Source organism: Clostridium sp. 001 (assembly GCF_019056555.1).
In the GTDB taxonomy this organism is placed as follows: domain Bacteria; phylum Bacillota; class Clostridia; order Clostridiales; family Clostridiaceae; genus Clostridium_B; species Clostridium_B ragsdalei.
This window is the reverse complement of sequence record NZ_CP020473.1, coordinates 1,325,730-1,383,400: the sequence shown is the minus strand read 5'-3', so window position 1 is coordinate 1,383,400 and position 57,671 is coordinate 1,325,730. Positions and strand designations below refer to the sequence as shown.

Sequence of the window (57,671 nt, the reverse complement as noted above, 5' to 3'; positions counted from 1 at the left end):
ACCTGCCAATTGAATCGCTTCTCTACATAAATATAAATTACAGGGATGTGGGCGTAAAGAAAAACTTAATTTGCATCCATCTTTTTTTAAAAAAGGACATAATCTAAAAAAGAGACTACTGTCAAAATCACTGTATTTTATATTGTTTTCAGTGTAATTGTCATATTGATTTTTGAAAAAAGTTCCTTTTACCCTGATATCATAACTTTCTACACAATTTGGAATAGAAGATAAATAGTATATAAAATTTATGTTTCCATTGTTTATTATATTTTTAATATCTACTAGATTGTATTTTGGAAAGTACCAGCAGCAACCTCTGTTTTTTATATTTGTGTAGGATATGGATTCTACAAAATTACTGCAGTTTCCGCAAATATCACATTTAAATAGAGGAATGTTGTTTGTAAATTTATAGCTTAGTAACATATAAAAGCCTCCTTGAAAATAGACTGCAATTAGTAATACATAGGATATTTATATATATACATATATTTAGTATAGAAATTAAATAGAAAATATTTTGGACCTGAATTGCTATATTAAAGATTTTTAATTAGTTGAAATTATTAATTGCAGTGAAAGTAAAAATTAATTATAGAATTATTAATTTGTACATGATATAATTATAATTTTAATGTGTTTATATTAATTTTAGAATAAGATAAAAATTTTTACAATACTTTATTTCTAATTTACAATAAAAATGATACTATATATAGAGTGTACAGTTTCTTCATAAATGAAATTTTGGAGGTAATTCAATGAATGATGAAAAGTTGCTGATATTAGATGGACATAGTTTGATGCATAGGGCATTTTATGCACTCCCAGATTTAACTAATCTAGAAGGAACCCATACAAATGCAGTTTATGGTTTTTTAAATATGCTTCTTAAAATGAAGGAGGAAATTAAACCAGATTATGTAGTATGTACTTTTGATAGAAGTGCACCTACTTTTAGACATAATAAATACAGTGAATATAAAGCCGGAAGAAAAAAGATGCCTCCTGAATTATTAGAGCAATTTCCAGTAATTAAGGAAATATTAAAAATGATGTCCGTAAGTATTTTTGAAATAGATGGATTTGAGGCAGATGATCTTATGGGAACACTATCTGTCTTTGCTGAAAAAAATGGTATACAGGTCTATATAGTTACAGGAGATAGGGATGCCCTTCAGCTTGCTACAGATAAAGTAAAGATAGTTATCACTAAAAAAGGTATCACTCAAAAAGAGGTATATGATAGCGATAGAATGATAGAAGAGTATGGGGTAACTCCTACACAGTTTATAGATGTTAAAGGCCTTATGGGCGATACATCAGACAACATACCGGGGGTTCCTGGTGTAGGGGAAAAAACTGCTTTTAAATTAATAAAACAATATAAGAGTATAGAAAATGTATATGAAAATATAGAGGATATAAGTGGAAAAAAGCTAAAGGAAAACTTAAAAGATAATATGGAGCAGGCTATTTTTAGTAAAAAACTTGCAACTATTATGACTAATGTACCTGTGGAAATGGATCTTGAGTCTATTGAGTCAAAGGAAGAGTATGATGCACAGGGATTAAAGAAGATGTTTGAAAAACTTGAATTTAAATCTTTGATAAGCAAAATTCATGGGCTTAACGAAATCCAGGAGGATAAAGCACAAGAATTTGATGTTGAATTTACGGAAATAGATACTTTAAACAAGTTTAGTGATTTTGTAAATTCTTTAAAAAATAATGATTTAGTATATATAAACTTTAAGGTGGAAGACGAGGAAAGTTATTCTAGAAATTATATAGATAAGGTATTTATAAGTTTAAATGAAAAAAATTTTCAGATACATATAAATGAAATATATAATGAAGATAAAAATAAAGCAGTAGAACTTTTTAAGCTTCTATTTGAAAATGAAGATATATCCAAGGTAGGATATGATGTAAAAGTTCCTTGCAGCATATTATATAAAATGGGTATAAGATTTTTAAAATTAGAATTTGATATAAAAATAGCAGCTTATCTTATAGATTCATCGAGACCTGACTATGAACTTAAGGATATTATAAGGCAGTATACGGGAGTTGAAATTTCAAAAGATGACGAAAAACTTTTTGCTAAGGAAACTGTGCTTTTTAGTAAAGTTTATTCCGAGCTTACAAAGAAAATAGAAGAAGCTCATATGGAAGAGCTTTTGTATAAAGTGGAACAGCCTCTTATATACGTGCTTGCATCTATGGAATGTGAAGGCTTTAAAGTTAATAAAGATAAGCTTGTGGAACAGGAAGGTAAATTTAAAGTTGAAATAGATAAAGTACAGAAAGAAATATATTCTCTTTCTGAAGAAGAATTCAATATAAATTCTCCAAAACAGCTTGGGAAAATTTTATTTGAAAAGTTGGATCTACCTGTAATAAAAAAGACTAAGACGGGATATTCCACTAATGCAGAAGTACTTGAAAAATTAAAAGATAAACATCCTATAGTTGAAAAGATAATTTACTATAGACAGCTTACTAAATTGTATTCAACATATATTGAAGGACTTAAAGCAGTAATACAGGAAGATGACAAAATTCATTCCAGTTTTAATCAAACGGTAACAACTACGGGAAGACTTTCAAGTACAGAACCTAATCTTCAAAATATACCTATAAAATATGAAATGGGTAAAGAGATAAGAAAAATATTTGTTCCACAAAATGAAGACTGTGTTATACTTTCAGCAGACTATTCACAGATAGAATTGCGAGTACTTGCTCATATTGCTGATGATGAAAATTTGATAAGTGCATTTATAAATCACAGTGATATTCACACAAAGACTGCTTCAGAAGTGTTTAAGGTACCTATAGATGAAGTTACATCTGCGCAGAGAAGCAATGCTAAGGCAGTAAACTTTGGTATAGTCTATGGAATAGGTGACTTTAGTTTGGCTAAAAATTTAAAAATATCTAGAAAAGAAGCAAAGCTTTATATAGACACCTATTTTGAAAGATATCCGAAGGTAAAGTTATATATGGACGATATAGTAAAAGAGGCTAAAGTAAATTCTTATGTTACTACACTTATGAATAGAAGGAGGTTTATACCTGAGATAAAATCTTCAAATAAAATAGTGAGGTCATTTGGAGAAAGACTTGCAATGAACACACCTATTCAAGGCAGTGCAGCGGACATAATAAAAATAGCTATGGTAAATGTGTATAGAAGATTAGAGGAGAGTAAATTAAAAAGCAAACTAATACTTCAAGTACATGATGAACTGATTCTAAATGTATATAAAGAGGAAATTGATAATGTAAAATCTGTAGTAAAAGAAGAAATGGAAAAAGTTTTACAACTGAAAGTTCCTCTTGAAGTGGATATAAGTGTGGGAAGTAATTGGTACGAGGCTAAGTAAATTAGTATAAAGGGGAAGAAAACTGTGATTAAAATAGGGCTTACTGGAGGTATAGGAAGCGGAAAAAGCACTGTTTCTGATATACTAAGAGAGCACGGCATAAGTGTAGTGGATGCAGATATTATAGCTAGGGAAGTAATTGAAAAATATCCTGTAATAATTGAAAAAATTAAAAATATTTTTGGAGAAATATTTATTGATCTTTCAGGTAAACTTAAAAGAAAAGAATTTGGAAATTATATATTTTCTAATGAAGGAGAAAGAACTAAATATGAAAGTATTATAATGCCTTTCATTAAAAATGAAATATTAAAAAAAGTAGAAGAATTAGAACAAAAATGTGAAAAAATTTGTGTTATAGATGGAGCTACCCTCATAGAAAATGGATTTTGTAGTTATTTGGATGAAATGCTATTAGTTTGGGTAAATAAAGGAGTACAGATAAGCAGAGTAAAAAGTAGAGATAAATTAACGGAAGATCAAGTGCTTAGCAGAATAAACTCTCAGATGCCTTTGGAAGAAAAGAAAAAGTATGCGGACTTTGTATTAGATAATTCTAATACCTTAGATGAAACTAAAACACAATTAAAGGAGATATTTATAAGAATAAGCAGAAAATATGGGGGGGTGAAGTGTCCTAAAATATAATTTTTAAGACACAAAAAAATTGAGGTTTCTAAAAAAAGTAGCAATAGTTATAATACTAATAATGGTAGCTGTATTATGTGTAAAAAGTATTGCAAGATATTGTTATCCATTAAAGTATTCAACTTATATAGCAAAATATGCAAAACAATATGATTTAGATCCCTACTTTGTAATGGCTGTGATTAAGACAGAAAGTAACTTTAAAGAAAACGTAAGATCTAACAAAAATGCCATAGGACTTATGCAGATAACTCCAGATACTGCAGAATGGGCTGCAGATAAGATGGGAGTATCAAATTTCCAAGATAACATGTTAAATGATCCTGAGTTTAATATAAGAATGGGATGCTGGTATTTGAATAATTTGAAATCAGATTTTGATAACAATATGGATTTAATTTTGGCAGCTTATAATGGAGGTAGGGGCAATGTAAAAAAGTGGTTAAAAGATTCTGATCATTCTAAAGATGGAAAGAATATACAATACATACCTTTTAAAGAAACGGATAAATATATTAAACGTGTAAAAGTAAATTACAGGGTATATAAGTACTTATATAAAAATTTGCAGATAAATACTTCTGTAATAATTGTAAGTTTTTTGTAATCTTAAATTTTAGTTGACAGTTTCATAAAAAGTTAGTATAATATCTATTGTAATGCGAGGGTGGCGGAATAGGCAGACGCGCACGTTTGAGGGGCGTGTGAGTAACATCGTACGGGTTCAACTCCCGTTCTTCGCACCATTTAAGAAATGTTAGGCAAGTTTAAAACTTGCCTTTTTTTATTTGTCCGATGACTACCTGCTCTAATACACCTACTTCTCCAAGTAGGTGTAAAGAGCAGCTACGTCCCTGGATAACGAGTTCTAAGCATCAGGTGGAGCCAAAACTCCATCTGATGCTTAGAACTCTGTTTATATTATTTATATTTGTGAAACTCTTTTTGAAGGTAGAGAGAAATCTCATTTAAGGCTTTCTCTGATTTATTTGTTATTTTACTCATTGAAATAAATCCGTGGGGTACACCATTGTACCGGGTAACTTGTGTATTTATTCCTGCCTCCTTTAACTTTTTACCATAAGCTTCACCTTCATCTCGGAGGGGATCAATTTCTGCTGTTATTATAAGTGTGTCAGGTAACTTTTTGAAGTCTCTAGCTAAAAGAGGAGATGCATAAGGATTTTTTCTATCCTCTTTTTGGGGAACATATAGTGAGATATACTTTTCCATATCCTTTTTTGAGATGTTAAGATCATTGGCAAAATAGGACCAGGAGTTACTATTTAATTGAAATATATTTGTAGATGGATATATTAGTACATCACAAGCTACAGGAGGACCATTTTTATCTCTTGACATGAGAGAAACTGCAGCAGAAAGATTTCCGCCTGCACTGTCCCCTGTAAGTGCTATGTATCTTCCATCTCCATTTATACTTGATGCATTTTTATGAGTCCATTGGAGTACATTATATATATCATTAACTGCAGCAGGAAAAGGATTTTCTGGAGCAAGGCGGTATCCTACAGATATTACTATTGCATTCGTATTCTGCGAAAGTTTTCTGCAAATACTATCGTAATTATCAATACTTCCTCCAATCCAGAAACCACCGTGAGAGTAAATAATAATAGGGAGTTTGCTGCTATCTTTAGGGGTATATATACGTATTGGTATTTTTTCAGAGTTTACCTTTATAGTAGTGTTTTTTATATTAGAAAATGGTATGGGCTTATTAGACCATTTAGTTGATTGAGTATTTAAGTATTCTCTGATTTCTTTTATTGATTTATCATTTATTGAGTTAGGGGTTAAAATTTTGTTTAAGTGTAATTTTACTGCAACATAAGTATCAAGTTTACCACTACTTGTTTTAGTTAAATTTTCAATAATAAAAAAACCCGCTGCTATAATTATAAATAGAATAACTGATATTATTTTAATAAATTTTTTCATTTTCTTTACATCCTCCGCCCATTGTGGAATTCAGTAATATGCATTTCTGCTGAAACAGAATATATTAAACAATGTTTGGATCAGGTTTATTTGGCTTTTCTCTAAAATGATTTAATCTACGGTGGGTAGGACCTTCTACTACATCACCTTCGTAGCTGAATCTAGAACCATGACAAGGACAATCCCAGGTCTTCTCAGCATCGTTCCACACTAATTCACATCCTATATGGGTACAGGTAATATCTACTATATGGGTAATGCCATCTTCATCTTTATAAGCTCCATACTTATTTCCATTAAAAGTAAAAACTGTTCCTTCACCTTTTTTAATTTTGAGTTTACTTGAGGCATGACTAAGCTTTCCTTGTAGTAGTTGTTTGGCTACGTCAAAGTTTTCTACAAAAAAGTTTTTAGTAGAATTAAGTGTTATAGAACGAGAAGGGTTATAAACTTCCTCCCAAGGATTGTCATGATTCATAATTAAATCCTTTAATAGGACAGCAGCAGCGGTGCTGCCCGTCATTCCCCATTTTCCAAAACCTGTGGCTACATAGATATTTTCTGATGATGAAGTCAATTTGCCTATATAAGGTACTCCATCTAATGTTATATAATCCTGTGTAGACCATTGGTACAAAATCTTTTCAACACTAAATATATTTTCAGAAAAACATTTTAAATTATTATAATGATTTATAGTATTTTCACCATGGGCTGTTTTATGACCTTCTCCCCCAATAAGTACAATTTCTTTCCCATTATCTGTCTGAGAACGAAGGGAGCGGCCAGGACTTTCTGCATTTATAAATGTACCCTCTGGAAATTTTTCTTTAATTTTTAATGCTAATACATAAGATCTATCTGGTTTAAGTCTAGTAAAATATAAACCTAAGTTATCATAACACGGAAAATGTGAAGCTATAATGAGTTTTGATGAGGTTACTTTTTTACCATTATGGGATAAAAGTATACAGGGACTTTCACTTTCTACATCTATTATAGTAGTGTTTTCGAATATATAGCTGCCATCTCCAGGTATTTTATCAGCAAGGGATAAAAGATACTTTTTAGGATGAAATTCAGCCTGGTCTCTAAAACAGACAGCACCTTCTATGGTTAATGGAAGAGGTATATTGTCCAAGTATTCTGCTTTTAATCCAAGACTTTGAGCAGCTTTTACTTCCTTTTCTAGACTTTTTACATAATTTTTGTCCTGGGTATACATATAAGCAGGTACATGTTTATAGTCACAATCTATGTTGTATTCTTTTACTAAATTTTCTATAAATCTAATAGAATTTTCATTTGCTTCTGCATATTGTCTTGCCTTTTCCATACCAAATTCATTTATTAATTTATCATATATTAAATGATGTTGGGAAGTTATTTTAGCAGTTGTATGACCGGAGGTACCATTTGCTATGTTGTCTGCTTCTAATAGAGCAACTTTAAAACCTTCTTTTTTGAGTAGAAAAGCACAAGTAATTCCAGCTATACCGCCGCCTATGATTGCAATATCAACTTGTACGTCTTCTTTTAAAGAAGGATAATTTGTTTTGGATGTGGAGTCTATCCAGTAAGACTCTAAAATTCCTTCTATAGCATTAGGATTAGTACAACATTTATTCATAAACTTTTGCTCCTTTACATATTTAGATAAGATTAATTTTTCCTTTTAATAAAAAAATATTCAATAAGGCATTTGAAAGAAAATAACAAGTCAAATATGCTAGCATATTTGACTTGTTATTTCTTTGAAAATGCCTAAGAGCTTATGTTAAATGATCTTGAATCTTATATACATAAATTTGATTTATAAGGTAATAATATACTTGTAAAAAAAATTAGGGAGGTAGAAATTATGACAACTGGCAACAAACAATTGGATACTGGAAATTTAAAGGTATTGAAGGATCAAATTGAATACGAAGCACTGATGAACAAGAAATTTAATGATTGTTCAGGAAGATGCAGTGATACACAAATAAAAAATTTGTGTAATGAAGCTGCACAAGTTCATAAACAAAACTTTACATCTTTAAAATCCTATTTAGATTCACATCAATAAAAAGAAAGGGGAATTAGATTATGAATGAACAAGAACTTATGCACGACCTTTTAGCTAGTGAAAAACAGGTTATTTCAGCATATAGTACAGGAATAACAGAAACTTCTTGTACTAATTTAAGAAATACTTTAGTAAACAATTTTAAAAGTGCCCAGGATATTCAATACAAGATTTTTGATACTATGAGACAAAAGGGATGGTATCCTACAAAAGATGCCCCAGAATCGGATGTACAACAATTAAAAAATGAATCTAATCAAATGATGAGTTCATTAAGATAGTAAAATAAAAAACAATCTCAATTTTGAAATTGAGATTGTTTTTTATTTGCTAAGTGTTTTGCAGGAGGTATATTTTAATGAATCTAAAGTAATGTTAAAATTAAATTGAAATGTTTAATTTAATGTGATAATATACATATATAGAATGATAGCAAACTTGTTTTAAGTTTACTAAAGGTATTGATTTACAGTAGTTTAGGGTAGTTTCTAATAAGTGAAGTTTGAGGGGCGTGTGAGTAATTACTAGAGATTTAACTTCCGTTCGTCACATTAAAAGAAAATAATTTCTGAAATATTCGATTAGCTTCTTATCTTGATCCTACAGTATTTATAAGGGAGTTCAATATTTTGATGTGTATATGTACCTTCTGTGAGACCTTTAAGGCATTTAAGAGATAGAAACATCTGTGAGGGCACCCACCTATCAGTGTGATAGGTTTCAAGAAAAAAGCGGCGGTATTTCGGATAAACATTAGATAAGTGAAGAGAGGTATTTATATCTCTCTTTTTGTTGCAATTAAAAGTAAACATTTTTTTAAAAACAAACAAATATTGTATTAGAGTCTTGCTATGAATAAGAGGTATGTGTACTATTAATTTATAAGGTACTTATAAAAGTGAAAAATAAGTAAGGTTAATTTGATATAATAATGATTATTTCAAGATGAAGTATATAATTTTTTTACATAAGACACAATACATAATGAATGGAGGAAATATGAACAAATGAATAAAACATATGATTGCCTAGTAATAGGCTGTGGACTTGCAGGGGCGGTGATATCTAGGGAACTAGCAGAGCGGGCAGGTAAAAAGGTATTGATTATGGAAAAACGCAGCCATATTGCAGGTACTACTTATGATTTTTTAAATGAGGATGGTATACTAGTACATAAATATGGACCTCATATATTTCATACTTATAACAAGCGTGTATTTGACTATATCTCTCGATTTACAAAGTGGAGGGATTATTCTCATGAAGTTTTGGCAAATATATATGGAAAATTGATGCCTGTCCCATTTAACTTAAATTCTCTTTATATGGCCTTCGATTTGAAAAAAGCAGACAGGTTAGAACAAAAGCTTGTTTCTGATTATGGTATGGGTCAGCGATTAACCATTGCAGAACTGCGAAATAATAAGGATAGTGAATTTCAGGAACTTGCTGATTTTGTTTATAATAATGTGTTCCTCAATTACACTCAAAAACAGTGGGGCGTTACTCCAGAAGAAATAGATTCGTCTGTTATAGCTAGGGTCCCAATACTAATTTCACGTGATAATCGTTATTTTCAAGATACATATCAGGGAATTCCAGCTAATGGATATACTTCTCTTTTTGATAAGTTATTAGACCATCCTAATATAAGTTTGCGTCTCGATACTGATGCAAATGCACTTTTGAAAATTATAGAAGGTGATATATTTTTTGAGGATAGACCATTTAAAGGTACAGTGATATATACTGGTGCTTTAGATCAATTTTTTGACTGCCAGTTTGGGCGTCTTCCCTACAGAACTGTAGATTTTTTGTTTGAAACACATGATGTAACATGGTATCAGTCAAAGGGAACTATAAATTATACGGTAGATCAGCCTTTTACACGAATTACGGAATTCAAGCATTTAACAGGTCAGAATGTTTATAATAAGACGACTATAATGAAGGAATATCCAAAGTCATATACAGGTTCTGAAGGTGAAACACCTTACTATCCTATAATTAGTTCGGACAATTTTAAGCTTTACGAAAAATACAAACAACTTACTAATAGCTTACATGATTTTTATTTGTTGGGTAGGCTTGCAGAATATAAATACTATAACATGGATGCAATAATTGAGAGGGCACTAATTTTGGCAGATGAAATTATTTGTAGCAGGAAAGGAAATAATATTGATGAAGATAATAACATTTACAGTTCCGTGCTATAATTCAGCAGATTATATGGGACATTGTATAGAAACTCTCCTTCCAGGTGGCGAGGATGTAGAGATAATAATTGTTGATGATGGTTCTTCTGATAATACTGCAGAAATTGCAGATGATTATGCAGCAAGATATCCTAATATTATAAAGGCAGTACATCAAGAGAATGGAGGCCATGGTCAGGCTGTAAATACGGGTATTAAAAATGCCTCGGGTATATACTTTAAAGTTGTAGATTCTGATGATTGGCTTGATGTATCCGGAATGTTGAAAGTTATAGATGTGCTGAAAAGACTCTATAAAGAGGGAAAAACACTAGATATGATGATATGTAATTATGTCTATGAGCATTCTAAAGATAATACCAGTCATGTAGTTAACTATAAAAATGTGTTGCCTGAGAATCATATATTTGGATGGGATGATGTAGGTAAATTTAAGATATCCCAGTATATTCTCATGCATTCTGTTATATATCGAAAATCTCTTTTGTGTGAATGTGGACTTGAGCTTCCAAAGCATACTTTTTATGTGGATAACTTGTTCGTTTATGAGCCTCTTCCATATGTGAAGACAATTTACTACATGGATATCAACTTATATAGATATTTTATTGGCAGGGAAGATCAATCTGTAAATGAAAAAATCATGATAAAAAGGATAGACCAACAGCTTTATGTGAATAAACGTATGATAGACTTTTACTGTAAATTTGATAAAATACCTAATAAACGTTTGGACAAGTACATGAGAAACTATCTTTCTATGATGATGACAATTTCTTCAGTGCTCCTTATAGTTTCGGGAAGTGAGGAAAACTTTAAAAAGAAAACTGATTTGTGGTCCTATTTAAAGAGTGTAAATAAAAATCTCTATTCAGATATGAGACATTGTTTATTTGGTATAATATCTAATGCTCATGGTAGTTTTGGGAAAAAAGTAGTTGAATATGGATACCGCTTAACCAATAAAAAATATAAATTTAATTAGATAGAAAGGTGATAGTCTGGAAAGTTGAATTTCTCAGACTATCATTTTTAATAGTTTATTGAATGTTTTTTCCTTTACTTTTTAAGAAACTGAGAAAATCTTTTTTACTCCTGTTTATGATTAGTTCCTCTGGCATATCTATTTGTTTTAACATTTCTATTGCAGCCTCGAAGCCGCCGATGCGGTAGGCAAAATGGGAATCACTATTTAATATTATTTTTACTCCGTATTCTTTACATAAACTTGCTATTTTCGTACAATTCTTTTCGCTGCCTTTTCGTGAACTTACAAAGGAACTATTGTTTATTTCAATAAGTATATTTTTTTCTTTGGCCTTTTTAACTACTTCTTCTGCATGAATTGGAAACTTTGGATTACCGGGATGGCCTAAAATATGTACATTAGGGTTATCCATAACTTTTAATAGAGTGGAGGTATTTAAGTCTGGATTTTTATTTGCCTCCATTATAGGTTCGTGGATACTTGCTATAATTATATCTAATTTTTCCTGAAGATCTGTTGATAAATCAAGATTTCCTTCATAATCTATGATATTTGCTTCACATCCATAAAGCATAGTTACACCAAAAAGTTTTCTTGGAAGTACCTTAAGATTTTCAAAATACCATTTATGAGGAGCACCAGGCATAGAAGGCCCATGTTCTGTTGAACCTAAAAGCTCTAGGCCTATTTTACTAGCATATTTAGCATTTTCTAATAAAGTAGAATAAGCATGGCCACTAACTATAGTGTGGGTATGTACGTCAAGAACGTATTTCATTTATATTAACTCCTTTCAAAATCAACAAATGTTGTTATATTAATTATATATTAGAATTTGCATTTTTGTCATTTAAAATCCAATAAGAATTCAAAGTATTGGAAAGGCATGAATATATGATAAAATTCATAGCAAAGGTTTCAAAATAGGTGTATTATATATAGTATAAAATAACATAATTATCTAATTTAGGTGAAGTTTCGTGTATTTATTTATAAAATTAATCCATTTTAATAGAGTTTTAGTTTATAGGAGGATTTACAATAGTAAATGGTAAAAATTACAGAAAATAAGAAAAAAACAATAAAACTTAAAATTAATAAAAAGAAAATGATAAGGTCACTATGCATACTGATCTTATCAATTTATGTTTTACATCTATTCTTAGTGCATTTTGTAGTTAATAGATATAATGAGCGTATATATCCTGGAGTTAAAGTAGAGGGCATAAATTTAAGTGGGGAAACTGAAAAAGAGGCTGTAGATACTTTAAAGCACAAATATGTAAATGAAGCATTGAAAAAAAATATATTGATTAAAGCTGGAAATAAAGTGTATACAATAAACTATTCAAAGCTGAATATGAATTATAACATAGAGGATACTGTAAAAGATGCTTTTAAATATGGCAAAAAGGGTGATATTTACGATAAATATAAAATCATAAGAAGTGCAAAAGAAAAACAGTTTAGTTTAAAGTACAGCTATAATAAAAACGAAGTTGAAGAAGTTATATCAAAAATTGAGAATGATTTTGATAGAAAACCAATAAACGCCAAAGTAACTAGAGATAAAAATGATAAATTTCAAATTACTTCTGAAAAGCAGGGGCAAGAGATTGATAAGGACAAGCTTATTGAAGATATGGAAACTGAAATTAATAGCAAAGATACTAAAGATGTAATGGTTAATGTTAAAATGAAAAAAATTCAGCCTGTAATGAAAAAATCAGATTTAAAAAAGATAGATACAAAAATATCTAGTTTTACAACTGATTTTTCATCATCTACAGATAGTAGAGCTAATAATATTAGTGTGGCAGTAAAGAGTTTAGATGGAATTACAATAATGCCTAATCAAATATTTAGTTTTAATAATATAGTAGGAGAAAGAACAGAAAAAAGAGGATATGAAGCCGCTGGAGTTATTGTAGGCGATAAGTTAGAATCTGGTTTTGGGGGTGGCGTATGTCAGGTATCAAGTACTCTTCATAATGCTATAATAAGGGCAGGTATAGTACCTATAGAGAGGGACCATCATAATTTACCTGTTAGCTATGTTGGACTTGGAATGGATGCAACAGTAGACTACGGAAATATAGATTATAAATTTAAAAATACATTGAATTATCCAATATATATAGAATGTTTAGAAAAGGATGGAAGCTTAACATTTAATATCTATTCTAATTCTAAGCTAACTGAAAAAACCTATAATCTTGTAAATAGTGTTAAAACAACAAAGGAAGATAATAAAACAGTACTAACGGTAAAAGCTTACAAAGTTACTTATAAGGATGGAAAACAAATTTCTAAGCAAGAGATAAATACTGATAAATATAGACTCCCAAACTAGGAGCTCTATAGAGTTTCTAAACGAAAGATCGACTTATACTCAGGATATTTTGATAAGGTTAAGTAAAGAGTATTAAGCCTTATATGCAAAATATTTAAAATACAATACTATTGAAGTTAGAGGCATCTTTTACAAATTTTTATTGGTGACTTAAATATTATAACAAGGTATAATATTTACAAGCATATATTTTTAATTTAATAGTAAAAGCATTAATAGATTTCATTTAAGCTAGGGGGGGAAATTTTAAAATTATGAGCAAACTTGGGGTAAAAATTCTCAGGTTAGTATGTGTAGTTGTTGGTGCTATTGTAGCGATATCTTTGATAAGTTCTACTATTGTACTTAAAAGGGCGGAATCACAACTGAGAGACAAAGCAAAACAGTCTATCACAGAATCAGTTAGTATTATTGACAAGAATAAGATAGAAAAAATTATAAAGGATAGATCTAACAATTCTAAAGAATATGGTGAAGTACTAAATTCTATGATAGTGTTCAAGGCAAAAAAAGATATCAAAAATTTTTATGTTTACATAAAAAAAGACAATAAAACTGCACAATTTTTGATAGATGCTTCACCTGATCCAGCAGGTTATTTGGAAAACTACGAAATGCAGGGGGGAATGATCAGTGCTTTTGATGGTAGTATTGCTGTTGATAGCGAACCATCGTCAGATAAATGGGGAACTTATATGTCAGCTTATGCTCCAATAAAAAATTCATCTGGACAAGTTATAGCTGCCATTGGAGCGGATGAAGATGTGTCCACATTTGAAAATATTAAAAAATTGTTTTTTTATCTCTCCATCTTACAAGTCATAATTGCTGTCATTATATCTCTAATTTCGGTGTGGTTATTTTCAAAAAAATTAAAGTATAACATTGGCATAATTGAAAGTAAATTAGTAGATATGAGTGAGGGTAATTTGCAGGGGAATGTGGAATTGAAGACAAAGGACGAAATCGAACAAATAATGCATTCTTTAAATGATTTTAGGTTAAAAGTTAGTAATATTTTAATAAATATAAAAGAACATGTAAGTAATGCCCATGGAAGTTCTGATGATTTATATAGTATATCTAAAGAAATGTCGCTGTCTGCAGAAAATGTTTCTTTAATCATTCATAAAGTGTCAGAAAATTCCGAAAAACAAGCCTACCATATTGTAAGCATGGAAGAGGTGTTTGATGAATTTGGAAAAAGAATAGAAAATGCTACTAAGATGATAAATGAATTTAGCGTTATGGGAAATAATATTAGCGAAAAGTCCAAGAAAAGCAGTACTGATGTGAATTTACTAATAAAATCAATAACAGATTTAAATGTTCAATTTAAATCTGTTGCAGAAAAGATTCAAGGATTAGGTGCTAATATTGATAAAATAAGTGATATTACAAATTTAATAAATGATATATCAGATCAGACTAATTTACTTGCATTGAATGCATCCATAGAAGCATCTAGGGCTGGAGAAGCTGGGAAGGGATTTAGTGTAGTGGCAGATGAAATTAGGATTCTTGCAGAACAGTCAAAAATTTCATCTGAAAATATTAATGAACTTTTAAAAAATGTTTCTAATCAAAGTACTGCTGTTGTTGCTGATACTAAAAATGTAGATTGTCAATTTTCAAATCAAATTGGTATTGTAAACAACATTGCAAGTTCTTTTAGGGTAATAATTGATGATATAGAAAAATTGCTGCCAGGAATAAATCTAGTTAATAAATCTATGATAGAGGCTGACAATAATAAATCTATTATAATAAATAATTTAGAGACGTCATCCTCTTCAGCAAAAGAAATTTCTACATCTTCTAAAGATATAGCTGCCATAGCTGAGGAATTGAGTAGTTCTGCAGAAGAGGTTACTAATTCAGCTGAAAAGCTATTATATGTTGTCAATAATGTAATGGAAAATGTAAATAAGTTCAAAACAGAAGAATAAACAGAGTTCTAAGCATCAGGTGGAGTTTTGACTCCACCTGATGCTTATTAACAGGATTCTTAGTGCTTCAGCACTTAGAAGGCGTTATCCTTTTTACTATTTTTTATGGGGATTATAAACTACTTGAGTTAATTGATGATATCTTATTGAAATTACTTATTCTGTAGAAAACCATAGAAATTTGTAGTATTTTAATAAATTTAGTACAAATTGACATATAGTAGCTATTAATGATATAATTTTCTTAATATAGTAAATAAAAAAATAAATTTTAATATTAGCAAAATTATAAAGGAGGTAAAATAAGGTGGCTTATGAATTTTCACCTATAAAGTTTGATAATACGGGTTATATTAGAGATTCGGTATTTTCTATCTTACGTAATGCTATTCTTGATGGGAAATTAGAACCAGGTCAGCGTCTTGTAGAACGTAACATTGCAGAGCAATTAAGAATAAGTAGGACTCCAGTAAGAGAAGCTATTAGAAAACTTGAAATCGAGAAATTGGTTACTCATATCCCTCGCAAAGGTGTGGTTGTTTCTGGATTTACTAAAGAAGATATAGAAGAAATTCAGGTAATTAGAATATCATTAGAAGCTCTCAGCTGTAGTATTGCAGCGTCAAAAATAAAAGAACCTGAGTTAAAAAGTTTAGATTCTATTAATAATAAAATGTTAGAAGAGTACCAAAAAGGAAACGTTGCCAAATCAACTTCACTAAATAGAAAATTTCATGAAAGTATTTATAAGGCTGCAAAAAGTCCACATCTATATTATTTTGTTAGTACACTTCGTGAGTACATTAGTAAATTTACAAAACTAACCTATACAAAACCTGGTCGACTTCAGGAAGCTTTTACTGAGCATAGTGAAATTATCAAAAATTTGCGTCAACATAATAGTGATGGATCATATAATTCGGCTAAGAAACACGTTGAGAAATCCAGTGAGGCATTTTTAAAAATGGCATATTTTGAAAAAAAGTAATAATTTTTTCAAAATATTTTAATGGATATTATAAATAGTGCAGACTGCAAAATTACTGATTTTTTAGTATTATTTGTATGATTATATAAATAATATATTTTAAGGTAAACTATTGAAATCATTAATTACTTGTGATACTATAAATGTGGAGATGAAATTAAAATGTTTTTAGTTAGAATTGGTATACCGTATACCAATTTAAAAAAATAAAAACACCAAAGTTTAACTTTACTAAAAAAATTGTAGTTACTTCAATTTTTCTTATTAAAAGTAAAAAGAGGTGCATGTCAAAATAGTATAACCTAATAGTATTAGATTGAAAGTTACGGAAAATTTAGTAGGATATGTAAGTAAACTCATATAGAGAAATTACTTATATATTATTACAAATATAACAGTTAAATCTGAACATTCAAAACATTTCACAATTATTTAAAGCTTTTAATAATATATGACACAATATAATCTATTAATAAATTATATACCAAGTATCATATATTACTTTTCACAGTAATAAATATTATAATCATGTTTTCTTAATTAAGTGGTCTTTATCTAATAATTATCCGTTCTAATATTTTTATCTCATATTGTAAACTTATAATGAATCAAATTTTAAACAATGTATATAGAATATATCATTAAAATGTTTTTATCCAAATTTGGTATACCGTATACCAAATTCAATTAAATAAAAATGCTAAAGCCCAATTTTATTTAATTGAATTTTCCCAAGTGTATGTTGTGATCAGCTGCGTCCCTAGATAACGCATTTTACCTAAATGATAACGTCTTCTAAGTGCTAAAGAATCCTGTTTATTAAAAGTAAAAAAAGAGGTGTATGTCAAAATGGTACAACTTAATAGTATTAAGCTAAAAGTTAAAGAAGGCTTAGTTGAAGATTCTCGAAAAGGCATCATTCGCATGAATCGAGAAGATATGGAATTATTAGGATTGGATACGGGACAATTTGTAAATATCAAAGGAAAAAGAAATACTGTAGCAAAAGTTTATCCATCATTTAACGCCATTTATGGAATGCCTCTTATTCAAATGGATGGAATTATTAGAAGAAATGCTGGTATGGGCATTGATGATATTGTAACTATTAGTAAAGCTGAAGTGAAAACAGCACGCAAAATAATGCTTTCTCCCATAGACACATTTTTCAAACCTAAAGAAGATGATAAAAAGGAAATTAGAAATATGCTTAAGGGAATTCCAATGATTAGTGATGATGAATTGTCTTTAATGATCTTTGGACACAATGAAGTTGGGTTTTATGTAAGTGGAACAGCACCATCTGGCCCAGTGAAAATAGATGAAAAAACTGATCTTATTTTTGTAGAAGGGGAGCTTGGAGATGTACGAGCAAGAGTTACATATGAAGATATAGGAGGTTTAAACAAAGAAGTTAAAAAAATAAGAGAAATTGTAGAACTTCCTTTTAAATATCCAAGTATATTCAAAAAATTAGGATTTGAAGCACCAAAAGGCATTTTGCTTTACGGGCCTCCAGGTACAGGAAAAACTTTAATAGCTAAAGCCATAGCATCAGAGACGAAAGCTCATTTTATTCATGTAAATGGTCCTGAAATAATAAATAAGTTTTATGGTGAAAGCGAAGCAAAAATTAGAGAAATATTTAAGGAAGCTAAAAGTAGAGCGCCAAGTATAATTTTTCTTGATGAACTTGATTCAATAGCACCAAGAAGAGAATATGTACATGGTGAAGTTGAAAAGAGAGTTGTAGCACAACTTCTGGCACTTATGGATGGTTTAGAGAGTCGAGGACAAGTTGTCGTAATCGGTGCTACCAATATACCTGATTCACTAGATCCTGCATTAAGGCGGGCAGGAAGATTTGATAAAGAAATTGCAATAATGCCTCCAGATAAAAAAGGAAGATTCAAAATATTACAAATTCATACAAAGGGTATGCCTCTTGACGAAGATGTAAAATTAGAGGAGTTAGCTGATATTACCTATGGATTTGTTGGATCAGATCTTTCAGCCTTATGTAAAGAAGCTGGTATGATAGCTTTACGTAATATATTATCGAAAGTTGGATTAGATGAAATACTTCCCCCATTTAAAGTTTCTATGGACAATTTTATTGAAGCTCTGCGAGAAATTCAACCTTCTTCTACTCGTGAATATTGTACAGAAGTCCCTGATGTAAAGTGGGAAAATATTGGAGGATTAGAAGAAGTTAAAGATACTTTAAAAACTTTAATAGAGCTTCCACTACATGATCTCAATTTATGCAAAGAATATAATTTTACCCTCCCAAAAGGTATTTTATTGACAGGTCCCTCAGGTAGTGGAAAAACTTTACTTGCAAAAGCTGCTGGTAATTCTACAAAGGCAAACTTTATTACTATAAGTGGACTTACTCTAGCATCTCATGGGATGGGGGAAGCTGAAAAGGTTTTACATGATATATTTATTAAAGCAAAACAAAGTTCTCCTTGTATTTTGTTTTTCGATGAAATCGATGCTATATGCAGCTACAGATCTAATTCAGCAAATAATTTATCAGATAGGCTTATAAGTCGTCTTATACTCGAATTTGATAACCTAGAAAAATCTAATGAAGTCATAGTATTAGCTGCTACAAATAGAATAAATCTAATTGATCCAGTTTTACTACGAGAAGGACGATTTGAATATATACTAGAAATTCCGCTGCCAAATGTAGATGAGAGGGAGGCTATTTTAAAAATCCATTCTCAAAAGTTACCTATTTCAGAAAGTGTAGATTTTAGGCAATTAGCTGAAAACACCAAGGGAATGACTGGGGCAGAACTGGCTACTTTATGTCATAAATCTTCATTTATAGCACTTACACAAGCAATGAAGATAGGATTAAAGATTAAAATAGATGATAAAATCTTTAATCAAGCCATTGCTGAGGTAAATCATAAAAAGAAATTTGAGGAGGTGATTGCCCCCAAATAGCAGCTTTACAGCTGTGTACATTACCAAGTATTAAATTATTAAAAAAGAAGGTGGAGAATAGTGACAAATAAAAATTTGTTTGCCGAACCAGATTTAAAGCAAATCACAGTTTGGGGAAGAGGAGTGTATGAAAACAAAGAAGCTCGTGATGTAGTTGTCTCTCTAACTGAAGCTGCTGCACTAGAAGGTAAGTGTGTTCAAGCCTGGGAAAATTATGTTGATCTCCCTGACCGTATCTATGTTCCAGTAAGGGCCTATGGTAAAATTAGCCCTAAACCAATCGAATCCAAATATGTCTATGAAAATGAGACTCCAGATATTGTTGCACTTACAGAAGAAACTCTTGTTAAGGGGATTGACATTTTAGCTGGAATTAGACCTGGGGCTGTTCTTGTAATTAATACTAAGAGGGCACCTGAGTATTTGTTCAAATTTATTAAAAAAAATACGGAAAACCTTTCTAAGATAATAACAATAGATGCCAATAAATTGTCAAAATCCATTATTACCCTTTCAGGGGCAGAAGGTGCAACAGATGCATCCGGTATTGGTAAAGGTATGGGTGCAGCATTAGCTGCTGCTATTGTCAAAGGTACCGGAATTGTGCAGATGGATGATTTATTAAAAATTGTTGTAAATAAGAGTGCTGCTAAAAAAGCATATGACCAAGCTGTTGTCGTAGATGCGAATACTTTATAAAACATTAAAATATTGAGGAGGTGCTGTAAAATGGCTGTACCATATGAAAAGATTCCTTTTGCAGGAACTGTTAAATCACCACAAAAAGAAAATGAAGGAATGATCACCGGAAATTGGCGTACAAGGAGACCAATATTAGATGCTGAAAAATGTACAGAATGCCAGATTTGTTGGATTAGCTGCCCTGATTCATGTGTCAACCTTATGACTAAAGACAGTCCCATTAATTTTAATTTGAAATATTGCAAAGGTTGTGGATTATGTGCTGAGATGTGTCCGGTTGGAGCAATAAGCTTAGTTCCTGAACTGGATTTTGAAGATTAAGTTTATATTAAACAGGAGGTGAATTAAAACAATGAAAACTAATATAAAAAGAATGTCTGGTTGTGTTGCAACAGCTAACGCAGTTAAGTTAGCTAATGTTGATGTCATATGTTCCTATCCAATTCGTCCATATACTGGAATTATGTCAGAATTGGCACGAATGGTTGCAGATGGAGAATTAGATGCTGAATTTGTTCTTGGTGAAGGTGAACATGGACAGTTAAGTGTTGTCTATGGAGCTTCAGCTGCTGGTGCCCGTGCATTTACAGGTAGTTCAGGAGTAGGTGTAACTTATGCAATGGAAGTTTATTCTCCAATTTCAGGTGAAAGACTGCCACTTCAGATGGCAATTGCAGATCGTACATTAGATCCACCAGGAGATTTTGGTTCTGAACAGACAGATGCTATGTGCTGTCGTGACCAAGGCTGGATTCAAGGATGGGCATCCACTCCTCAAGAAGCTTTGGATATGACTCTTATGTACTATCGTATAGGTGAAGATCCTAGAGTTCTTTTACCTCAATATGCTTGTCAAGATGGATATTTTGTATCCCACATACTTGGCGAAGTTGATGTACCATCACAGGAACAGGTTAATTCATTTTTACCACCATATAAAAATCACCATGTTTTAGATACAAGAAATCCTCAGATTCTTGGTGCACAAATGGAACCTGAAATGGGTCCTGGTACACAATATCAGCGCCATTTAGCTGTAGAGGGTACTTATAAAGTAATTGAAGAAGTTCATGATGAATTTGGTAAAACCTTTGGACGTAAATATGATCCATGGCTGGAAGAATATATGACCGACGATGCTGAAATAGTTATCTTTATGCAAGGTGGACATACTGAAACAGCAAAAAACGTTGCGATGCACCTTCGTAATCTTGGAGAAAAGGTTGGAGTAGTAAGGTTACGTACTTTACGTCCATTCCCAACAAAACAAGTAAGAGAATGTTTAAAAAGATTTAAAGTTGTAGGTGTAGTTGACAATTCAGTAAACTTTGGAATTTCATGTGGAGCAGGAGTTTTACTTACTGAAGCTAGAGCTGCTTTATACAATAATGATGAAAAAGTTAAAACAGTTGGATTTGTTGCAGGTTTAGGTGGATCAATGATTACCCATGATGAATTTTACAAGATGTTTAACATACTGAAAGAGGTAAATAAAACAGGTAAAATTGAAAAACAAAGCTATTGGGCACCATTTGAACTATAAATGAGGGGAGGAAAGTTAAATGTTAGAACAAATTAAATCTATTAAACAAGCACCAGTGGAAGAATATTATGTTCCAGGTCACCGTACCTGTGCAGGCTGCGGTCCTGCTTTGCAGTATAGATTGGTTGCTAAAGCTGCAGGCAAAAATACAATTTTCATTGGGCCTACTGGTTGTATGTATGTTGCAAATACAAGCTATGGCTGTGGTCCTTGGGATGTTCCATGGATACATGCACAGATAACAAACGGTGGTGGAGTTGCATCTGGTATATCAGCCGCATTTAAAGCTATGATCAGAAAACATAAAACAGATGCAGAATATCCAAATATTATTGTCATGGCCGGTGATGGTGGTACATCTGATATTGGTATTCAATCTTTATCTGCAGCTTTTTATAGGGGACATAATATAGTATTTATCTGTTATGATAATGAATCTTACGCAAATACAGGAATACAAGCTTCTCCAACTACTCCTTATGGTGCATGGACTACATTTACACCAGCAGGGCCTGTAGTTCCAGAAGGTAGAAAACTTATGCCTAAAGATATTACAAAGATTATGGCACATGGACATCCAGAATTAAAATATTTAGCTACTGCCTCAGTAGGATATCCTGTGGATTTAATGAATAAAGTACGTAAAGCTTGCAATGCAGAAGGGCCTGCCTTCCTTTACATTCATGCTCCATGTCCAAAAGGCTGGAGTTTCCCAGCAGAAAAGACAGTAAAAGTTGCCAAATTAGCAGTAGAAACAGGAATGGTACAGCTGTACGAACTTGTTGATGGTGAATACAAGCTCACTATAAAACCAGCTAAATACAAACCAGTTAGTGAATATATTAAATATCAAGGGAGATTTAGTCACCTGCAGCCAGAACATATCCAAAAGCTTCAACAATTTGCAAATCAACGTTTGAAGGAAGTTGGAGTAGAAAATACTATATCCCAAACAATAGAATAAAAAAGTCTTAAAATAAAGGGTGAGTTACTAAAATAATATAATTATAAGATTATTTATATTATGTAACCTCGGATCAATCAAAAGATTGTTCCGGGGTTAATATTAAATAATTTACAAAACTGAATATAGTTTAAAGGAGGAGAAATGCATGTCTGATATTGATGAAATAAAGACAAAAAGCATTAATGAATATGGACCAATTCTTGGTAACCGTTGGATTCAACTTGTTGTTGCGTTTGTATCTATGGTAATGATTGCAAATCTTCAATATTCTTGGACTTTGTTTTCAATTCCATTATCTAAACATATAGGTACTTCTCTAGTAGTCATACAATATGCTTTTACAATATATATTATTATGCAAACTTTTTCTCAACCTATTGCTGGTTATTTACTCGACAGGGTTGGATCAAACATGATGTTTATCTTAGCAGGTATCTTAGTTGGCATAGGATGGAGTATGATGGGCCAAACTCATTCAGTTACTGGTATTTATTTTTTCTATGCATTAGCTGGAATTGGAGCAGGAATTGTTTATGGCGGAAGTGTGAGTATAGCAGTTAGATGGTTTCCGGATAGGCGAGGTCTTTGTTCTGGGCTAATAGTAGCAGGATATGGAATGGGTTCAATGCCTTTTATTCCATTAATTTCACGTATGCTATCAAAAGGAAATGTTTCTGTACCATTTATATATACAGGAATACTTCAAGGTATTGTGATTGTAATTGCAGCAATACTTTTACGTTATCCTGTTGGTTCAAAGGTTATTACTAAAAAAGAGAAAAAGGAAGCAATTGCAAAATTGGACCAATCAGAAATTGGATTCAAGCCTTCAGAAATGGTAAGAACTCCTCATTTTTGGCTTACATGGTCAATGTTTTTTAGTATTAATGTTGGAGGTCTTATAATAACAGCTAATACAACACCATTTGGTAAAAGAATGGGCATTGCTGCTACATATATAACACTGGCTGTAACTATGAATTCTTTTGCTAATGGAACCAGTAGATTTTTCTGGGGATGGATTTCAGATAAAATAGGTCGATATAAAACTATGGCTATCGGTTTTGGATTAAATGCAATATTTCTATTTCTATTACCGATATTAGGAAGTAAAAGCAACATTTTATATGTGATATGTTTAGCATGTGTAATGTTTACATTTGGTGAGGCTTTTTCACTGTTCCCATCAGTAAACGCAGATATGTTTGGAACGACATACTCTGCTGCTAATTATGGAATTTTGAATAGTGCCAAAGGAACTGCATCACTTCTAGGTGGCGGCCTAGGTGTATTTCTTGCAAGTTCCTTTGGGTGGAATATTGTATTTTCAGCTGCTGCTATACTTTCATTATATGCATCTATAATGTCGATAGTTTTACCTAAAATACCAAAACCTAAAAGAAAAGAAATCATCACAAATGAAAACAAACCTGTCACGATTTCATAACATTTAGTATATGCCCCCGTAAAACTTTATTAATAGGGAATATGCTTTTCCGATACTTCTTCTGTTTCTTGTAGTATATCATAATACTTAAGCAATTGCAATGGTATTTGGTATACCAAGTGCTATTTAACATTAAATTATTTATTAGAATGGAGGGAAAAGTTAATGACAAAAAAATTAGATGATAAAAATTTTGAAGGGTTCATAAAGGACAGTTTCTATTCTACAGTGGGTTTTTATGCTCCTTCTGTAGAAAATCAGGATAAGATGATTGAGGTAATAGAGCAGTTTTCAAAAACCCATGGTAGTGTAAGCTGCGGTATAATGGACATTACCGGACAAAATATACCTGATGAATATGGAATTGGTGAAGATGAAACCCCCATAGTCGTTGTGTTCAAACAGGGAAATCCTTTTAAAGCTATAACAGATATCTCAATTGAAAATATTGCAAATGCAATTACACCACCAGGTAAAAACATAACTTTACAATAAGAAACATATTGAATCTAAATGAAAACAGGGAATACAAGGATATTAAAAAAAGTATACTTGTATTCCCTAAAAAAATTAATCTTACTTCTCTGAATTTTTGCTTAGAGTATTTATATTTTAGCAGTTGAGAGCAATTTCGTTGGCACTCCAAATTGCATCCATTATATTAGCAGCTTGGTATGCATCTCCGATTAAGTATAGGTCAGTTATCTTTCCGTTAAGCTTGTTGTATAATTCTCTGTCTGATTTAAATCCAACGGCAATTGCGACGGTATCTGCAGATACTTCTTGTTTTTTAAATTTATTATTAATAAGTACTGCACCTTTGTCGGTTACTTCCAACAGTGAATTACTTGTAATGGTTTTTACGTTATACATATTCAAAAGATCTATAAGCATGATTTTGTTCATATGTGGAATTGGTTTCCCTGCACTTAATATTGTATCTTTTGCTTCAACAATGGTAACATTTTTACCTTGTTTTGCAAGATAAAGTGCAGCTTCACAGCCTACAAGTCCGCCACCTACAATAAGTACGTTATTGCCAACTTTTTTAGTACCATTTAAAAGTTCCACAGCTGTTATAACTTTATCTTTTTCTATACCAGGAACATTGATTTTAATTTCTTTTGCACCAGTTGCAATTATAACTACATCCGGTTTTTCTTTTTCTACAAGTTCTTCTGTTACTTTTGTATTGAAATTAACTTTAACTTCAAGTTCCTTTATTTCATTCTTATACCAATCAATTAGCCTTCTGTCATCTACTTTGAAATCAGGTACGGAACCGGGAATGATCACTCCGCCGAGTTTATCTGTACCTTCATAAATTGTAACATCATGTCCTCTCATTTTTATAATTCTAGCTGCTTCCATCCCGGCAACTCCACCTCCTACAACCATAACTTTCTTTGGTGTAAGTGTAGGTTTTATTTCATAATACCTTTCTCTGCCGACAGCTGGATTTACTGTACAGCTCAAAGGTTTTCCTTCAAATCCTCTGCCAAGACATCCAGTATGGCATCCAATACAAGGACGAATTCTTTCAGAATTATTTGAGAGAACTTTTTTTGGCCAGTATGGATCTGCTAGAAGTGGCCTTCCAAGTCCAACCATATCTGCTGCTTCATCGTCAAGAGCTTTTTCTGCATCCTCTGGTATACCTAATTTTCCTGCAACTATAACTGGAATTTTTACAACTTTTTTTAATTCTTTGGTATAAGGTAAATATAATCCGTTCTTTTGGTAAATAGGGGGATGTGACCAGTACCATGCATCATATGTTCCTACATCTGTATTGAGTTCATCATATCCTGCTGCTTCGAGGATTTTTGCTGCATTAAGGCCTTCTTTTAAGTCACGACCTTTTTCAACGTAGTCTTCATCTGGGAGCCCTCCCTGCCTCCAGTCTTTTATGCAGCTTTTTACGCTGTATCTTAAGCCTACTGGAAAGTCATCTCCTAACCTTGCTTTTATTCCCTGAACTATTTCTATAGGGAGCTGGAGTCTTCCTCTTAAATCTCCACCATATTTATCTGTTCTTCTATTGAATATGGAAAGTGTAAACTGGTCAAGCAAGTAGCCTTCATGTACAGCATGTATTTCAACACCATCAAAGCCTGCTTTTTGAGCAATATCTGCACCTTCAATGAACTTTGAAACTATCCATTCTACTTCTGAAGTGGTAAGTGCTCGACAGGTAACAGTTGGATCCCAATAATTTGGAATATCTGAAGCAGAGACAGGTTGAGATGTTAAAAGTGTTCCTGGAGCCCCGCTTCTTCCAAAGCCCATTGTCAGTTGCAAAAATATTTTTGCACCATAAGCATGAACTCTTTCTGTCATCTCTGAGGATGTCATTAGAAATCTTCCTGGGTTTATTGAAATAACAGGAATGATACCTGGTACAACCTTATCTAATTCATTTTCAACTTTAGTAATACTTGTTATAATAAGGCCAGTACCGCCTTTGGCTCTTTCTACATAATAGTCAATAGCCCTTTGATTATAGCAACCTTCATTATCCACAAGTCCAAAAGCTCCCATAGGTGCCATTGATATTTTATTTTTTACTTCCATCTTCCCTATTTTAATAGGTTGAAACAAAGATTCATTTTTCATAATAACTTACCTCCCTCTATTTATTTTTCCTAATTTACTTGATTATACTACTAAAGATAGAATATTGTTAATAAAATATCAATATTAAATTCGAAAGATTCTGGCTATTTACGGTTAAAAAGTTTAAATTTTTTATATAATATTATAAATTAAACGTTATTTTGAGATATTACTTTATTATCCTATGTATTAGACAGTTAAGTACAAAAAATATTACAAAATCATATTTATAATTGACAAAGTATTAACGAGACTAAAGTAGCAATTTTTATATCGTTTTTTGCCGAAAATAAATTTGTCATAAAATGTGCTATAATTGTATTTATCCGATTGCTACCATTGCTAACTCCCCATCTTCTTCAAAGTGGGGAGATAAGCACTGCTACGCACCTGGATAAGTTCTTCTAAGGTTCAGATGGAGAAAAGGTATTTCCTTATAAACAAACTCCATCTGAACCTAAGAATCACTTGATAAATCAAATTTAGGGGGCATTACATAATGGAAGAAGAAGAGATTAAAAAATTAAAGGAGTTGGTATGTAGTACAATTGAAAAAAATACAGAAAAAATAATAAGTTTCGCAAAATCTGTAGAAAAAGAACCAGAATTAGGATTTAAGGAGCAGAAAACATCAAAGAAAGTAAAAGAAATTTTTGACGAAATAGGTTTGAACTATCGAGATGGACTTGCTTTAACTGGAGTGAAGGCAAAATTAAAAGACCAGTGTGAAGGTGTAAATGTAGCTGTACTTGGAGAGTTAGATGCAGTTATATGTAGAGGAAATAAAAATTCAAATCCAGAAACTGGGGCAGCTCATACTTGTGGTCATCATCTTCAACTAGGAGCTTTAATTGGTGCTGCTGCAGGATTAAAGCTTTCTGGAATTTCAGACAAGTTAGATGGAAATGTAACTTTTTTTGCGGTACCTTCAGAGGAATGCATTGAATTTGACTACAGGGAAAAACTTCGAAAGCAAGGAAAACTTCACTTTTTTGGAGGAAAACAACAGCTTATATATGAAGGTGAATTTGATGATGTAGATATAGCTATGATGATGCACTCTCTAAAAAATAGTCCTAAACCTACTGTTTCAATAGGTAAATCCAGCAATGGATTTGTTGCAAAGACAATACAATATATAGGAAAAGTAGCTCATGCTGCTGAAGCACCAGATGAAGGTGTAAATGCGCTAAATGCAGCAATGTTGGGATTAATGGGTGTAAATGCTCTTAGGGAAACTTTTAGAGATGAAGATTATATAAGATTTCATCCTATTATTACAAAAGGAGGAGATGTAGTAAACAGCGTTCCTGATGATGTAAGAATTGAAAGCTATGTGCGAGCAAGAACTATAGATGCCATGGTAAAAACCAACAAAAAAGTTGATAGAGCGCTTAAAGCTGGGGGAGATGCAGTAGGTGCAAAAACAGTTATTAAAACTATACCAGGTTATCTACCTCTTGAGTGCTGTGCTAAATTAAATGATATATATAAAGGTAACTGTAAGGGATTTCTTCCTGAGGAAAGCATTTTAGATGGAGGACATTTTTTTGCTTCAACAGACATGGGAGATATATCTCAGTTAATACCAAGCATACACCCTTATGTAGGCGGTGTAAGTGGAAACTTACATTCAAAGGAATTTAATGTAGAGGATTATAGGGCAGCTTGTATTCTGCCAGCTAAGTTATTTGCAATGACAGTAATAGATCTTTTAGTTAATGGTGCGGAAAAAGGTAAAAATATAGTAAAAAATTTCAAGCCTAAGTTTTCTAAGGAAGAATATTTAAAGATAATGGATGAGTTTAATAATTAACATAAATTCATTTTAGCTAAAAAATTATTAGGGGGCAAAATAATGTTAAAAAAGTATTTTAAAATTTTTATCCTAGCTCTTATATTAGTTGTAGTAACAGAGCTAATAGGTCAAAAGAAAATAAAACTAGGACCAGGATATCTTGTGTTTTTACCAATGCTTTATGCATTAGTTATCGGAATAATTATAAGTTTACCTAAGTTAAAAATTATGTCGGAAGATGAAATGAAGCTATCAAATGATATTATGGGAATTGTAGTAATATTATTTGTTGCAAAAATAGGTGCTACAATGGGACCTTCTATTGTTATGTTGGTTAAATCAGGATGGGCACTTTGTTTCCAGGAACTCGGTCACTTTTTAGGTACAGTAATTTTAGGACTTCCAATTGCTCTTTTACTTGGACTTAAACGTGAAGCAGTAGGAGCTACTTTCTCTATTGATCGTGAACCTAATATTGCAATTATTGCAGAAAAGTATGGTATGGATTCTCCAGAAGGACGTGGAGTAATGGGAATTTATATTTGTGGAACTTTATTTGGTGCAATTTATATAGGACTTCTTGCTGGATATATTGGATCAGTAAAAATATTTAATCCATTGGCACTAGCTATGGGATCAGGGGTAGGATCTGGAAGTATGATGGCTGCAGCTTCAGGAGCTATTACTGCTGTTTTCCCTGCAAAGGCTAAGGAAATAGCTAGTTTTGCAGCAGCATCTAATTTAATAACAACTATAGTGGGAATATATTTTACACTATTTGTTTCTTTACCAGTTGCCAATAAATTATATGATTGGTTAGAACCTAAAATCGGAAGAAGCAGCAAAAAGAGAGGGGAAATGTAGCATGAAAAGACTTATTCAGGAAGCATTTATTTTATTTTGGGTTGGAATAATTGCTTTAATAGGCAATACTATAAAAAATAAGGTTCCTTTAAAGATAGGAATTATCGGTATGGCTATATTAGTAGCTATTACTTTAATTGGTATTATAATTAAAAAAATTGTACCTGCTAATATTCCTACAGTGTTTTGGGTATCTATAGTAGCTGTTTTGGTTACAAGCCCTCTTAATCCCTATGGTGCTTTTTTGGACAAACAGTATTTAGAAAAAATAGATATGATTGCTCTTACTACTCCAGTTTTAGCTTTTGCCGGTTTGTCTTTGGGCAAGGATTTAAAACTTTTTAAATCCTTAAGTTGGAAGATAATTATTGTAGCATTAACTGTTTACACAGGCACTTTTGTTTTTGCTACTATGATTGCACAAATTGTTTTAAAAGCTACAGGACAAATATAGATTTTTTATAATTATAGGGTTTCTAACTAAAATATTAACTTATACAGAATAATTAAAATTCTTCTCCAAATACTAAATGTACGGAGAAAGGAGTTTTAATTATGGGAAGAAAATCATTTGAAATAGAATCACTGTATGATTATAAAATTGAAGATTTAATTGAGCTAAAAAACACTACGAATTCTAAATTTACTAGATTAGTATTAGCTGTGGTTACTATGAGATATCGAGGATGCTCAAATAGAGATATTATGATAGAAACAGGTCTAAGTAAAGTATCTATAGTTAAACATATTAAAAATTGGAACGAAGTTGGCATCAAAGCTATAAAAGATCATCGTGGCGGTAGTGAAGCTAAATTAGAACCAGAAATAGTTGATGATCTTATAGACGTAGTTCTAAAAAAATCCCCTATAGATTTTGATTTTACATGTCATACTTGGACTTTAGCGCTTTTAGCTCTATATGTTGAAAAAACATATGGAGTAAAAGTTTGTAATGAAACTATCAGATCCATTTTAATATCTCATAATATATCTTATAAAAGATCTCAACCTAAACCTACAAAAGCTGATAAAGATGAACAAGAAGCTTTTAAAAAAAATGCCAAAACTGCTAGATACTTTAGAGTCTTCATCTGATACTATTGTATATGCATTAGATGAGACTGGTATCAGCATAGAGTCGGACAACTATTCATCTTGGAGCCCTGTAGGTAATCCCCCTATACTAGAGAAGAATGCTTCGCATAAAGGGGTAAATATTGTAGGGTCTACTTCAATTTTAAATAATTTTCATACTGTCAATGATGTTTATTCTTCCCAAGAATCTATAACATCTGAAAAAATTAAGTCGCATATAGAATATCTGATGGAACTTAATCCTAATAAAAAAATTGTAATATTTATGGATAATGCTAAAACCCATACAAGTAAGCTAATGCAAAGCTTTTACTATGATAACAAAGATAAATTGAAGGTAGTACTTCTACCAAGGTATTCCCCATATATGAACCCTCAAGAAAATATGTGGAGAAACCTAAAAGCAAAGTTGTTTAAACCATCTGCTAGAAGTTGTATATGGGAATTAGTATCAGATATTAAAATTCTTTTTGACGAACTTAATTCTAATTTTGCTAAGATTCATTCATTAGCTTATGCTAGAAGTTTCCTAGTATAAGTTAAATTATCACTTAGAAACCCTATATAGAGTATCTAAACGAAAAATAAACTTATACGCAAAAATATTTCTGTGTATAAGTTTATTTTTTAGGTTAAAATACTTATAATTATTTTATACTTAGAAAATTTATAATTATGAGGAGAGTTAGCATGAAAATTGTTGTATTGGATGGATATACATTAAATCCCGGAGATATGAGCTGGGAACCCCTTGAAAAGCTTGGAGATTTAAATGTCTATGATCGTACTTCACATGATAACGGTAATAATTGTAGAGGAAGATTTAGCAGAGGCATTAAATAGAGGAAAAATTTCTGGAGCAGCTTTAGATGTAGTATCTACAGAGCCTTATGGACATTGCAGCAGAGAATCTAGAAAAATTTTTAGAAGGAACTCCTGTAAATGTGGTAAACAAATAATAGGTAAAAAAAGTTAGGACATATCTGAAAATAATTTTCAGATATGTCCTCATTTAGGTGAAATTTAGAAACACCTTTTAGAATCCATATTATCTTGTACATGTACAAGAGCTTCACCAAAACGTTGAAAGTGAACAATTTCTCTTGCCCATAAAAATTTAAGCACACCTATTACATCTGGATCGTCTGTTAGAGTTATAAGATGTTCATAAGTTGTTCTAGCCTTTTGCTCAGCTGCCATATCTTCGTGTAAATCTGTTATAGGATCTCCTGTAGCTTGGATGTAAGCGGATGTCCATGGAACGCCATTAGCATCTTGAGGAAAAGTAGCCCTGCCATGTTGGGTATAGTGGGAAGCTAATCCTGCTTCCTTAAGTTCATCTATGGTATCGTCTTTTAGCAGTTGATATATCATGGCAGCTATAATTTCAACGTGGGCTAACTCTTCAGTTCCTATATCTGTAAGTAGTCCTTTAGTACTGCCGCTGGGCATAGTATAACGTTGATTTAAATATCTGATAGCAGCACTTAATTCTCCATCTGGCCCTCCGTATTGAGCAGTAAGATATTTAGCCATTTGAATATCTTTTGTTTTAATTTTTACAGGATACTGTAATTTTTTTTCATAAATCCACATATGCTAAGCCTCCTATTCGCCACATTCCCAAGGCCAGGGTTCGTTTATCCAAGTCCATGGAAACTGGCTCTCGGAATATCCAAAGTTAGTTAAAATACCAAATCTGTCTTCATAGTTCCTTTTTAAACGAATGAGTTGATTTGTGAACATATTGTAATCAGACAGAGCTTTCTTATTATCAGGAAAATTATCTAGATACAAATTTAAATCTACTGTGGAAAATTCAAGCTGGCGAATTTCATCTAATAGCTTTTTACGATCATTCATGTTATTACCTCCTCGTATAATCAGTTAAATGACTGCTATTTAATCTTCGTTTTCAGGGAAAGGCATAACTAAATTTGGGAATATGGTACCTTTCTTTAATGCTATATTTAAAGGAAGCAGTCCAATATAAGGCTGCATAGGAACATAAGCCCTTGCTAATCTTTTACCTGAATTAGGAGGAAAGCTAGTAGATGGCATTGATCTTGAGTTCACATGTGGAACAAATTTTGAATACACTATTTTCACCTCTTAAGTCTCTTTACAATGATAATATATTCAATACCAAATAAATTGTGTTAATATAAACAGAGTTTTTGGTTTCAGGTGGAGTTTTTTCTCCATCTGAAACTTATTAACAGGATTCTTAGTGCTTTAGCACTTAGAAGGCGTTATCCTTTAGGGAAAATCGTTATCCAGGGGCGTAGCAGCCGTAATACCCCCACTTTGTAAGAAGATGGGGGTATTACGGCTGCTAGCCATCGGATAAATTGCTTTGCAAAATTTATAATAAAGGTTTTAAATACTGATGTTTAATGGTATAATCATCTTGTTAATAGTATTAAAATATAGTGACTGAAATTGAATAATCACGTATTTGGTAAACAAGTTTGTGTAAGCTTCTGTAGTATTTTTACTATATAATTTGTGTACCCTCCAATTATATATTTTTGTATTTTATAGGAGTTTGCATAAACCTTCCTATTTATTTAGACGGTTAAAACGTTTTTTTTGCTTCAAATGAAATTATATTTTTTTATTTGAAGCATTTTTGTATAAATTCACTCCTGATTATACAAAATAATTTTGGAGGTGTTTTTTATGACAATAACTTTAAGCAATAAAGAAAGAATGCTTTTAGAAGATGAAAAAAGTCATGAATCCATGTGTATACAAAAATATACAAACTATGCTAATCAAACAAAGGATTCACAGTTGAAACAGCTATTCATAAATAATGCATCAGTTGAGCAAGAACATTTAAATTCTATTAACTGTATTTTGGGCGGTGAGGTACCTAATTTAAACAGTAATCAAGGTACAAATAAAATGAATACAGCAGGTATAGCTAGCTCGTCTATGCCACCTGTAGGTATGTGTGAAGTACGTGACGAGGATATGTGTAAGGATATGCTTATGGCAGAAAAATATATTTCAGGAGCTTATAATGTAGCCATATTTGAATTTAGAGATACGAATGTTCGAAATGTATTAAACCATATACAAAAAGAAGAACAGCAGCATGGGGAATCCATTTATAAATATATGGAAAGCAAGGGCATGTATAAGGTTCAGTAAGAGTACGTTCACCTGATTTTAATGAAGTTGTTCACTAATTTTTTATATACAAATAAAGCTGGAAGTTAATTAAAGTTTAAATCTTTATTAATTTCCAGCTATATAAAGCTCATAAGGAAAGTATAGAGAAATTTTAAATTTGGAGTATAGAACTAACAATTGTAAACAATTTCATGTATAATTGAATTATGCGGTGAAGCGTAATAGATATAAAAAATTAATAATAGTGACTTAGGGGGATTGATTGTATGAAAGATAGCTATGGAAGAAATATAAACTACCTTAGGATTTCACTGACAGATAGGTGTAATTTAAGATGCATCTATTGTATGCCAAAGGAAGGAATAGTAAAAAGGCCTTATGGTGATTTATTAAGATTCGAAGATATATTAAAAATCATTAAAGCAGCAGCAACTCTTGGAATAAATAAAATAAGGTATACTGGCGGAGAACCTCTTATAATGAAAGATATAGAGTATTTAATAAGGGAAACTGCCAGTATAAAAGGAATTACCGATGTGGCCATTACTACTAATGGGATACTGCTCTGTGATATGGCAGATAAGCTAAAAGAAGCAGGATTAAAAAGGGTAAACATAAGTTTAGATACCTTAAAAGCAGATAAGTATAAATTTATAACAAGGTGTGGAAACTTGGATGCAGTGTTAAAATCTATTGACAAATGTTTAAGTATAGGATTGACTCCTGTTAAAATAAATACAGTTTTATTAAAGGGTTTTAATGATACTGAAATTATGGATTTTGTGGAGTTTACAAAGAATTTACCAGTAGATATTAGATTTATTGAACTTATGCCTATAGGAGAAGGAAAAAAATTATACGAGAATGATAACCTTTCTTCAGAAGTTGTTTTAAAGCAAATTGAGGATAATTTTGATGTAATTTCCCAGCCTACTTCTAAAAGTAGTACTGTTTCCTTATATAAGGTGAGAGGATATAAGGGAAACATAGGCTTTATAAGTCCAATGAGCTGTAAATTTTGTAAAGACTGTAATAGACTAAGACTTACTTCTATAGGAGATTTAAAACCATGTCTTCACTCGGATAAAGTTATAAATTTAAAACACTGCTTAAATGACGAAAAACTCCTCTTGGAAGAATTAAAACGAGGAATACTAGGAAAACCTGAGGAGCACAATATGAGTTCTAAACATAAAAGTGAAAGTAAGAAGATGATGTATCAAATAGGTGGTTGATTACTGTAAGTTTATACCCATGGCTGTGAATATTTTGAGTTGGGCTAATTTTTCTTGGGACAGGCTGTCTATCTGGTAGGATCTTGAATAACCTGTTTTAGCCCAAATTACAAAATGTTCACAGTTATTTTGTAATAAATTATAACTTCTTTCACCCTCTCGCATCTCTGCTCTTTTAACGGTTTCTTTTGAATTAAATTGTGAACTACCTTTTATGTTTAAAATAAAGTAATGTCCTTTCCTAAAATAAGGAGATATGTCTGTTTCTCCTATCCTAGCATCTTTAGAGTTACCCGTAGTACTACAGTAATGAATAACTTTATTATTACCTACATATATTCCATAATGTGTATATTGATATCCCATAAAGGTATCTTCAGTGCCTAGTATATCTCCATATTGAGGCTCCTTATGTACCTTGGATAGGGTAATATCATTTCCATTCTTCACCTGAAAATATAACTTCTTTTCTTCCGTCATTTTATAATTTTTAAAATGTAAGTTAGGAGATAAAGTAACACAAATTTTATCATCTTCGTAAAAACCATCTATAGGTGGATTTATAAAAAGAGTTTTGCCATCCACAGATGGAAAAACATAAGTATCCATAGTTTCATTGTTTTTATTTTTTACAGAAATGTTTTTTATAGAGGTGTCATCCCATATAATTTTATCTTTTAAAGGTATTTGAATTTGGCTGTATTTATAAATGGTTGTAGTTTTATTATTTAAAGTATAAATTTTATATCCTAAAAAACTAACAGCAATTATTATAAATATAGATATTAATTTTATAAAAAAGTGATTTTTCATTTAAAACATCCTTTATGCTATTTCTAAATTATTTCTATTTGTCAGGTACAAATAGTTTTATTTTATTAGATATAAGTTTTCCTTCATCATATTGTATATAAATGTTAGCATAAATATCATTTACGGATTTAGGTATTATCCAGTTTCCTTTTAATTTTTTTATAGTGTATTCAGCTACTTTTTCACATTTGGCACTTTCTTTATTAGTAGTTATTATTTCCGTAGATTTACTGTCAAAACTTTGGAGATCTTCTTTAGATGATTCCCCCACATTTACAATATATGATTTAACACCTTTATCGGTTACTTCTTTTATATACTGATTTTTATTATAAGAAGAAATAGGAGATAAAGTGTCAGTTTCTATAATTTTATCTACGACACCTACCTCTTTAGGTGATAATGTCCATATTAAAAGAGGAAGTAGAAGTGATACGATTATTACAACTAAGCACATTATCATTATAGTTCCAATCATTTTTTTTGCAAAGTAGCGTAGTATAAGTTCATCACTATAATTTCTATTTTTTATTTTTTTACTTTGTTTTTGGAATAAGGTTACACCAAGTAACATGGCTAAAATCCCTGATAAATATAAGAAAAAAAGCATAATTAATCTCTCCTAATGTAAGTCACATATAGATTTTAACAAAAAAAATAATAAAAATATATATAAATTTGTTAAACTTTTAAATATTATAGATGTATAGTAGATAATAATGGATAATTTAGAGTTAATCCGGGGGGAATTTTTATTTTGATTATTTTAAAAATAATAGGGATTATAATTTTAGCCCTTATAGTTCTGTTAATCTTTTTATTGATAAGTAATGTAACATATAGGGGAAAGTCTACTTTTGAAGAAAATAATATAATATATAATTTTGAAATTGATTTATTTTTTAATATTATTTCTATAATATTAAAAGGGAGTAATAGTGATAGCCATTTATCTGTAAGAATATTGTTTTTTACTAAAAAGTTAAATATAAATTCTAAAAAAGACAAGATACAGGATGAATCAACTTATAAATTCTCTCATATCATACAGGGTATTAAAAAACTTTATGAGTGTAAAGATTCTATAATAAAGATTATTTCTATAACCAAGCCTAAGTATGTTAAGATAGAAGGTAATTATGGATTCGATGATCCTTGTATGACGGGTATGTTGTGTGGAGTTTTTAATGTAATTTATTCGTTTTTCCCCAAAAATTCTATAAGAGTATGCCCAGATTTTTTTAATGAAGTTTTTAATCTGCATTTAGAAGTTAGTGGGAAATGTAGAATAATATTGATTGCAATTACACTATTTAAAGTATTTCACATATCATGTATAAAAAAAGAAATAAGCTATTAAAAATGGAGGTATTTATATGGATATTAAAGAAAATACAGAAGTTTTATTTTCAAAATTGGAAAACTTTTTTAAAACAGAAACTGTTGTAGGTAAACCAATACAGGTAGGGGATATAACACTTGTACCGTTTATAACAGTTACCTTTGGATGTGGAACTGGTGGTGGAGAGGGAACAGATCCGAAAAATAAGCAGGAAGGTGGAGGTTCAGGTATTGGTGCAGGAGCGAAAATAACTCCAAATGCAGTACTTGTAATAAAAGGAGATACAATTCAGATGCTGCCTATAGGTGATAAGAATAACCTTAGTAAACTTATGGAATTGGTACCTAATATAGTTAGTAAGTTGAAAAAGAAAAATGAAAAAAAAGAAAACATATAGAAAACACCTAAGAGGAGATAATCATGTACAAGTTAGTGGCAGCAGATATGGATGGAACCCTATTAAATGAAAAACATACTTTAAACAAGAAAACTATAGATACTATACAGAAAATAAAAAAATTAGGAGTAAAGTTAGTTTTGGTTTCTGGTAGAGGATTCAATAAATTAAAATACTTTGAAAATGAATTGAATATACGTGACTTTGCCATATGCTTAAATGGAGTAAATTTATATAAAGACAAGGAATTAATTTCGGGACAGCATATGGAGGATGATATGCTTTACGATGTTTTGCACATTTGTGAAGGAAAGGATGTATATCCTATATTGTTTGGGGATGATGAGAAAGTTTATGTAGATAAAATAATTGAAAATTATTCATCTATTGAACCCTATATAGGAGAAGCAAAGGCTGTAGGAGAATTAACTAAATTTTGTAGACACAATAAAATTTATAAAATAACAGTTTTTGGCGAACATGAAAAACTTGTAAAAGTGGAAAATGAAGTTCGAAATAAATTTAAGTATAATATAAATGCTTATTTTTCATTACCACAATATCTTGAAATATTCAGTAGTAAAGTTAACAAGGGAAAGATGTTACAAAAGGTTGCAGAGTATTGTAATATAAAAAGAGAAGAGATAATAGCTATTGGAGATTGGGACAACGACATACCTATGCTGAAATATGCAGGGCTTGGTATAGCTATGGATAATGGATCTAAAGCTACAAAAGAAGCGGCAGATTATATAACTAAAAGTAATGTGGAAGATGGAGCAGCTTATGCTCTAGAGAAATTTATATTAAATGTTTAAATATAGGAATGTAGATAAGTACTAAATTCTTATCTACGTTCCTATATTTATTCATTTGAAAGACCACTTTTGCCAAAACTTTCAGAAAACTTTCCTACCAAATTTTTAAATATACTTTTCCATATAAGTCCCGTAATTAAAAATATAAAGAAATATACAAGGAGTATTAAAGCATCTTTTAGTAATAAGCTAGAAATAATACCACCTACAGTTTCTCTCATGCCTGCTACAGCATGGGTGAAGGGTAGAAGAGGATTTATTATTTGAAAAAATTTAGGAGTTACCTGTATGGGAAAAGTACCACCAGATGCTGAAATTTGCAGCACCAGAAGTATCATTACAAGAGCTTTTCCTACATTTCCAAGTACAGATACAAGAGTATAGATTATCATGGTAAATATAATACTTATAAATATTGCAAAAAGTACAAACACATATTTGTTTGCTACGTAAGTTTTCAATATAAATAAATCTCCTAGAGTCACTATTAAAGCTTGAAAAATTGATATAGTTGCAAAAGTAAGATATCTTCCAAGAAAAATTTGGTTGAGCTTTATATTTTTAATTTTTGTGTTTTTAACTTCCGTAGAAAGCATTGAAACAAGAATGAGGTCTCCTACCCATAGTGATAAAGTGGTGAAGAAAGGTGACATAGCTGAACCATAGTTAGGTATAGAAAAAATTTTATTCATTTTTATATTAACAGGATTTGCTATGAAATCTCCTTCTTTTTTTGCGTTTAAACCAAGTATTTTTATGAATTCATTCAATTTGGAATCCTCATCTAGACTTCTCAGTTTTGAAGCAATGTTGTGAATTGTGTTTTCCACTCCAGGGAGTACTTTTTTAATCTTATCTATATCTTCTACTGCTATTTTTGTATCACTAAATGTATTTTTCAATATGTTTTGTGCTGTTGGAAGGTCACCTTTAGCATCTTTTAGTATTTTCAAAGTATTATTTGCCACCTGGATAGAAGATTTCATTATGTTGTCTACGGTAGGAGCTAAAGATGTATCATAGTTATTTATAATGTTATCCAAAAAAACTGTGATGGAAGCAGCACCTTGTTTTAAATTGCCGAGAGCATCTAGTGAAATTTGTTCTCCGCTGTCTATAGCAGTTATTAGTGAATTTATGTTTTCAATACGACTTTGCATCATATTTTTTATATTGTTTAGTGTTGATGTAAAATTTGATAATACCGTATTATCTTGTTTGTTTAAAGAATTTAAAATGTCTATTATATTGTTAATTCTTGAAATGCTTGATGTATAATGATCTCGTACAGTTGTCAATATTGTTTTTGCTGATTTAGGATCTGTATTTATGAAGGTTATGGACTCATAAATAAGCCCTTCTAGAGTTTTGTTAAGATCCCGTATGGATGTAAGTTCAGATTTAATAAAAGGAGATAGATTAGTCATTGAATCTCTTGCTTTTGCAAGAAAAACTTCTCCACTTGATACCACATTTAAAGCTGTATTTATAGTATTTTCAATTAGAGGAAGTTCATTTTGAATTTTACTGATAAAATCATTTAAATTAGAAGCTTGGTTATAAACATTTTCTATATTTTGATTTATTTCAGGTATTTTACTATCAATGTCAAATATTATACTTATAAACTCTTGTAGTATAGGTTTACTGTTTGTAAGGTCTATTCCTAGCCTATTAAATACGCTAAATATTGATTCATCTACTGTTTGTACAAAGGTTGTAGTTATCTGCTGCTGTATTTTTGTAACTCCTGCTTCAGTTATTTTTGGAGCCACTGCGTTTAATTTTTCATTAACTGAATAAATCAAATCTGCTTTTTGTGGATTTGATTTTAAAAGAGAACTTATTTTAAGGGAAAAATCTTCAGGTACTGTAATACTAGCGTAGTAGCTGCCATATTTTACTCCATTAGCTGCATCATTTTCATTTGTAAATTTCCATCCCATGCTTTCATTTTTCTTTAAATTTTCTACTAAGCTATTACCTATATTTACATTACTGCCATTAAATTTTACGCCTTTGTCCTTATTTACTATTGCTACAGATATTCCACTGGTGTTTTCATAAGGATTCCATAATGATTTTATATTAAACCAGGCGTAAAGTGCAGGAAGTATCATAAGTGCTATTACTACTACTAGGGCCACCCAATTTGTAATTATATTTATTATATCTGTTACGTATATATTTATTATATTTTTCATAAGTTTATCTCCTAGTTTAAATTCCATCTATGAGTATTAACCGTGATGGTGAGTTCAACTAAGATTATTATGTGCTGATATGAAAAATAATATATAGTATATATTTTATGTATAAGGTAAAATTTCAATTAGAATATCTCATATAATATCATTCATAAAAATGAACGTATATGTAGAAATATTTTTACAATGATGAAGCTCTTTTTAGTACTTTGCATATAAGTCTTAGAAAAAAATTTAAGGAGCTGAAGATTGTAAAAATATTTGGAGTATACGTTCATTTTTCGTTTAGAAACTCTATGATGTTTAAAGATTTAGCCTACTTTTCCCATGAGAATACTGCATAAAAGTATTACAAGTACCAAGGAAGTAATTTTTACATATAGGTAGTCCCCTTCTTTAAAAAATACTAATATGGATACCGCTACTCTTAGTACAGGTATTGCCATTAAGATCAAAAGACCGAACAGCATGATTGCATAAGGCTTAAAATATTTACAACCTTTTAATATTTCAATAGGTTTAGTTGGATAATAATTTCCAGCATAGCCACTGTGGCCAGATATTAAAAACATTAAAAGCCCTGTTAATATTACAATTGAACTTAATATGACACCTATCCTTAAAAACGTACTTATTATAAGTTCTAGTTCTTCTGCACTTTTTTCATTCTTTTCATTTCTTTCAATAGTATTATTTTGCTGTTGCATTAGTTATCTACCCCCAAATCCCTTTAAGACCATTTCTACAGATATATAAATGAGAAAAGGTATAAATATCTTTCTTATGGTTTTGCTTTTCATATTTTGCATAATTCGAGTGCCTATAGTTGCCCCTGCTAGTACACCTAGAGCAACGGGAGCAGAAATTTTAGGATCTATGTTGCCTCTTAAAAGGTAAACGCCTGCACTGGCAGCAGCAGTAACGCCCATCATAAAATTGCTGGTGGCACTGGATACTTTTAAAGGTAATTTCATAAATAAATCCATAGCCATGACCTTAAAACTACCGCTTCCAATTCCTAGAAGACCAGAAATGACACCAGCACCATACATTACTCCAAAACCACCCGGCACATTGGCTACGTTATAGTGTATATTTTCATCTACAATTTTGTCGTAGTATTCACTGTTTAGTTTAAGTTTTTTTGCAAGAGGGTGAGTTTGTACATCCTGGGGCAATTCGCTTTTAGTCTTTTTAAGCATAGCTAATGCGGAATATAGAAGTAATAGTCCAAATAGAAAGTAAAGATAATTTGGATTTATGATTCCTGAAAGAAAAGCACCGGTTATAGCACCTGTAGTTGTTGCTATTTCAAGAAACATACCAACTCTTAAGTTTGTTATTTTATCCTTTATATAAGCTGCAGCGGCTCCACTTGAAGTGGCAATAACAGATATTAAGCTAGCACCTATAGCGTATTTTATATCTATTCCAAATAAAAGAGTAAGTGCTGGAGTAATTACTGTTCCACCTCCGAGACCCAGTATAGATCCTGCTATGCCTGCAATAACGGATACACTGAGAATTTCTAATGTTAATATTGACAAAATGCCATTCCTCCTATGTTGAATAAATTTTTGTTTTCAAGTATTATTATAGCAAGGAAACTTATATATTTAAAATACATAATTAGTATTCAAAGTATATAGAAATTATATAATAGGAGTGATATCTTTTTATGGATATTAAGCAGCTTAAGTATTTTCTGACTATTGCTAAAGAAGGTAAAATAACTAGTGCAGCTAAAAAACTAAATATGGCGCAGCCACCTTTAAGTTATCACTTAAAACTTTTAGAAGAAGAATTAGGCGTTAAACTTATGGATAGGGGGAGTCATAAGATACATTTAACAAGTGCAGGACAAATACTTGCAAATAGAGCTGAACAAATACTTAAATTAGTAAGCTTTACTGCAAAGGAGCTAAAGGATTTTAAAGAAGGAGCAAAGGGAACGCTTTCCATTGGAACGGTATCTTCTTCAGGTGCTACATTGTTACCAGAAAGAATAAAAATTTTTCATAAAGAATATCCAGAAGTAAATTTTAATGTCTGGGAAGGAAATACCTTTAGAATATTAGAAATATTAAACAGTGGATTGATAGAAGTTGGTATTGTAAGGACCCCTTTTAATACGGAAGGGCTTGAAATAACTGCACTGCCTAAAGAGCCTATGACTGTTGTATTTAACAAGGAGAGTGATTTGTTTGAAGATAGAGAAAGTGTGAAATTAAAGGACTTGAAAGGTAGACCTTTGATTATATACAGAAGATTTGAAAAGTTGATATTTGAGTGCTGCAATAAAGAAGGTTTTGTACCTAATATAATTTGTAACACTGAAGATGCAAGAACAGCACTTGTATGGGCAGAATCAGGTATCGGAATGGCCATTGTTCCAAGAACATCTATTGATGTGGTTAAAAATGTAGATTTGAAAAGAAAAAAAATAGATGAAGTTGATTTGGAAACTAGTATAGCTGCTATATGTGTGAAGAATAGATATATGTCATCAGTAGCTAGAAATTTTTTGCGCATTTTTTCTATGAAAAAGTAGAATATTTTAGGAGACGATTTTAATGAATGAAAAAAATTTTAACTTTAACGTTAAGGTACTGTTTTTTGTTGCTGTCTTAATCACTGCTTATTTTTACATAGATAAATTTCAAATAATTGCACTCGTACCTTTGGCATTATGTGTGTATGATGGATTTTGTATATTTTTTAAATTTAAAAATAGGGACGGGCTTAGAATAATTTTTTTTATGGCTACCGTTTTAACACTTATATTTGTACTTCATGTTTTAGTGGTATATGGAGTATCCAATCCAATCCCTATAATTATTGCCTTTATAGTTACTAATTTGTTTTTTATATATAATTTAATTATCTACAAGTATTTTAAATACAATCTATTAAGCCTTATAATTATAATTTTAGGTTGGATCATATGTGATTGTTTTCCTATACTCATGGTATTTGTATTGTCAGCAGGACTTTTAAACAAATAGTAAATAGAACAATTAAACTTTAGGATAGAATACCTAAAGTTTAATTTGTTTATCTTTACTATATAACATTTTTATTTAAGCTTTGTTTTTAATTATTTCCTTTAAGGTGTCAATTAAAATATCTACTTCACTATAAGTATTGTATAAACCAAAGCTCAATCGAACGAGACCAGGGTGAGAAATATCATTATAATTGTGTTTTAAATAGGTTATATCTTTACGAGAAAGCTTAAGAAGCCTTTGTACGTAGGGTTGAGCACAAAAGCAGCCACTTCTGACTGAAATACCAGATAAATCTGAAAGAAGTTTTGCTGTAATACCATGATAAAGTCCTTTTATGTTAAAAGGAAGTATTGCAACTTTATCGCAATTTGGATTTGGGTCACAGTATAAAGTGATGTTTGGAAGACTAATGATTTTGCTTAAAGCGTAGTTATATATTTTCATTTCACTTTTGTCTATATTGTTTATTCCCAATTTGTTTAACATTTCAATAGAAGCAGTTAGGGCGACTACACCAAGTACGTTTGGAGTACCAGCTTCATTTTTTTCAGGTGGATCATTCCATATTACGCTGTTATCTGTAACTAGTTTTATAGCACCTCCTCCACTATATTCAGGTGATACACTACAGAAAGTCTCCTTGGGGCCTATCAATACGCCTATGCCAAAGGGTGCATACATTTTGTGTGCTGAGAAGGCTAAATAGTCAATAGATTCGTCTTCATAATGCTGCTTCATGTATATAGGATAATGAGGTACAAGTTGGGCACCATCTACTAGAATTTCTGATCCATAATTGTGGGCAATTTTTGCAATTTTATATATAGGATTTTTGTATCCCGTTACATTAGAAGCACCAGTTACACAAACTAACTTAACTTTGCCATCATGTTTTTTTAATTTACGTTTTAAATCTGAAAGAATTAGTTTACCGCTTTCATCCACCTCTAAATAATCTACTTTAAATTTGTTCCTCCAGGGCAAATCATTAGAATGATGTTCCATTCTAGTAGCTAATATAACAGCATCTTTATATAGATAATTAAAAATATAAGATAATTTATTAATAGCCTCAGTAGTGTTTTTTACATAGATTACTGTATTTTTTTCGGAATCACAGTGAACAAAGTTGCATATAAGTTGTCGCGATGTTTCATAGATTTCAGAGGATAATTTAGATTTAAAACCGGTTCCCCGATGAATAGAAGAATAATAGGGTGAAAAACTAATTACTTTTTCCATAACATAATTAAAAGGAGGTGTAGTAGCTGCATTGTCAAAATTTATAGCAGTTACCATCTTCCCATTTTTTAAAGGTATTTTTGTATCTACACCGGTTATTAATTCTCTGTAATTATGATTTATTTTATCATAGGACATATTAAAATCACTCCTATAAGGTACTTATATATAATATGTAGTATGATTTTAAATGTACCAAATAGCTGAAAAGTTTATGAATAAAATAAACGTAGAATTTAAGCATAGACTATATTTATCCGATTGCTACCATTGCTAACACCCCCATCTTCTTCAAAGTGGGGGATAAGCACTGCTACGCACCTGGGTAAGTTCTTCTAAGGTTCAGATGGAGAAAAGGTATTCCTTATAAGCAAACTTCACCTGAACCTAAGAATCACTTGATATTATCCTTATTTGCTGTTTTCCCAAGTATCTTTATATTCTTGTAAAATGTTATGGAGTACATTTCCTATTTTAGAATAGGCACTGTCATTTAAATTTGCAAGTGAAATTCTCACAGACCACTTAGAGGCATAGAAGCCAGATCCACCTAATAATACAATAGAAGATTTTTCGGCTAATTTAAAGAGTATATCTATTGGTTTATAGCTCATGTCTAAATAATCTCCAAAGGATTTTCCATAATGAGTATTTGCCCATTTTAATAGGTCAAATTCTGCATAGTAACTTGCGTCATAAGGATCTTTTGGTATATTTATTTCAAGACTTTTAAATAGCAACTTTTTTCGCCTTTTACATATGCTCTTTATCAGATTTTTGTATTCGTTTTTAGTATCTAGCAGTGAGAATATTGCAAAAAAGGCCATTTGAACCTGCTGGGGCGTTGACAAGCCTGCAGTATGGTGAAGTGCTACCTGACGGCTGTCTGCTGCGATCCTATCTATAAAATTAATTTCCGTTGGATCGGTTGAAATGGATTCATAACGTTTTTTTATAGTACTTTTTTTATCTTCTGGCAGCTCTTTTAAAAGCTTATCAAATACATTATTTTCATGAATGGCTATAGTTCCAAGCCTCCAACCTGTTACACCAAAATACTTTGAAAATGAATAAACTCCTATACAATTGTAGGGGAGAGCTGATACTATAGAATTAAAGTTGTCTGGAAAACTACCATATACGTCATCTGATATAATCATTAAATTTGGATTGGAATCTTTAATAGTTTCTATAAGATACTTAATGAATTCAGGTTCCATGGCTTCTGAAGGTGGATTGCTTGGATTTACTAAAAATAAAGCTTTGATAGTTTTGTCACCTAATCTTTTTAGTTCTGATTTTGGATATTGCCATGGACTACTTCCTTCTTCGGGATCTTCAGAGGCCATTATCTTAACTAAATTAAAATTATATCTTGGAATGATTGGAATTTCTAAATAGGGAGTAAAAATAGGAGTCATAATTGCTACTTTATCACCTTTTTTTAGAAGTTCATTAGCAATTAATGAATCAAATATATAACATATGGCAGCAGTAGCACCTTCTACAGCAAATAATTTAAACTTAGAATCAAACTCTTGTAAGTGATATATTTCCTTGATTAAATACTGAGTTACTATTTTTTCTACATGAGTTAATATTCTGCTTGGGTCTGGGTAGTTATCACCTATAATTCCATCTGTTAGTTCATAAATCCAATCTTCTGCATTGAATCCTTGAGAATTTATACCATAGTCTATAAATTTTTTTAACATATCTATGCCTGGACAAGTTTTGTGAGTTTTAATATAGTTATAAAAGCGTATATGTATATTTTGTTTTTCAGGCATTCCGCCTAAGTTTTTTTCATTCCATATTCGCCGTGATTCTTCTAATGCAAATTGTCCAAAAGCAAAAAAGGCTTCTCGGGGAGAAGTGGCTATCCAGTTAGGATTTCCTCTTCCTGCATCTAAAAGAGCATGTGCACTTTTTACCTTTTGACCGTTAGCAAGATTAATTAGTTTATTTTTTAATTCAAAAGGACTTATTTTACCATAAATGCGCTCTAGTTCTAGTAGTTGAATATTTTTATCTGCATACATTTTATGTACTTCCTCCAAAAATTTTATATATTATAAAATTTATATTCTGCAAATATAAACAAAAATATGCACATAAAAAGTACCAGCCTAGTGCAATTTTTTTAGTTTAATTATATACTAGTTCTTGAATGACCATAATATAATAAAAGCTGCTAAAATGAAAGGATGTGCTTAATATGCGAGAATATAGTGCTTTTGATATTCTAGGACCCATAATGATAGGACCCTCCAGCTCTCATACAGCTGGGGCAGCAAGGCTGGGTAAAATTGCAAGGACTATAGCAGGAGGCAAAATTTTAAAGGTACAATTTCTGCTTCATGGATCTTTTGCTAAAACTTATAAAGGACATGGTACAGACAAGGCTTTAGTTGCTGGAATACTGGGAATGGATCCCTGGGATGAAAATCTAAAAGAATCTATTATTTTGGCAAGGAAAGAGGGAATTAAAATTGAATTTAAAGAAATAGATTTAGGAGACGTTCATCCTAATACAGTCAAATTTATTATAGAAAAGGATAATGGGGAAACTTGTGAAATGGTAGGCTCATCTATAGGTGGAGGAAATGTAATAATAAGTGAAGTAGATGGAGACAAAATAGAATTTACAGGAAATTACCCTACTATATTGATAAATCATATGGATGTACCAGGCATGGTTGCAAAGGTATCTGATATACTTTATAAACATAAAATAAACATAGCTTTTATGAGAGTATATAGAAAAAGTACTAGAGGTTCTGGAGCAACTATGGTGTTTGAAGTGGACGATTTAATTTCCGAGGATGTTGTAAATGAAATAAATGAAATTTCAAATATAAAAAAGATAAGAGCTATAAATCCTATAACAGAGGAGGAATGATAGATGGCTAATACCGGATATGAACTTATAAAAATATGTAGAGAAAAAAGTATGAAAATATGGGAATATACAGTTGAGGAAGAAATTAAAAGGGGAGATTCCAGCAGGAAAGAAATTTTGGGGAAGATGAGAAAGAATCTTAAAGTAATGCAAAATTCTGCAGAATATGGATTGCAAAATAAAGTAAAATCTATAAGCGGACTTATAGGTGGGGATGCTTACATATTAAATAATTATTGTAGGGAAGGAAAAAGTTTAACTGGAGATTTTATGATAAAAGCCATGGCAAGGGCGCTTTCATGTTCGGAAGTTAATGCTGCTATGGGAAAGATAGTGGCTGCACCTACAGCAGGTTCCTGTGGAATAATACCTGCGGCAATAATAAGTGCAGGAGAAAAGCTAAACAAGAGCGAGGATGAATTGATTCAAGCGCTCTTCACAGCAACTGGAATTGGAATGATAATAGCTAAAAACGCCACTATGTCAGGAGCTGAAGGTGGCTGTCAGGCAGAGTGTGGTTCTGCAGCTGCTATGGCAGCAGGAGGAGTAGTTGAGATGATGGGCGGTACTCCAGAGCAAGCTTTAAATGCCAGTGCTATAGTGATAAAAAATGTATTAGGATTAGTTTGCGATCCTGTAGCAGGTCTTGTAGAAGTACCTTGTGCCAAGAGAAATGTTTCAGGAACTGTAAGCGCACTAACTACAGCAGATATGGTTATGGCAGGTGTATACAGTAGAATACCTTTTGATGATACTGTTTCGGCAATGTATAGGGTTGGTAAACAACTTCCCTGTGCACTTAGGGAGACAGCACTTGGAGGACTTGCAGTTACAGAAACTGGACTTAAGTTAAAAAAGCAGGTACTTGGAAATTAAAAAAGGGATATACAAATACTTGTATATCCCTTTTTTTCAAAGGTATAAAAAACCACCTTTTATTCAGAGGTGGTAAAACATTCTATTCATTTATGTTAAGATGTTTTATTCTAATATTGTAAGCTATAAATTATAGTTTTACAACGTTAGCAGCTTGAAGACCTTTTGGTCCTTCTTCAACATCAAATTGAACTTTTTGACCTTCTTCAAGATTTTTTCTTGGTTCATCACTTTGGATTGCAGTGAAGTGTACGAAAACATCATTTTCGCCAGGTACTTCGATAAATCCAAATCCTTTTTCTGAGTTAAACCATTTTACTGTTCCTATTTTCATTTATTATCCTCCTAAAGATAAAACACTTATAATTGATATAGCTTGATTTTGTATATCGGTGTTTATTATTACATTAGTATAACACAAAAATGTAAAATTAACAACAAATCTTAAAATTTCACATTAAATATTGATGTTACCTAATAAACATATTATACATTAATTTGACTCTATAATCAAAGTAATTTTTAAAATAATTTTGCTGCCATTAAAAACTTTTTTATTAGTATTAGTATTTAACATTTAATACTTTTTTATACATTGTTAATTTACGGTAATGCATTAAAAATATTTTTACTTGATCCTTTTAGACATTAGGCATTAAAAGGATCTCTTATGTAAGTTTATTTGAATTGAAAGAGTCATTTATATTGTCCATTATCATAGTTGTTGTATTTGAGATATTGCTTATTATATGTTTATAAGTATGGCTTAATTGAGTCAAAGAAGTTACCATTTGATTATTTCTTTTTTTCTTATAGTATTCTATTTTACGTAGTACTTCTTTATTTTCTTCTCTAAATATCCAGGTTAGGGTTGTACCCGTTTCGTATTGCTTTTGGAATTTAATTAGAGATGAATAAGACATCTTCGTAGTGTTTTTCGTAGTGTTTTTAGTAAGTGATTTGATAAGTGAATTTGAAAAATTATCTAAGGTGCCTTTAAATGCATTGTCAAGCAAACTCATGTACTTTTTAGTATCACTTCCATAAGCACCAGATAAAATTTCTTTTTTTATCTTTTTATATTCTGAAGTATATTTTGATAGTGAAGAAAGTTCAGCGTTGTCTTTACTAGAGCTTTCAATGCGGTTAAAAAAGTTACAGAGTATAGTCCCATCTTTGGATATATTTGAATCATCTTTATCTTTAAAATTTGTAGTATTATTGTGACTAGATGAAGTCTTATTCTCACTGACATTGCACTTGGCTTTACAGGAAATTGATTTGTTAATTGTAATTGAATCCACAATAACCCCTTCTTACATTTTTATCTATATATTACAAGTATCGAAATATAATTTAATTACTGAATAATTACTTTCAAATATTAAACTTATTGTGTATAATTCATTTTAGGTAGCTTTGTAGATAAGCGTTGGTGAAAAGTCTATTCTAAAAAAGGAGTAATGAAAATGTTATTTATTGAGCACCAAAATACGAACCCATATATGAATCATGCAATTGAAGAATATGTAATGCAAACATTCAATGAGGATTGTTTTATCCTTTGGAGAAACAGACCCTGTGTTTTAATAGGCAAAAATCAAAATACCCTTTCAGAAATAAACATAGACTATATAAAAAAACATAATTTATCAGTAGTAAGAAGAATGTCAGGGGGAGGAACTATATTCAATGACCTGGGAACTTTAAATTTTACCTTTATATCTGTAGGTGAAAACAATGCTTTTGCAGATTTTAGTAATTTTACGTATCCTATAATAAGAGCATTGAAAAAACTATCTGTAAACGCAGAGCTTTCTGGTAGAAATGATTTGGTTATAGATGGTAAAAAGATTTCAGGAAATGCCCAATATAAACATGGAAATAAAATTTTGCATCACGGAAGTATTTTGTTTTCTGTTAATATGAAAAATTTGAATGATGCTCTTTACGTAAACCCTATAAAATTTTCAGATAAAGCTGTTAAATCTGTAAGAAGCAGGGTTACAAATATATATGATTATATTAAAAGTGATATGACTATAATTGAATTCAAAGAATTTTTGATGAAATCAGTTATAAGTGAAGATGAAAATCCTAAAATATATACATTTTCAAAAGAGGAATGGAAAAAAATAAAAGAAATATGTTATCATAAATATGAGACTTGGGAATGGAATTATGGACATCTTAAAAAGTTTAATTATTCTAACGAGAAAAAATTTCCAGGAGGAATTGTACAGGTTAATATATATGTAAAAAAAGGTGTTATAGGTAATATAAAATTTTTTGGAGATTTTTTCAGCAGCTGCGAGATTGGTGAATTGGAAAATAAGTTTCTAGGAATTAGGTATGAAAAAGAAGAAATTCTGAAAGCACTTGAAAACGTAGACATGGAAAGATATATGCATAATATAAACAAAAAAGATATTATGGAGGTTATGTTTAAATAGTAGTATACTAATTTTGTGGAGATGTGTTAAAAAATTAGCATATTTTAAAGAAGAAACGAGGGATTGTATTTTATGTATAAGAGAAAACCTGAGTGGTTAAAAATAAAAATAAGAGGCGGACAAGTTTCTCAGGATGTAAAGGATATACTTAAAAAATATTCTTTAAATACTGTATGTGGTGAGGCAAATTGTCCTAATAGAATGGAATGTTTTAATAAAAGCAGGGCAACTTTTATGATACTTGGGAAAAATTGTACTAGAAATTGTACTTTTTGTAATGTAACTAAAGGCAAACCTGAAAAAGTTGATGAAAAAGAACCATTTAATGTGGCACAAGCAGTGGATAAACTAAAATTGAAATATGCAGTAATAACGTCTGTTACAAGAGATGATTTAGAAGATGGAGGAGCTTCTCATTTTGCTAGTGTTGTAGAGGAAATAAGAAAGCTTAACAAAAATATAACAGTAGAAGTTTTAATACCAGATTTTAAAGGAAGTGAAACTGCACTTAAAAAAGTAGTGAATTCAAAACCTAATGTAATAAATCACAATGTAGAGACCACACCTGCTTTATATAAAGAAGTAAGACCAATGGCAGTTTATAAGCGTTCATTGGAACTTTTAAAAAGAGTTAAGATTATGGATAGCTCAATTTTAACAAAATCAGGATTTATGTTGGGGCTTGGAGAAAAAGAAAAAGATATTATAGAAGTATTAAAGGATTTAAGAAAGGTGGATTGTGACATTGTTACAATAGGTCAGTACTTACCACCTTCTGCAAAGCATCATCCTGTTGTAGAGTATGTTCATCCTGATCTATTTAAAAAGTATAAAGAAATAGCTTTAGAATTGGGTTTTAAATTTGTATCATCTTCCCCACTAGTGAGAAGTTCCTATCATGCAGATGAAATGCTTGAGGGCTAATCTGCTTTCAAGCATTCTAGTTATATCATTTTGATATAAAATTAAAGTATAATCTCATTTTGATATAGATTTTGTATCATTTTGATACCAATGAACTTAGAAAAATTTTTTAGCATAAAATTTTTGAATTAAATATCAGAGCTTGTCCTACTGCTGACGCCTATTAAAAATGTTCTGCAAAAATTATTAAAAATATATAGAAGATTGGCATATATATTGCTATGTATATTAAAGGAATACAAATTTATATATTTTTTTTAAAATTCTAGGAGGTCTTTATTATGCATATTCCAGATAATTATTTAAGTCCATCAACCTGTGCTGTTATGGCAGTGGTAATGCTGCCAGTTTGGGCAAAGGCCGTAAAAAAGGTAAAAAGTGAAATAAGTCCAAAAAAAATGCCTATGCTAGGTGTTTGCGGAGCATTTTCTTTTCTTATAATGATGTTTAATGTACCTATACCGGGAGGAACAACAGCTCATGCAGTAGGGGCAACTTTGATAGCAATTTTACTTGGACCTTATGCAGCCACTATTGCAGTTACTATAGCACTACTTATACAGGCACTTTTCTTTGGGGATGGAGGAATACTTGCTTTTGGAGCTAATACTTTTAACATGGCTTTTATAATGCCTTTTGTAGGATATACTCTATACAGCATTATAAAAGGTAAACTGAAGAGCCCTAAAGGGGAATATATTGCAGCTTTTATAGGATCGTATGTAGGAATTGTGGCGGCATCTTTTATGGCATCTGTTGAATTTGGCCTACAGCCTTTATTATTTACAGATGCAGCTGGAAAAGCACTTTATTGTCCTTATCCTTTAAAAATAACTGTACCGGCAATGGTAGGAACTCATCTTTTAGTAGGAATACTTGAGGGAGCAATAACTGCAGCAGTATATGCTTATGTTAAGAAAATGTCACCGGATGTGATATATGAAAATAAAGGTGGAAGCAAAAAACCACTTTATGGACTTTTGGCAGCTCTTGTAGTTTTATGCCCTTTGGGACTTTTAGCTTCCGGAGATGCATTTGGTGAATGGGATTCAGATGGTATTAAATCTCTTATAGGATATATACCTAAAGGATTTCAAAATGGAATGCACTATAATGCTATTGCATCGGATTATTCTATAAAAGGAATGAATGACGTTGTAGGTTACATTATTTCAGCAGTGGCAGGAATAGCACTTATAATGATTGTATTTAAAGTAATATCTTCTTTAAGAAAAAACGCCGTAGATGTAGATAATAAAAATACTACTGCTAATAAATAAAATAAGTAAAAACCCCTTTTATACAAAAGTTAAAGGGGGTTTTTACTTATTTTTCAGAAACTATATTTTTTAAAGCATTTACTAATGCATCTATATCTTGCTTTTTATTAAAATATCCAATACCTATTCTAATAGCACCAATTTCATAAGTCCCCATTATCCTGTGGGCTGTTGGAGCACAATGAAATCCAACTCTTATCATTATGTCATATTCCTTATCCAGCTTAAAAGCAATATCTTCACCAGACGTATTCTCTATATTAAATGAAATAACACCTACTATTTTTTTCGCATCTTTTGGGCCATATATATGAATTCCTGGAACTTCCTCTAATCTCTTAAGGGCATACTCAATTATTTCATTTTCTTTATCTCTTATCTTGTGTATCCCTAGATCATATATGTATTTAATTCCTTCTCCTAAACCAACTATTCCAGCTACATTTAAGGTGCCTGCTTCTAATTTATTAGGATAATAATCAGGTTGATATGGATTTTTGGAATCCTCACCAGTTCCTCCAGATTTTAATGGCCTTATACAATTAGTATTGCAATTTATTAAAAGTCCTCCTGTGCCAGTAGGTCCCAAAAGACTTTTATGACCTGTGAAAGCAAGAATATCTATGTTGTCTTTTTGTACATCTATAGGGTAAGCTCCAGCTGTCTGGGCACTATCTACTAAAAATAGAATTTTATGTTTCCTGGCTATAGCTCCTATTTCCCTTATAGGTTGAATAGTTCCAAGCACGTTAGAAGCATGAGTGAATACAATTAGCTTAGTATTTTTCTTTATTAATTTTTCTATATCACAGGCTTTTGATATTCCTTCATTTGTACAGGGAAGCGTAGATATTTCTATACCTATGTCCCGTTCAAGAGTTTTTAAGGGCCTCCATACAGAATTATGCTCCAAGCTACTTGTGATAACATGATCTCCTTGACTTAAGATCCCATTTATTACTAGATTAAGTGAATCTGTTATATTATAAGTAAAGATTATGTTAGATGGGTCTTTACCGTTAAATAACTTACATATATTATCTCTGCAGTTAAATATAAGTCTATCAGCTTCAATAGCTGATTTGTAAGCTCCTCTTCCTGCAGTGGCCCCTATGTTCTTCATAAAATTTGAAATTGCATCTACAACTGCAGGTGGTTTTGGATAAGATGTAGCAGCATTGTCTAAATAAATTCCCAATACGATTATCTCCTTTCTTTAGGTTTCCTAGATTTATAAAATATAATTAATTCAACATTATCAATTTTTAATTAAAATGTTAATGTATATAAATCTGGATCTTTTTATAAACCTTATAATTATATTATAACTTTATTATAAGAAGTTAAAGGGGTATTTGGGTGTAAATCTCCAATTACTTATTGAAGGTATAAAAATGTACAGTTTAAAAAATTAAACATATATGATATAATTTACATGTAAAATTAAATAATCTAGGGGGGTCTATGTTATAGGCTGAGATAGAACTGTTAGTTCTGACCCTCATACCTGATCTGGATAATTCCAGCGTAGGGAAGAGCTTTATATAGTTTTAAAATGCAACTTTATAAGGTTGCATTTTTTTATTTATATAAAGATGAATATGAGGGAGATTTAGAATCACCTCCTTTTTTATTTAACATAGTTTTTGAAAAATATGTTAAGGGAGATGTTTAAAATGAATTACACGACACAAATGGATGTTGCTAAAAAAGGCATAATTACAAAGGAAATGGGAAGGGTAGCTGCTAAAGAAAATATGAAACCACTACAACTAATGGAATTAGTTGCACAGGGTGCAGTTGTAATACCAGCTAATAAAAATCATAAATCATTAGATCCAGAAGGTGTGGGACAATACCTTAAAACTAAGATAAATGTAAACTTGGGAATTTCAAAGGACTGCAATTGCATAGAGGACGAACTAGAAAAGGTTAAGACAGCTTTAGAAATGAAAGCAGAAGCTATAATGGATTTAAGTTGCTTTGGAAAAACTGAAGAATTTAGAACTAAACTAGTAGAAATGTCACCTGCTATGATAGGAACAGTGCCTATGTATGATGCAGTGGGATTTTATGACAAAGAATTAAAAGACATAACTGAAGAAGAACTTTTAGGTGTAATCGAAAAACATGCGCAAAATGGTGTGGATTTTATGACTATTCATGCAGGTATAAATAGAGAGACTGCAGCAATTTTTAAGAGAAATGAAAGACTTATGAATATTGTATCCAGAGGTGGAGCTTTAATATATGCATGGATGGAATTAAATGGAAAAGAAAATCCTTTTTACGAGCATTTTGATAAGGTTTTAGATATATGTGAAAAATATGATGTAACTATAAGTTTAGGAGATGCTTGCAGACCAGGTGCTATAAAGGATTCTACAGATGCTTCACAAATTAAGGAGCTTATGACTTTAGGAGAGCTTGCAAAAAGAGCTTGGAAGAGAAATGTACAAGTTATGATAGAAGGACCAGGGCATATGAGTTTAGATGAAATAAAAGCAAATATGCAGATAGAAAAGAAATTGTGTCATAATGCACCATTTTATGTGTTAGGACCTTTAGTTACAGACATAGCACCAGGTTATGATCACATTACATCAGCTATAGGAGGAGCAATAGCTGCATCTTCAGGAGCAGATTTTCTATGTTATGTAACTCCAGCAGAACATTTAAGACTTCCAAACTTAGAAGATATGAAAGAAGGAATCATAGCTACTAAAATTGCAGCTCATGCAGGAGATATTGCAAAGGGAATAAAAGGTGCAAGAGACTGGGATAATGCTATGAGTAAAGCTAGAAGAGAGCTTAATTGGAAAAAAATATTTGATTTATCTATAGATCCAGAAAAGGCAAGAAGATATAGAGAAGAATCAAAACCAGAAGGTGAACATACATGTACTATGTGTGGAAAAATGTGTGCTGTTAGAAATATGAATAAGGTTATGGAAGGAAAAAATTTAAATGTTTTAAGAGATGATGATTGATGTACGAGCTTAAAGGAATTCAAGAAGATAAGCCGAAAGAGGCTTGTGGAATTTTTGGCGTATTTTCCAATGAAGATATTTACTTAGGTAATATCATGTATTATGGCCTTTCGGCTCTTCAACATAGAGGACAGGAAAGTGCAGGAATAGCAATTTCAGATGGAGAACAGATTAACTGCTATAAAGGTATGGGATTAGTTTCTCAGGTATTTGATGTGGAGAAATTACAAGAGCTTAAAGGGAAAATTGCTATTGCACATAATGGAAATATAACTAATGCAGAGGGGCTTAAAGAAAAATTAAAAGCCAAAGGTGCTGTTTTTAAAACTACTTCAGATTCAGAAGTAATTTTAAAGCTTTTGGAAATGGAACCTCATGTAGAAATAAAAGACAAGTTTATTAATGGACTTAAATATTTAAAAGGTTCCTATTCTCTAATTCTTTCTACTAAAGATACATTAATAGCAGTAAGAGATTCTTTAGGCATAAGACCATTATGCATAGGAAAATTAAATGGCAATTATGTTATAAGTTCAGAAAGTTGTGCATTATCTTCTCTGAAAATAGAATTTATAAGAGATGTTAATCCTGGAGAAATGATTATTATAAGTAATAAATCAATGGAAAGTGTTAATGTTTTTAAGAAAAAAATTATGGATTTTGTTCATTTGAATATATATATTTTGCTAGAGGAGACAGTATTATAGATGGAATAAGTGTGTATGAATCTAGAATTAGTGCGGGAAAAAAGTTATATAAAAATCATGCTGTTGAAGGGGATATAGTTATTGGTGTACCGGATTCTGGTATACCTGCAGCTATAGGTTATTCAAAGGCTTCTGGAATTCCTTATGGGCTAGGTTTTATAAAAAATAAATATGCAGTAAGAAGTTTTATATTTCCGCATAAAAATCTAAGAGAAAGTATGGTAGACATAAAGTTAAGTCCTTTGTTTAATGAAATAAAAGGGAGAAGGGTAATAGTTATAGATGATTCTATAGTTAGAGGAACTAGTTGTAGAAAAGTTGTTAAATCTTTATTAAAAAATGGAGCAAAAGAAGTTCATTTTAGAATTGCATCACCTTCTATAAAATACTGCTGTCATCTAGGTATTGATATAGGAATAAAAAAGGAACTTATAGCAGCTTGTAAAAGTATAGAGGAAATAAGAAAAGAAATAGGTGCTACTACTTTAGAATATTTAAGTTTAGAGGAATTTTGCTAAATTTTTAATGAAGAACAAAATTTATGTAAAGGATGCTTTAATGAGAAATATCCAAAAATATAATAACAAAATTGAAATCATACTTAAAAACTCTATATCTATAGATTTTTTGCTTTGAAATCGTTATAGGTTTGTAAATTAATATAACTGTAATTTTCAAGTTATATTTCGTATGTTATTATATAGGTATAACTATTTTAGTAAAAATTATAGAAAAGGGAGAGATACACTTGAAAGAAATTCATTATAACAGTACTA

57 protein-coding genes, 1 tRNA gene, 1 other RNA gene, 1 pseudogene and 1 riboswitch (2 of these 61 cut by a window edge) are annotated in these 57,671 nt (G+C 31.1%); of the genes and pseudogenes, 42 read left to right on the top strand and 18 right to left on the bottom strand.

Annotated features, from left to right (window positions below):
* A protein-coding gene (locus B5S50_RS06225) for a hypothetical protein (RefSeq protein ID WP_065078680.1) crosses the window boundary here: on the bottom strand, positions 1-429 show its 5' portion. It extends 222 nt beyond the left edge of the window; only the first 429 of its 651 coding nucleotides appear in the window; it begins with the start codon at positions 427-429; its stop codon lies off the left edge, out of view.
* Positions 430-764: 335 nt separating this feature from the next.
* On the opposite strand from B5S50_RS06225, the gene polA reads away from it, so the two are divergent.
* From polA to B5S50_RS06205, 4 genes are all read left to right on the top strand, one after another.
* On the top strand, positions 765-3,395 hold the full coding sequence (gene polA, locus B5S50_RS06220; protein WP_065078681.1) for a DNA polymerase I: 2,631 nt from the start codon (positions 765-767) through the stop codon (positions 3,393-3,395).
* A gap of 24 nt (positions 3,396-3,419) precedes the next feature.
* Complete coding sequence (coaE, locus tag B5S50_RS06215) at positions 3,420-4,043, top strand: dephospho-CoA kinase (protein ID WP_254306720.1); 624 nt, start codon at positions 3,420-3,422, stop codon at positions 4,041-4,043.
* A gap of 19 nt (positions 4,044-4,062) precedes the next feature.
* On the top strand, positions 4,063-4,650 hold the full coding sequence (locus B5S50_RS06210; RefSeq protein ID WP_065078683.1) for a lytic transglycosylase domain-containing protein: 588 nt from the start codon (positions 4,063-4,065) through the stop codon (positions 4,648-4,650).
* Between the two features lie 54 nt (positions 4,651-4,704).
* Positions 4,705-4,789, top strand: a tRNA-Leu gene (locus B5S50_RS06205).
* Between the two features lie 175 nt (positions 4,790-4,964).
* Here B5S50_RS06205 and B5S50_RS06200 read toward each other — a convergent pair.
* Both B5S50_RS06200 and B5S50_RS06195 read right to left on the bottom strand, forming a co-directional pair.
* On the bottom strand, positions 4,965-6,002 hold the full coding sequence (locus tag B5S50_RS06200) for an alpha/beta hydrolase (RefSeq protein WP_065078684.1): 1,038 nt from the start codon (positions 6,000-6,002) through the stop codon (positions 4,965-4,967).
* A gap of 64 nt (positions 6,003-6,066) precedes the next feature.
* The gene (locus tag B5S50_RS06195; protein ID WP_217303362.1) at positions 6,067-7,632 is read right to left on the bottom strand and encodes an FAD-dependent oxidoreductase; all 1,566 of its coding nucleotides are present in this window, start codon (positions 7,630-7,632) and stop codon (positions 6,067-6,069) included.
* A 231-nt stretch (positions 7,633-7,863) separates the two neighbouring features.
* Here B5S50_RS06195 and B5S50_RS06190 point away from each other — a divergent pair, with 231 nt between their 5' ends.
* The 5 genes from B5S50_RS06190 to B5S50_RS06170 all read left to right on the top strand — a co-directional run bounded on the left by B5S50_RS06190 (position 7,864) and on the right by B5S50_RS06170 (position 11,274).
* Positions 7,864-8,070, top strand: a complete 207-nt coding sequence (locus B5S50_RS06190) for a hypothetical protein (RefSeq protein WP_013239984.1) — start codon at positions 7,864-7,866, stop codon at positions 8,068-8,070.
* Between the two features lie 20 nt (positions 8,071-8,090).
* A complete protein-coding gene (locus tag B5S50_RS06185) occupies positions 8,091-8,351 on the top strand; it encodes a spore coat protein (protein WP_065078686.1) in 261 nt (86 codons plus the stop codon).
* A gap of 281 nt (positions 8,352-8,632) precedes the next feature.
* Positions 8,633-8,823, top strand: a non-coding RNA gene (gene ssrS / locus B5S50_RS06180) — 6S RNA.
* A gap of 254 nt (positions 8,824-9,077) precedes the next feature.
* Entirely contained in the window at positions 9,078-10,289 is a 1,212-nt protein-coding gene (glf, locus tag B5S50_RS06175) for a UDP-galactopyranose mutase (RefSeq protein WP_065078687.1), read from the top strand.
* Positions 10,255-11,274, top strand: a complete 1,020-nt coding sequence (locus B5S50_RS06170; RefSeq protein WP_065078694.1) for a glycosyltransferase family A protein — start codon at positions 10,255-10,257, stop codon at positions 11,272-11,274. Before glf ends, B5S50_RS06170 begins: the two co-directional genes overlap by 35 nt.
* Positions 11,275-11,329: 55 nt before the next feature.
* Here B5S50_RS06170 and B5S50_RS06165 read toward each other — a convergent pair whose 3' ends face one another.
* Entirely contained in the window at positions 11,330-12,055 is a 726-nt protein-coding gene (locus tag B5S50_RS06165; protein ID WP_065078688.1) for a phosphatase, read from the bottom strand.
* Positions 12,056-12,325: 270 nt separating this feature from the next.
* Between B5S50_RS06165 and B5S50_RS06160 the strand changes: the two genes are divergently transcribed.
* From B5S50_RS06160 to B5S50_RS06115, 10 genes are all read left to right on the top strand, one after another.
* Entirely contained in the window at positions 12,326-13,630 is a 1,305-nt protein-coding gene (locus B5S50_RS06160; RefSeq protein ID WP_065078689.1) for a VanW family protein, read from the top strand.
* 254 nt (positions 13,631-13,884) lie between these two features.
* Positions 13,885-15,579 (top strand): methyl-accepting chemotaxis protein, encoded by a 1,695-nt coding sequence (locus tag B5S50_RS06155; RefSeq protein WP_065078690.1) that lies wholly within the window; start codon positions 13,885-13,887, stop codon positions 15,577-15,579.
* A gap of 307 nt (positions 15,580-15,886) precedes the next feature.
* On the top strand, positions 15,887-16,567 hold the full coding sequence (locus B5S50_RS06150) for a GntR family transcriptional regulator (protein ID WP_065078691.1): 681 nt from the start codon (positions 15,887-15,889) through the stop codon (positions 16,565-16,567).
* Positions 16,568-17,416: 849 nt separating this feature from the next.
* A complete protein-coding gene (locus B5S50_RS06145; RefSeq protein ID WP_217303361.1) occupies positions 17,417-19,528 on the top strand; it encodes an AAA family ATPase in 2,112 nt (703 codons plus the stop codon).
* A gap of 60 nt (positions 19,529-19,588) precedes the next feature.
* On the top strand, positions 19,589-20,227 hold the full coding sequence (locus tag B5S50_RS06140) for an oxalate oxidoreductase subunit delta (protein ID WP_065079330.1): 639 nt from the start codon (positions 19,589-19,591) through the stop codon (positions 20,225-20,227).
* A 30-nt stretch (positions 20,228-20,257) separates the two neighbouring features.
* Positions 20,258-20,551, top strand: coding sequence for a 4Fe-4S binding protein (locus B5S50_RS06135; protein WP_063599908.1), 294 nt, complete (start codon positions 20,258-20,260; stop codon positions 20,549-20,551).
* A gap of 31 nt (positions 20,552-20,582) precedes the next feature.
* Entirely contained in the window at positions 20,583-21,773 is a 1,191-nt protein-coding gene (locus B5S50_RS06130) for an oxalate oxidoreductase subunit alpha (protein ID WP_065079331.1), read from the top strand.
* A gap of 19 nt (positions 21,774-21,792) precedes the next feature.
* Positions 21,793-22,737: an oxalate oxidoreductase subunit beta gene (locus tag B5S50_RS06125; protein WP_217303360.1), complete on the top strand. Its 945-nt coding sequence runs from the start codon at positions 21,793-21,795 to the stop codon at positions 22,735-22,737.
* 148 nt (positions 22,738-22,885) lie between these two features.
* Positions 22,886-24,187, top strand: a complete 1,302-nt coding sequence (gene oxlT, locus B5S50_RS06120) for an oxalate/formate MFS antiporter (protein WP_065079321.1) — start codon at positions 22,886-22,888, stop codon at positions 24,185-24,187.
* 165 nt (positions 24,188-24,352) lie between these two features.
* The gene (locus B5S50_RS06115) at positions 24,353-24,682 is read left to right on the top strand and encodes a hypothetical protein (RefSeq protein ID WP_065079322.1); all 330 of its coding nucleotides are present in this window, start codon (positions 24,353-24,355) and stop codon (positions 24,680-24,682) included.
* A 117-nt stretch (positions 24,683-24,799) separates the two neighbouring features.
* Here B5S50_RS06115 and B5S50_RS06110 read toward each other — a convergent pair whose 3' ends face one another.
* A complete protein-coding gene (locus B5S50_RS06110) occupies positions 24,800-26,803 on the bottom strand; it encodes an FAD-dependent oxidoreductase (RefSeq protein ID WP_065079323.1) in 2,004 nt (667 codons plus the stop codon).
* A gap of 499 nt (positions 26,804-27,302) precedes the next feature.
* Between B5S50_RS06110 and B5S50_RS06105 the strand changes: the two genes are divergently transcribed.
* The 7 genes and pseudogenes from B5S50_RS06105 to B5S50_RS06075 all read left to right on the top strand — a co-directional run bounded on the left by B5S50_RS06105 (position 27,303) and on the right by B5S50_RS06075 (position 31,536).
* A complete protein-coding gene (locus B5S50_RS06105) occupies positions 27,303-28,619 on the top strand; it encodes a peptidase dimerization domain-containing protein (RefSeq protein ID WP_217303359.1) in 1,317 nt (438 codons plus the stop codon).
* 42 nt (positions 28,620-28,661) lie between these two features.
* On the top strand, positions 28,662-29,465 hold the full coding sequence (locus B5S50_RS06100; protein WP_065079325.1) for a DUF3100 domain-containing protein: 804 nt from the start codon (positions 28,662-28,664) through the stop codon (positions 29,463-29,465).
* A 1-nt stretch (position 29,466) separates the two neighbouring features.
* Complete coding sequence (locus B5S50_RS06095) at positions 29,467-29,919, top strand: hypothetical protein (RefSeq protein WP_065079326.1); 453 nt, start codon at positions 29,467-29,469, stop codon at positions 29,917-29,919.
* Between the two features lie 101 nt (positions 29,920-30,020).
* Positions 30,021-30,560 (top strand): winged helix-turn-helix domain-containing protein, encoded by a 540-nt coding sequence (locus B5S50_RS06090; RefSeq protein ID WP_217301872.1) that lies wholly within the window; start codon positions 30,021-30,023, stop codon positions 30,558-30,560.
* Positions 30,523-31,098, top strand: coding sequence for a transposase (locus tag B5S50_RS06085; protein ID WP_065079513.1), 576 nt, complete (start codon positions 30,523-30,525; stop codon positions 31,096-31,098). The genes B5S50_RS06090 and B5S50_RS06085 overlap by 38 nt, the downstream gene beginning before the upstream one ends.
* 152 nt (positions 31,099-31,250) lie before the next feature.
* Positions 31,251-31,349, top strand: a pseudogene (locus B5S50_RS06080) (D-2-hydroxyacid dehydrogenase); the annotation flags it as partial.
* On the top strand, positions 31,333-31,536 hold the full coding sequence (locus B5S50_RS06075) for an NAD(P)-dependent oxidoreductase (protein WP_065077809.1): 204 nt from the start codon (positions 31,333-31,335) through the stop codon (positions 31,534-31,536). The pseudogene B5S50_RS06080 and the gene B5S50_RS06075, both read left to right, overlap by 17 nt.
* A gap of 47 nt (positions 31,537-31,583) precedes the next feature.
* Here B5S50_RS06075 and B5S50_RS06070 read toward each other — a convergent pair whose 3' ends face one another.
* The 3 genes from B5S50_RS06070 to B5S50_RS06060 are packed head-to-tail and all read right to left on the bottom strand — an operon-like array spanning position 31,584 to position 32,660.
* Positions 31,584-32,156 (bottom strand): manganese catalase family protein, encoded by a 573-nt coding sequence (locus B5S50_RS06070; RefSeq protein WP_065077810.1) that lies wholly within the window; start codon positions 32,154-32,156, stop codon positions 31,584-31,586.
* Positions 32,157-32,168: 12 nt separating this feature from the next.
* Positions 32,169-32,423 carry a spore coat protein CotJB gene (locus B5S50_RS06065; RefSeq protein WP_065077811.1) on the bottom strand — a complete coding sequence of 85 codons (255 nt, stop codon included), beginning with the start codon at positions 32,421-32,423 and terminating at the stop codon, positions 32,169-32,171.
* Between the two features lie 39 nt (positions 32,424-32,462).
* Complete coding sequence (locus B5S50_RS06060) at positions 32,463-32,660, bottom strand: spore coat associated protein CotJA (protein ID WP_065077812.1); 198 nt, start codon at positions 32,658-32,660, stop codon at positions 32,463-32,465.
* Between the two features lie 582 nt (positions 32,661-33,242).
* Between B5S50_RS06060 and B5S50_RS06055 the strand changes: the two genes are divergently transcribed.
* Positions 33,243-33,719 (top strand): spore coat protein, encoded by a 477-nt coding sequence (locus B5S50_RS06055; RefSeq protein ID WP_065077813.1) that lies wholly within the window; start codon positions 33,243-33,245, stop codon positions 33,717-33,719.
* Positions 33,720-33,967: 248 nt separating this feature from the next.
* A complete protein-coding gene (moaA, locus tag B5S50_RS06050) occupies positions 33,968-34,936 on the top strand; it encodes a GTP 3',8-cyclase MoaA (protein WP_065077814.1) in 969 nt (322 codons plus the stop codon).
* Here the strand turns inward: moaA and B5S50_RS06045 are convergent, their stop codons facing one another.
* A complete protein-coding gene (locus B5S50_RS06045) occupies positions 34,937-35,749 on the bottom strand; it encodes a lecithin retinol acyltransferase family protein (protein WP_065077815.1) in 813 nt (270 codons plus the stop codon).
* Positions 35,750-35,783: 34 nt separating this feature from the next.
* On the bottom strand, positions 35,784-36,359 hold the full coding sequence (locus B5S50_RS06040) for a hypothetical protein (RefSeq protein WP_065077816.1): 576 nt from the start codon (positions 36,357-36,359) through the stop codon (positions 35,784-35,786).
* A 147-nt stretch (positions 36,360-36,506) separates the two neighbouring features.
* Here B5S50_RS06040 and B5S50_RS06035 point away from each other — a divergent pair, with 147 nt between their 5' ends.
* The 3 genes from B5S50_RS06035 to B5S50_RS06025 are packed head-to-tail and all read left to right on the top strand — an operon-like array spanning position 36,507 to position 38,306.
* Positions 36,507-37,109, top strand: a complete 603-nt coding sequence (locus tag B5S50_RS06035; RefSeq protein ID WP_217303357.1) for a DUF2953 domain-containing protein — start codon at positions 36,507-36,509, stop codon at positions 37,107-37,109.
* 16 nt (positions 37,110-37,125) lie between these two features.
* Positions 37,126-37,488: a GerW family sporulation protein gene (locus B5S50_RS06030; RefSeq protein WP_063554087.1), complete on the top strand. Its 363-nt coding sequence runs from the start codon at positions 37,126-37,128 to the stop codon at positions 37,486-37,488.
* A 23-nt stretch (positions 37,489-37,511) separates the two neighbouring features.
* The gene (locus B5S50_RS06025) at positions 37,512-38,306 is read left to right on the top strand and encodes a Cof-type HAD-IIB family hydrolase (protein ID WP_065077818.1); all 795 of its coding nucleotides are present in this window, start codon (positions 37,512-37,514) and stop codon (positions 38,304-38,306) included.
* Positions 38,307-38,353: 47 nt separating this feature from the next.
* On the opposite strand, the gene B5S50_RS06020 is transcribed toward B5S50_RS06025, so the two are convergent.
* The 3 genes from B5S50_RS06020 to B5S50_RS06010 form a co-directional block, all read right to left on the bottom strand.
* Positions 38,354-40,510 (bottom strand): YhgE/Pip domain-containing protein, encoded by a 2,157-nt coding sequence (locus B5S50_RS06020; RefSeq protein WP_217303356.1) that lies wholly within the window; start codon positions 40,508-40,510, stop codon positions 38,354-38,356.
* 314 nt (positions 40,511-40,824) lie between these two features.
* Positions 40,825-41,220, bottom strand: a complete 396-nt coding sequence (locus B5S50_RS06015) for a DUF1634 domain-containing protein (RefSeq protein ID WP_217303355.1) — start codon at positions 41,218-41,220, stop codon at positions 40,825-40,827.
* A 3-nt stretch (positions 41,221-41,223) separates the two neighbouring features.
* Entirely contained in the window at positions 41,224-42,060 is an 837-nt protein-coding gene (locus B5S50_RS06010; protein WP_065077821.1) for a sulfite exporter TauE/SafE family protein, read from the bottom strand.
* A 131-nt stretch (positions 42,061-42,191) separates the two neighbouring features.
* On the opposite strand from B5S50_RS06010, the gene B5S50_RS06005 reads away from it, so the two are divergent.
* Both B5S50_RS06005 and B5S50_RS06000 read left to right on the top strand, forming a co-directional pair.
* Positions 42,192-43,064 (top strand): LysR family transcriptional regulator, encoded by an 873-nt coding sequence (locus B5S50_RS06005; RefSeq protein WP_065077822.1) that lies wholly within the window; start codon positions 42,192-42,194, stop codon positions 43,062-43,064.
* A 22-nt stretch (positions 43,065-43,086) separates the two neighbouring features.
* Complete coding sequence (locus B5S50_RS06000; protein WP_065077823.1) at positions 43,087-43,518, top strand: hypothetical protein; 432 nt, start codon at positions 43,087-43,089, stop codon at positions 43,516-43,518.
* 75 nt (positions 43,519-43,593) lie between these two features.
* On the opposite strand, the gene B5S50_RS05995 is transcribed toward B5S50_RS06000, so the two are convergent.
* Together B5S50_RS05995 and aspD are read right to left on the bottom strand one after the other, a co-directional pair.
* Positions 43,594-44,901, bottom strand: coding sequence for an aminotransferase class V-fold PLP-dependent enzyme (locus B5S50_RS05995; protein ID WP_065077824.1), 1,308 nt, complete (start codon positions 44,899-44,901; stop codon positions 43,594-43,596).
* 272 nt (positions 44,902-45,173) lie between these two features.
* Positions 45,174-46,805, bottom strand: a complete 1,632-nt coding sequence (gene aspD, locus B5S50_RS05990) for an aspartate 4-decarboxylase (protein ID WP_217303354.1) — start codon at positions 46,803-46,805, stop codon at positions 45,174-45,176.
* A 176-nt stretch (positions 46,806-46,981) separates the two neighbouring features.
* Here aspD and sdaAB point away from each other — a divergent pair, with 176 nt between their 5' ends.
* Positions 46,982-47,665, top strand: coding sequence for an L-serine ammonia-lyase, iron-sulfur-dependent subunit beta (gene sdaAB, locus B5S50_RS05985; RefSeq protein ID WP_217303353.1), 684 nt, complete (start codon positions 46,982-46,984; stop codon positions 47,663-47,665).
* A gap of 3 nt (positions 47,666-47,668) precedes the next feature.
* The gene (sdaAA, locus tag B5S50_RS05980; RefSeq protein ID WP_065077827.1) at positions 47,669-48,541 is read left to right on the top strand and encodes an L-serine ammonia-lyase, iron-sulfur-dependent, subunit alpha; all 873 of its coding nucleotides are present in this window, start codon (positions 47,669-47,671) and stop codon (positions 48,539-48,541) included.
* Between the two features lie 130 nt (positions 48,542-48,671).
* On the opposite strand, the gene B5S50_RS05975 is transcribed toward sdaAA, so the two are convergent.
* Both B5S50_RS05975 and B5S50_RS05970 read right to left on the bottom strand, forming a co-directional pair.
* Entirely contained in the window at positions 48,672-48,875 is a 204-nt protein-coding gene (locus B5S50_RS05975) for a cold-shock protein (RefSeq protein ID WP_013239953.1), read from the bottom strand.
* Between the two features lie 334 nt (positions 48,876-49,209).
* Complete coding sequence (locus B5S50_RS05970; protein ID WP_217303352.1) at positions 49,210-49,845, bottom strand: hypothetical protein; 636 nt, start codon at positions 49,843-49,845, stop codon at positions 49,210-49,212.
* Positions 49,846-50,010: 165 nt separating this feature from the next.
* Between B5S50_RS05970 and B5S50_RS05965 the strand changes: the two genes are divergently transcribed.
* The 3 genes from B5S50_RS05965 to cbiM all read left to right on the top strand — a co-directional run bounded on the left by B5S50_RS05965 (position 50,011) and on the right by cbiM (position 53,198).
* Positions 50,011-50,994: a lipoate--protein ligase gene (locus tag B5S50_RS05965; RefSeq protein ID WP_217303351.1), complete on the top strand. Its 984-nt coding sequence runs from the start codon at positions 50,011-50,013 to the stop codon at positions 50,992-50,994.
* 72 nt (positions 50,995-51,066) lie between these two features.
* Entirely contained in the window at positions 51,067-51,918 is an 852-nt protein-coding gene (lipA, locus tag B5S50_RS05960; protein WP_065077830.1) for a lipoyl synthase, read from the top strand.
* A gap of 281 nt (positions 51,919-52,199) precedes the next feature.
* Positions 52,200-53,198: a cobalt transporter CbiM gene (cbiM, locus tag B5S50_RS05955; RefSeq protein WP_217303350.1), complete on the top strand. Its 999-nt coding sequence runs from the start codon at positions 52,200-52,202 to the stop codon at positions 53,196-53,198.
* Positions 53,199-53,244: 46 nt separating this feature from the next.
* Here cbiM and B5S50_RS05950 read toward each other — a convergent pair whose 3' ends face one another.
* On the bottom strand, positions 53,245-54,396 hold the full coding sequence (locus B5S50_RS05950) for an aminotransferase class V-fold PLP-dependent enzyme (RefSeq protein ID WP_065077832.1): 1,152 nt from the start codon (positions 54,394-54,396) through the stop codon (positions 53,245-53,247).
* A 246-nt stretch (positions 54,397-54,642) separates the two neighbouring features.
* Positions 54,643-54,749, top strand: a riboswitch (TPP riboswitch).
* Between the two features lie 125 nt (positions 54,750-54,874).
* Between B5S50_RS05950 and thiC the strand changes: the two genes are divergently transcribed.
* From thiC to thrC, 4 genes are all read left to right on the top strand, one after another.
* Positions 54,875-56,188 (top strand): phosphomethylpyrimidine synthase ThiC, encoded by a 1,314-nt coding sequence (gene thiC, locus B5S50_RS05945; RefSeq protein WP_217303349.1) that lies wholly within the window; start codon positions 54,875-54,877, stop codon positions 56,186-56,188.
* Positions 56,188-56,895, top strand: coding sequence for an amidophosphoribosyltransferase (locus tag B5S50_RS21525; RefSeq protein WP_065077834.1), 708 nt, complete (start codon positions 56,188-56,190; stop codon positions 56,893-56,895). The genes thiC and B5S50_RS21525 overlap by 1 nt, the downstream gene beginning before the upstream one ends.
* Before the next feature lie 11 nt (positions 56,896-56,906).
* Positions 56,907-57,413: a phosphoribosyltransferase family protein gene (locus tag B5S50_RS21520; protein ID WP_065077835.1), complete on the top strand. Its 507-nt coding sequence runs from the start codon at positions 56,907-56,909 to the stop codon at positions 57,411-57,413.
* 230 nt (positions 57,414-57,643) lie between these two features.
* On the top strand, positions 57,644-57,671 hold the 5' portion of the coding sequence (gene thrC, locus B5S50_RS05935) for a threonine synthase (protein ID WP_065077836.1). It continues 1,463 nt past the right edge of the window; the window shows 28 of its 1,491 coding nt (coding positions 1-28); it begins with the start codon at positions 57,644-57,646; its stop codon lies off the right edge, out of view.

Coding starts and splice junctions, on each gene's coding strand:
- polA (WP_065078681.1), top strand. CDS start 765: ATGAATGATGAAAAGTTGCTGATATTAGATGGACATAGTTTGATGCAT.
- B5S50_RS06200 (WP_065078684.1), bottom strand. CDS start 6,002: ATGAAAAAATTTATTAAAATAATATCAGTTATTCTATTTATAATTATA.
- B5S50_RS06195 (WP_217303362.1), bottom strand. CDS start 7,632: ATGAATAAATGTTGTACTAATCCTAATGCTATAGAAGGAATTTTAGAG.
- B5S50_RS06190 (WP_013239984.1), top strand. CDS start 7,864: ATGACAACTGGCAACAAACAATTGGATACTGGAAATTTAAAGGTATTG.
- B5S50_RS06185 (WP_065078686.1), top strand. CDS start 8,091: ATGAATGAACAAGAACTTATGCACGACCTTTTAGCTAGTGAAAAACAG.
- glf (WP_065078687.1), top strand. CDS start 9,078: ATGAATAAAACATATGATTGCCTAGTAATAGGCTGTGGACTTGCAGGG.
- B5S50_RS06170 (WP_065078694.1), top strand. CDS start 10,255: ATGAAGATAATAACATTTACAGTTCCGTGCTATAATTCAGCAGATTAT.
- B5S50_RS06165 (WP_065078688.1), bottom strand. CDS start 12,055: ATGAAATACGTTCTTGACGTACATACCCACACTATAGTTAGTGGCCAT.
- B5S50_RS06160 (WP_065078689.1), top strand. CDS start 12,326: ATGGTAAAAATTACAGAAAATAAGAAAAAAACAATAAAACTTAAAATT.
- B5S50_RS06155 (WP_065078690.1), top strand. CDS start 13,885: ATGAGCAAACTTGGGGTAAAAATTCTCAGGTTAGTATGTGTAGTTGTT.
- B5S50_RS06145 (WP_217303361.1), top strand. CDS start 17,417: ATGGTACAACTTAATAGTATTAAGCTAAAAGTTAAAGAAGGCTTAGTT.
- B5S50_RS06135 (WP_063599908.1), top strand. CDS start 20,258: ATGGCTGTACCATATGAAAAGATTCCTTTTGCAGGAACTGTTAAATCA.
- B5S50_RS06130 (WP_065079331.1), top strand. CDS start 20,583: ATGAAAACTAATATAAAAAGAATGTCTGGTTGTGTTGCAACAGCTAAC.
- B5S50_RS06125 (WP_217303360.1), top strand. CDS start 21,793: ATGTTAGAACAAATTAAATCTATTAAACAAGCACCAGTGGAAGAATAT.
- oxlT (WP_065079321.1), top strand. CDS start 22,886: ATGTCTGATATTGATGAAATAAAGACAAAAAGCATTAATGAATATGGA.
- B5S50_RS06115 (WP_065079322.1), top strand. CDS start 24,353: ATGACAAAAAAATTAGATGATAAAAATTTTGAAGGGTTCATAAAGGAC.
- B5S50_RS06110 (WP_065079323.1), bottom strand. CDS start 26,803: ATGAAAAATGAATCTTTGTTTCAACCTATTAAAATAGGGAAGATGGAA.
- B5S50_RS06105 (WP_217303359.1), top strand. CDS start 27,303: ATGGAAGAAGAAGAGATTAAAAAATTAAAGGAGTTGGTATGTAGTACA.
- B5S50_RS06100 (WP_065079325.1), top strand. CDS start 28,662: ATGTTAAAAAAGTATTTTAAAATTTTTATCCTAGCTCTTATATTAGTT.
- B5S50_RS06095 (WP_065079326.1), top strand. CDS start 29,467: ATGAAAAGACTTATTCAGGAAGCATTTATTTTATTTTGGGTTGGAATA.
- B5S50_RS06090 (WP_217301872.1), top strand. CDS start 30,021: ATGGGAAGAAAATCATTTGAAATAGAATCACTGTATGATTATAAAATT.
- B5S50_RS06085 (WP_065079513.1), top strand. CDS start 30,523: ATGCCAAAACTGCTAGATACTTTAGAGTCTTCATCTGATACTATTGTA.
- B5S50_RS06075 (WP_065077809.1), top strand. CDS start 31,333: ATGTCTATGATCGTACTTCACATGATAACGGTAATAATTGTAGAGGAA.
- B5S50_RS06070 (WP_065077810.1), bottom strand. CDS start 32,156: ATGTGGATTTATGAAAAAAAATTACAGTATCCTGTAAAAATTAAAACA.
- B5S50_RS06065 (WP_065077811.1), bottom strand. CDS start 32,423: ATGAATGATCGTAAAAAGCTATTAGATGAAATTCGCCAGCTTGAATTT.
- B5S50_RS06055 (WP_065077813.1), top strand. CDS start 33,243: ATGACAATAACTTTAAGCAATAAAGAAAGAATGCTTTTAGAAGATGAA.
- moaA (WP_065077814.1), top strand. CDS start 33,968: ATGAAAGATAGCTATGGAAGAAATATAAACTACCTTAGGATTTCACTG.
- B5S50_RS06045 (WP_065077815.1), bottom strand. CDS start 35,749: ATGAAAAATCACTTTTTTATAAAATTAATATCTATATTTATAATAATT.
- B5S50_RS06040 (WP_065077816.1), bottom strand. CDS start 36,359: ATGCTTTTTTTCTTATATTTATCAGGGATTTTAGCCATGTTACTTGGT.
- B5S50_RS06030 (WP_063554087.1), top strand. CDS start 37,126: ATGGATATTAAAGAAAATACAGAAGTTTTATTTTCAAAATTGGAAAAC.
- B5S50_RS06025 (WP_065077818.1), top strand. CDS start 37,512: ATGTACAAGTTAGTGGCAGCAGATATGGATGGAACCCTATTAAATGAA.
- B5S50_RS06020 (WP_217303356.1), bottom strand. CDS start 40,510: ATGAAAAATATAATAAATATATACGTAACAGATATAATAAATATAATT.
- B5S50_RS06015 (WP_217303355.1), bottom strand. CDS start 41,220: ATGCAACAGCAAAATAATACTATTGAAAGAAATGAAAAGAATGAAAAA.
- B5S50_RS06005 (WP_065077822.1), top strand. CDS start 42,192: ATGGATATTAAGCAGCTTAAGTATTTTCTGACTATTGCTAAAGAAGGT.
- B5S50_RS06000 (WP_065077823.1), top strand. CDS start 43,087: ATGAATGAAAAAAATTTTAACTTTAACGTTAAGGTACTGTTTTTTGTT.
- B5S50_RS05995 (WP_065077824.1), bottom strand. CDS start 44,901: ATGTCCTATGATAAAATAAATCATAATTACAGAGAATTAATAACCGGT.
- aspD (WP_217303354.1), bottom strand. CDS start 46,805: ATGTATGCAGATAAAAATATTCAACTACTAGAACTAGAGCGCATTTAT.
- sdaAB (WP_217303353.1), top strand. CDS start 46,982: ATGCGAGAATATAGTGCTTTTGATATTCTAGGACCCATAATGATAGGA.
- sdaAA (WP_065077827.1), top strand. CDS start 47,669: ATGGCTAATACCGGATATGAACTTATAAAAATATGTAGAGAAAAAAGT.
- B5S50_RS05975 (WP_013239953.1), bottom strand. CDS start 48,875: ATGAAAATAGGAACAGTAAAATGGTTTAACTCAGAAAAAGGATTTGGA.
- B5S50_RS05965 (WP_217303351.1), top strand. CDS start 50,011: ATGTTATTTATTGAGCACCAAAATACGAACCCATATATGAATCATGCA.
- lipA (WP_065077830.1), top strand. CDS start 51,067: ATGTATAAGAGAAAACCTGAGTGGTTAAAAATAAAAATAAGAGGCGGA.
- cbiM (WP_217303350.1), top strand. CDS start 52,200: ATGCATATTCCAGATAATTATTTAAGTCCATCAACCTGTGCTGTTATG.
- thiC (WP_217303349.1), top strand. CDS start 54,875: ATGAATTACACGACACAAATGGATGTTGCTAAAAAAGGCATAATTACA.
- B5S50_RS21525 (WP_065077834.1), top strand. CDS start 56,188: ATGTACGAGCTTAAAGGAATTCAAGAAGATAAGCCGAAAGAGGCTTGT.